The sequence below is a fragment of the Priestia sp. FSL W8-0524 genome (genome assembly GCF_038005965.1).
In the GTDB taxonomy this organism is placed as follows: Bacteria; Bacillota; Bacilli; order Bacillales; family Bacillaceae_H; genus Priestia; species Priestia zanthoxyli.
Window position 1 is genome coordinate 1,730,141 of sequence record NZ_JBBOUG010000001.1, and the last position, 57,671, is coordinate 1,787,811.

Sequence of the window (57,671 nt, forward strand, 5' to 3'; positions counted from 1 at the left end):
ACGTGGAGATTACTTGTTGACGGCGAGCGGGCCGGAACAAAAACGCTCCGTACGGTGAAAGGAAATACAATAAACGTTTCGCCTCTTTCGACATTTGTACTAGTAAGATAAGTTTTAGATAGCTAGAATGCATGTAGAAAAATTCAGAATATTGTATGCAAAATTGTTGATTTTACTAGATAACATGGTAAAATATTCATTGTTAGCGTTTTCAAAATTCGTGGGGAGGTATGTATTTGATGCAAAATCTTGGAGCGAAAAAAGTTGAAATGAGTCCGAAAGTAGTGGAGTTTTTAAAAGGAGTTAAACAGCTATACATTAATGGCGAATGGGTAGACTCTGTTTCAGGAAAAACGTTTGAAACAGTAAATCCAGCAACGGGTGAAAAGTTGGCAGATGTAGCTGAAGCAAATCCAGAGGATATTGATCGCGCCGTCAGAGCGGCTAGAGAAGCCTTTGATCATGGACCTTGGACAAAGATGTCAGCAGCTGAAAGAAGTCGACTTATTTATAAATTAGCTGATTTAATGGAAACACATCAATTGGAACTTGCGCAGCTTGAAACGCTTGATAACGGAAAACCAATTCGTGAAACATCAAATGCAGACATTCCATTAGCCATCGAACATTTCCGCTACTTTGCAGGGTGGTCAACTAAAATGGTTGGACAAACTATTCCTGTGCAAGGAGCGTATTTTAACTATACGAGATATGAACCAGTAGGAGTTGTTGGCCAAATTATTCCGTGGAACTTCCCGCTTTTAATGGCCGCTTGGAAGCTCGGAGCCGCTTTGGCAACTGGATGTACAATTGTGCTCAAGCCAGCCGAGCAAACGCCTCTTTCTGCACTTTACTTAGCTCGACTAGCCGATGAAGCAGGATTCCCAAAAGGCGTGCTAAACATTGTGCCAGGCTACGGGAAAACAGCAGGTGAACCGCTCGTTCATCATGATCTTGTCGATAAAATTGCTTTTACAGGATCTACTGCTGTCGGAAAAGCAATTATGAAACAAGCTAGCGACTCTTTAAAGCGTGTGACGTTAGAGCTTGGAGGAAAATCACCAAACATTATCCTCCCGGATGCAGACTTAACAAAAGCTGTTCCTGGTGCGCTTTCAGGTATTATGTTTAACCAGGGACAAGTATGTTGTGCTGGAAGTCGTCTGTATGTCCAAAAAAGCTTATATGATAATGTCGTAGCTGATTTAGTTTCTCAAACGAAATCTATTAAACAAGGAAATGGATTAGCTGATGAGACAACAATGGGTCCGCTTGTATCTGCGCAGCAGCAAAAACGAGTGAAAACCTATATTGATAAAGGAATTGAAGAAGGAGCGGAAGTACTCGCAGGAGGAAACATACCGTTTGATCAAGGCTATTTCGTAGAACCGACTATCTTTGCAGATGTCGATCATTCGATGACGATTGCTCGTGAAGAAATCTTTGGTCCGGTTGTAGCTGCTATGCCGTTTGACGATCTTGATGATTTGATTGCCAAAGCAAATGATACAGCATATGGTCTAGCAGCAGGCGTCTGGACACAGGATTTAAAGAAAGCACACTATATTGCTCATGGTATTAAAGCGGGTACAGTTTGGGTGAACTGTTACAACGTATTTGATGCAGCAAGCCCGTTTGGAGGTTATAAGCAGTCGGGAATTGGTCGTGAAATGGGAAGCTATGCGCTTGATAATTACACTGAAGTGAAAAGCGTATGGATCAATATGGAATAATAAGTAAGATTTTTTGTGAAAATCAATAGCATATCTTTGTGTGAAAAAGAGTAGTCTTTAGTGGACTACTCTTTTATTTGTTTAAGTCCCGCATTTTTAGAAAAGGAGTGATAACATTGCCGGTTATACAGGGCCCCTCGTCGTATAAGCTTACCGGTCACCTGCAAAAGTTTAGAGAGAACCCATTGGGTTTTTTGGAAAACTTGACTCAGTATGGAGAAATTGCAACATTTAGAGTTGCGCACAAACGCTTTTATGTAACGAGAGACCCTCAACTTATTAAAGATGTAGTCATTACAAACAGCAAGGCGTTTCAAAAAATTAAACTAACGCATATGTTTAAAACGCTGCTGGGTGAAGAAATGTTATGGACAGATGAAGCATTATACATGAGCCCCATTCAACCCTCACAACTTAAACAACATCTAACTTATAATAAGGAAGCAATCGCAAAAATAATTGAAAAGCATACGGAAACGTGGGAAGAAGGGCAGCTTCGAACGATAGTAAAAGACATAAGACAGATAGTCGTAGCTGTACTCCTTCAACTTGTATTTGGCATTTCGATTGAGGATAAAGACAAAATTCACTATGTTCAAGCACTTATGAGAAAAAAAGAAAAGTTAGGCAAAATTTATATTCGTCTACCCTTGCACCAGCCTGACTCAGATGAGCAGCTAGAACAACTCCTTTTTGAACGCGTTCAAATGCGTGTTCAAAACAAAACCGAAGGAAATGACTTACTGCAGTGTGTATTAAATTCTCACGGGGAAGACATCGATGAAAGAGAAATATACGAACAGCTAAATTCTATATTCCTTTCGATGTATGAAATGATTACGCACGTATGCAGCTGGTCTATTCATTTACTGTCTCAAAATATTAGGGAGCACCTTCAGCTGCATAAAGAAATTCAAGCCTATGCTAGCGGTGAATCACTTTCAACCAAAAATTTGACCTATATGCGCAAAATAATTGCTGAAAGCATGAGGCTGTATCCGCCTCTTTGGCTATTTGGGCGTCAAGCACGTGAAGATATACAAATAGATGGTTACAGCATTAAAAAAGGGGAGATTATGTTAATTAGCCCTTATATGATGCATCGCCATGAAGATTACTTTTTAGAGCCCAGTGAATTTTTACCTGACCGTTTTGAAAAAGGAGGGTCCATTGATGTCCCAAGCTATATGTATATGCCGCTTGGGATTGAGCATCAAGCGGAAAGAGGCATGGACTATATCACTGAAATAGTAACTATTTTTCTGTCAGAAATGACAAAGCGCTTTTTATTTCAACTGACTAAGCCCGAGCCTATTGCTCCGATGGCGGGCGTTATGCTGAATATGAAAGAAGAACTGGATGTGAATGTTCACAAAGTTCACACGCAGTCTTGAATGAACGGGAATCCTTTCCCTCTTTATATCAGGCTGTCAATTTATTGACACATCCTGCATTGAGATTTATCATAGGATAATATTTGATAGAGATTACTGAAGGATTTTTAGAGGGGACTATGGATAAAACAATTAAACAGTTAGTGTCGCTAGTTGAAACATCATTACTAACGCAAGTTAAGATTCAAAGTGAAAGTGACTATGATCCAGTTGAAGTTACGAACAAAACAAAAGAGTGGGTACTTATTGGTAAAGGAAACTATGCCGGTGTGTTTACGCACGAGAATTATCCTGAATTTGTCGTAAAAGTATACGGAAGAGACGTTTATGGTGTAAAAAAAGAAGCGCAAGTGTATAGAAAGCTGGGCGTTCACCCAGCTTATTCTCAACTTTTTCATGAGGGAAAGACGTACTTGATTTTAAAAAGACTTACAGGTGTTACTTTGTATGATGCTGTACAGCGGGGAATAAAGATTCCAGAACAAGTCATAAAAGATGTGAACAAAGCTTTGGACTATGCAAGAAGCCAGGGGTTAAACCCGTATGATGTGCATGGCAAAAATGTCATGATGAAAGATGGAAGAGGATATGTGGTGGATATTTCTGACTTTTATAAGGAGGGTATTGATAAAAAATGGACAGACCTTGTAAAAGCTTATTACACCTTTTATCCGTTTATTGATAAATACCATATCCGCTTGCCGTATCCGCTTTTAAACGTTATCAGAAAAGCATATCGTCTATATCGTAGAATCAAATCAAAAAGGAGTTTCCGCTAAAGGGAACTCCTTTTTAAGATGAAATACAGCGCAGTACGTGCTGCTGTTCAAAAGTTGGTTTTAATTTGAATAGAATGGTTTGTAGTATTTCAGATTGATAGACAAATTTTAGCGTATGTTTAAGGGAAAGAGGATGTAAGAAAGAACGTATTCTTTTTTCAGCATAACGTATCACCTGTTCTTCATAAAATAAAGTACGTGCGGAGATTTTAGCATGAATATCTTTTGTTAGTTCGATTGTAAACTGGATAATCATTAAATCAGTGTCTTTACAGTATTTTTCTAGTAGCATAATATCACCTCCATTTTGTCAACTCATTTACATAATCTTAATATAAAATTTACAAATGTCAATAAAACACGGAAAAATAAATGGTAAGACTGCTCTTTTTATATGTTGAATAAACAACAACGTTACAGAGGTGAGTAAAGTTGAATATTAACGTCGGGTTTGCAATTTTAGCTGATATTGATAATAAGATGACGGCTGCTATTTATGTGGAAAATCAAATTGTAGCGATTATAGCTGGACCTTCAGATATTCTGTATGAAAAGTTGAAAAAAGTGTTTTTATAATAGAGAAAAGATGTAATTGTAAATATGATTCATAAAAAGCTTAAAAATTCTATGAAATAGTCGAAATAAAAGATGAGGATAAGATACACAAAAAGAAAGAACAGGAAGTTAAGGATAGGAGAATTACATATGGATAAAACATCTTTTATTGGACTGATTTTAGGAATAGCCTCTCTTATTGTAGGCATGTTTTTCAAAGGGGTTAATCCATCTGTGTTAGGAAATCCGGCTGCTATTTTAATTATTATTGTCGGAACCGTCGGAGCAGTAGTGATTGCATTTCCTTCAAATGAAATCAAAAGAGTCCCAAAACTGTTTGGTGTCCTGTTTAAAGAACAAAAAATGCTGCAGCCCGTTGATTTAGTATCCATGTTTTCAGAATGGGGACAAGTTGTTCGAAAAGAAGGGTTACTATCACTTGAAGCCCAAATTATTGATGTAGATGACCCTTTCTTAAAAAATGGTTTGAATTTAGCTATTGATGGTCAAAGTGCGGATTATATACGAGACGTGTTGTCTGAAGAAATTGATGCTATGGAAGAGAGACATCAAACGGGTGCAAGTATTTTCGCTTTAGCAGGTACATATGCTCCAACTCTGGGTGTACTTGGAGCTGTTATAGGGTTAATTGCTGCGCTTGGGAACATGGAAGATACGGATACGCTAGGACATGCGATCAGCGCGGCGTTTGTTGCTACGCTTCTTGGTATTTTTACTGGGTATGTACTATGGCATCCGTTTGCAAATAAACTGAAGCGTAAATCGAAACATGAAGTAAAGGTAAAGTATATGATGATCGAAGGAGTGCTTTCACTTCTAGAAGGAGAAACACCGAAAGTAATTGAGCAAAAGCTGGCTTCCTATTTGCCAACAGCGGAACGTAAAAAGCTTCTTCAAGAAAGCGAAGTGGGCATAAATGAGTAGACGCAGAAAACGAAAGCATGAAGAGGACCATGTTGACGAAAGCTGGCTGCTTCCTTACTCAGATTTGCTTACACTTTTACTTGCTTTATTCATTGTATTGTTTGCAATGAGCTCAGTGGATGCGCAAAAATTTAAGAACCTTTCCCGCGCATTTAATGAAGCGTTCGTTGGAGGAACGGGCGTGATGGAATTTCAATCTCTGCAGGAATCTGAAGAAGCGGTTCAGCCTTCAAATACTCCTGCAGCTAAAAGTACGGAAAAAACAAATGAAGTAGAGACAGCTCCCAATCAGTCTCCTGCTTCTTCACAATCGTTAACGAGCGAACAAAAGGAGCAAACCATTCGAGAAGCTGATCAAGAAGAGCTTCAGCAAATTCAATCTAAAATTAATGCGTATATTCAAAAGAAAAACTTAACAAATCAATTACAGACTTCGCTAACCGAGGAAGGTCTCTTAATTTCCATTCGAGACAATGTATTGTTTGATTCGGGAAGAGCACAAGTGCGGAGTGAAGATACAAAAATCGCAAATGATATTTCAGAGCTTTTGGTGATTGATCCTCCTCGTAATATTATTATTAGCGGCCACACCGATAACGTACCTATTCGCAACGCTGGTTTTGAATCCAACTGGGAGTTAAGCGTGATGAGAGCAGTTAACTTTATGAAAGTTATCTTAAAAAACGATAAGCTTAATCCAAGCATGTTCAGTGCAAAAGGATTTGGAGAGTTCAAACCGGTGACATCTAACAATACAGCAGAGGGGCAAGCGAAAAATAGAAGGGTTGAAATATTGATTACTCCTCGTACAATTAAACAGCCGTAAAAGCAGTCCTGCTTTTACGGCTGTTTTTCTATGTGTTATAAAGCTAAGAGTCTTCTCTTTTCAAAGTTTCCTCGTACTAACTTGAGGTCCATTCCATCTAAAATCAAATCAATGAGAGCGCCTTTAAAGACATCTGCTGTTTTTTTCTTATCATTGGACTGCAAATATTGCACGCGATACCACTTGCCTTCAACTTGAAAGTACATAAAACGTCCGTGCGTAAAGTCAATCCAAAACTTGGTAGGTTGTCCATTGAGATTTTTATAAACATATCCCCAGCTTCGTCCTTGGTGAGCGTCCTTCATTTTAGGGCGAGCTGTATTAAATACTTCGTAATATACTTTATGCTTAATATCATAGAGCATCATGTGACAGTCCTCCTATTTATAGACGTGCTAGCAGGTAAAGATATATTTGTATACGACAAGTATACTCAGATGAAAGGAATCGTAGACTATTTTTTTGAGACAAGCAGGAGCAAAGGTAAATGAAAAAGACAGTTTAAATTAGCTCAATCATTCCGCTTTTTTTATACTGTAAATAAATGCGTTAAATAAGGAGGAAAAAATGAGACGAGTAGGCATAGTAGGTGCTGGAATGACGGGCCTTACAGCAGCGGCTGAATTGCAAAAAGAGGGAATAGAGGTCTTTCTTCTTGATAAGAGTAAAAGTGTAGGGGGACGAATGGCTACCCGACGAGTAGGGGATGGAAAAGCAGATCACGGAGCTCAATTTTTTACAGTGAGATCCGATGAATTTCAACAAGACGTAAATAAATGGATAGGTGATAGAAAGGTTAAGAAGTGGTTTGGTGACCATCACCCTCGGTATCAAAGTCCGAATGGCATGAATGCGCTAGCTAAATATTTAGCTGAAGATCTACGCGTATATGTAAATCGAAAAGTTCAAGCCATTGATTTTCAAAACGGAAGGTATCAGTTATATACAGAAGAAAATGAGATTTTTGAAGCTACTGATATCATTCTTACACCTCCGTCTCCTCAGGTTATTGAGATGCTTAATAACAGCAGGTTACAGGTGGACCAATCTATTCTTAAAACACTGAAATTCAGTCCTTGCTTGGTTGCTATCGTGGAGCTTTACACAGAGACGCTGTTTGGTGATCATGGTCAACTCACGAATCCATCTGGCACAATCCAAAGAATCACTAATCATGAGCAAAAAGGAATATCAAAGACGCCCGTTCTTAGCATATATATGAATAAAGACTGGTCAGAAAAACATGTTGATGAACATGAACGTGAGTTGCTGCCGATGATAAAAAATGAAATAAAAGAATGGATAGGTGCAAATCATATTAAAAGCATCCAGATAAAGAAATGGCGCTATGCAGAGGTTGAACAAGTTCTTCATCAGCCCTTTGCTAAAATTATGCCGTCGCTACTGGTGGCAGGAGATGCTTTTTTAAGAAGGGAAGACGAGACGAATCACTCACGGTTAGAGAGCGCATATTTGTCAGGCAAATCGGCAGCCGCTGAATTAATGGAAAAGAACATCTAGAAAAAGGAGGGACCAAGAAGTGAAAAATAATTGGATAATGAAACAAACGTGGAAAGATTTACTGTTTATTCATTGGCCTGTAGATCCGGCATTTTTGGCTTCTTTATTGCCGAGTCAGTTAGAGCCTGACACCTATAATGGTCAAGCGTGGATTGCGCTTGTGCCTTTTACGATGACAGACATTCGATTCAAAGGAACGCCCGCCGTGCCCATCTTTTCACGGCTATATGAGCTAAATGTGCGTACCTATGTTACATATAAAGGGGAAAAAGGCGTTTATTTTTTTAGTTTAGACGCAAGCAATCCACTAGGAGTATGGATTGCTCGTCAGTTTTTTCACTTGCCTTATTACCACGCTGCTATGACATTCAACAAAACTCAGAACTATATTTCTTTTCAGTCAGTTCGAACGCACAGAGACTCAAAAAAAGAGCGAGTAAAGCTTACATATAGAGGTACTTCTCCGTCCTATCGCAGTAGAAAAGGAGAATTAGCTCATTGGCTTACAGAGCGCTATTGCTTATTTACCACTCATCAAGGAAATGTCTACAGAGGAGACCTTTATCATGATCCTTGGGAGCTGCAAAAAGGAGAGTGTGAAATAAGAGATGATTCTATCACTCAGCCTTTTTTGCGTCCGGCGGACTATCATAATTTAACTGTACACTACGCAAAGAAAGTAACTGCTTATTTTTACCCGTTTAAGAAAGTATAGGCATCAAAATAAAATTAAAAAATCTTCATAGCCTTCTTCTTTAAGCTTCTCTTTTGGAATAAAGCGAAGAGCCGCAGAATTTACTTGATAGTATTCGCTGTTTTCTTCTGTTAAAAGTAAACCAAGATAGTTATCTCCTTCTTTGCTTTTTAGCGCTGTTGAATGCTGAGCCGGCACTTTTTTTATGTTTCCGTATAAGATAGGACGCTTAAAAATGGGCCAGCCTGTATGAGAAGGAAGCTGATCTGACGTTTTGAACAGTGCTTCTCCAGTTAGAAGGTCAACGTAAATTCCTTTTTTTTTGTTATTCCAATATAAATTTGTAAAAGGGGGTTCGGTTCCGTTTTCCTGCGTAACAAAATATTGCATAGGCGTTAGGCACTTTTTAAGGTAAGAGCGGTCCTTGGGCCAATGCTGCGTCAGAAAATCAGTTCGCCCCGAGCCTTCTTTGTATAATTTATAGTGAAATGCATTTTTTCGATAATAATCCTGCTGCTGTTCTTCTGCTTCGTAAAAAGAAGAAAAAGGTAAAATAGGTGTGACGATAGGGTTCTTAAAACGTCCGCTTTGGGCGAGCTTTCTTTTAGAATCGAGAGCCACTTCTTTTTGCTTTTCGTTATGATAAAAAATAATGGCTCGATACGATGGTCCGCGGTCTGAAAACTGTCCGGCGGAATCCGTAGGGTCAATTTGCTGCCAATACAGGTTAAGCAGCTCTTCAAACGTAATTTGAGAAGGATCCCATACAATTTGCACGGCCTCTACGTACTCGCTTTCCTGTTTAGCTTCAGAAGCGATTTGTTCATCTCTAGCGTAGCCCGAGCGGATACTAATGATTCCTGTAAGCTGATCAAAAGGAGCGACCATGCACCAAAAGCATCCTCCTGCAAACGTTGCATATTCTTTCATGTTACTTTCCTCTTTTCGTTGAATAAAATAAATGAAAATATATTTATATATTAAAATGTATAAACAAACAGAAAGCGCTTTATAACGAGTCTTGTAAGAAAGCACACTCTTATGGTATTATGACCACTGGATAAAAGAAAGATGGCTTATTGTTTACGCGAGTATCCTTATTTTATGTTCTTAAAAAGATGCAGTTTATTGTTTAAGTACTCATAGAAATACATACGTTGGAGCAGTAAGAGGAACAATTAAAAAATAAGGACGTTTTGCTCTTAAACGATACCACATTCCAGAATCTACATACCAGTTTAGGAGGAGCTAGTTTGAACACAACCCGTTTACCATCTATGTGGGAAATAATGATTGTGCTTGCTTTATTTTTAGCTGTTGTTATTTCGTTTGCAACTGTTTTTGATTTACCTATTCAGCTCGCTTTATTTATTTCATGGTTTATTGTTATGGCGCTAGGAGTACGACTTGGGTATACGTATAATCAGCTGCAAGGGGCCATTACAAGAGGAATATCAAACGGCTTAGAAGCTATTTTAATTTTATTAGCCGTCGGTACGTTAATTGGAACATGGATTGCCGGAGGAGTTGTTCCTTCTCTTATTTATTTTGGATTAGAGTTTATTAATCCAACATTCTTTTTACTTGCTACACTGATCATTTGCTCTATTACCTCGATTTCAACAGGAACATCTTGGGGAACGGTTGGTACAGCCGGAATCGCGATGATGGGAATCGGACAAGGCTTAGGTATGCCGCTTCCTTTAGTAGCTGGAGCCGTGATTTCAGGAGCTTATTTTGGAGACAAGCTTTCTCCTCTTTCTGATAGTACCATTTTATCTGCGTCAATGGCCCGAGTGAACGTTATCGATCACGTAAAAGCAATGTTAGTATTGGATATTCCTGCTTATCTCATTACGGCAGTATTATTTACGGTAACAGGGTTTATGTATGGGGGAAAAGATTTTGATGCTGGACGGGTAGAAGAATTAAAATCTTCGCTGTTGGATACATTTCACATCAGCGGGTGGATGCTGATTCCGGCTTTGGCTGTCATTGTCCTTTTAGCATTAAAGAAACCTTCTCTTCCAGCAATTGCGGTTGGTTCATTATTAGGAATTATATGGGCAGTTGTCTTTCAACATATGGATGTGGCGAGCGCATTTAATACGGCTTATGAAGGGTTTAAAATTAATACCGACAACACATTTTTAAGTGAGCTATTAAATCGTGGCGGAATTTTAAGCATGGTCGGTTCTATTATTGTCATTATTTTTGGCCTAGGATTTGGCGGGTTATTAGATGAGCTCGGCGTCTTAGAAGTCCTGCTATCTAAATTTGAAAAAATTCTTGTCAATTCAGGAAACGTTACGGCTTCTACTATTTTCGTTGGATTATTAGGAAATATATTTGGTTGTGCGATGTATGTTTCATTAATTTTAACACCGAAAATTATGGAGAAAAGTTATGATAAGTTAAGAATACAGCGTCTAGTGCTTGCCCGTAACTCAGAAGTAGGGGGAACCTTAACTTCTGGAATGGTTCCGTGGACGGATAACGGTGTATTTCTAGCTACAACGCTTGGGATTTCTACATTCGCTTATCTGCCGTTTATGTGGCTCAGTTTTGTCTCTATTATTTTGGCGATTGTTTACGGATATACGGGGAAATTCATTTGGTACGTAAAAGAAGAAAAACAGCGTTCTGCCATAGCAAAATAAAAGAGGCTGGGACAAAAGAGTTTTAGTTGAAGAAAAATCCGAACGATGAATTGAGATTCTTAATGAAGAATCAACTTCGTTCGGATTTTTTCATTTGTATGATAAACGTAGGTTTCATGTATTTCGTTTCTTCTAGCTGTTGATCGAATTGATTTAGTTATGTCTCGAGTTCTTTTTGATCAAATCATTTCTGGGTATTCGATTTTCCAGTGAACATTTTGAAGGTAAAGCTGAACATCCGCCTTTTTTTTCTGCTGCAGAAGTTTTAGAATATGGCGGTGATGTTCATTCATTACGCGTAAAATGGCGTATAGCTCTTTTTTGTCATCGCTAAAGTACGTTTGTCTGATGAATCCGTCTTGTAAAGACATAAGCTGTTCTTTTAAGGTCACATTATCGCATCGGTTCAAATATACTCGATGAAAATATGTTTGATATTTTTGATAATCCTGATAATTTTCTGATTCAATCGAAACATCGATTTTTTTAATAAGCTCATCCATCTTCGTAAAATCTTCTTCAGTTAAGTGATCAATCGACAAGGCAGCTGCCAGACCATCTAAAGCACCGACGATTTCAAACACTTCTAGTTTTTTGTGTGTATCAATTTCCTTTACAGTAAACCCTCTGCGCGGTCTGTATTCTAATAGGTTGTCTGAAGCTAATTTAATAAGCGCTTCTCTTACAGGCGTTCGGCTGACATTCAGCTGAGAACAAATGCTGGCTTCATTTATTTTGTCGTTAGGCAGCAGTGTACCTTCTTGAATTTGACTTGCTATGTAGTTATATACATGATCTTTTAATGAATGATAAATCATAGGCCCCTTGTTCATTGTTTCCCCCTAAAATAAATATCGCATCAGCTGTTCTTTCTCTTCATGTCATGGTGATGAAAGAGTATAAAAATAGCAAGAAAGAACGTACAGGTGTAAAAATAATCATATCATATCACTTCATTTAATCTTAGTTAGAATATAAAAAAATAGAATTATTGAAATATTTTTTACTATTCATTGTTGTAAAAAATCTGAAAAATGATATAATCGTAAAAAGATTTAAGAAGTGTATATTGTATACAGTATACAAAATTCGTACATATCGAAGAAATAGAGCCTATTCCTGAAGAGAAGAGACTATAGAGAATATGTAAAAAAACCAAGTTTTTGGATGGGTTTACTATAAAAAGGAGGTACATAATGGGTGAGAATACAACATCTATGAATCAGTTACAAAGAAAAATGAAAAGCCGTCATTTATTTATGATTTCCCTTGGCGGTGTTATCGGTACGGGGTTGTTTCTTAATTCTGGCTATACAATTAATGCAGCAGGTCCTGGGGGAACGCTCCTTGCTTATTTAATCGGTGGATTAATTATGTATTTAGTCATGATATGTCTAGGGGAACTAAGCGTAGCAATGCCTGTGTCAGGATCATTTCAAGTATACGCTACAAAGTTTATAGGGCCGGGAACTGGTTTTGCGGTGGGCTGGCTCTACTGGCTGACTTGGGTAGTATCTGTCGGTTCGGAGTTTACAGCGTCTGGGCTGCTTATGCAAAGATGGTTTCCTGACGTTTCGGTTTGGATATGGAGCGCGCTGTTTGCTCTTTTATTATTTGGTTTAAATGCAACATCTGTACGTTTTTTCGGCGAAACAGAATTTTGGTTTTCAAGTATTAAAGTATTAACGATTATTGTATTTATTATTTTAGGCGCAGCAGCGATGTTTGGATTCATTCCCCTTAGCGGTCATGAAAAAGCGCCGATGCTTTCTCATTTTACAGGAGAGGGCGGTTTATTTCCAAATGGACTTATGCCTGTATTAATTACGATGGTTTCCGTAAGTTTTGCTTTTTCAGGAACAGAATTAATTGGTATTACGGCGGGAGAAACCGAAGATCCAGAAAAGAACATACCTCGAGCCATTAAAAATATCATTTGGCGTACATTCTTCTTCTTTATCGGCGCCATGTTTGTACTATCTGGGTTGATCTCATGGAAACAAGCAGGAGTGTTAGAAAGTCCTTTTGTGACGGTGTTTGATCAAATAGGTATTCCTTATGCAGCAGATATTATGAACTTGGTTATTTTAACAGCTTTACTATCAAACGCTAATGCAGGCTTATATGCATGCTCGAGAATGCTCTGGTCATTATCCGATCAAAAAATGGTTAGCAGCTGGTTAGGGAAAGTAACGTCTAAAGGAGTTCCATTTAATTCGTTGCTTATCAGCATGGGAGTGGCTTGTCTGTCCTTGCTGTCAAGCGTGGTTGCACCAACTACTGTTTACTTAGTATTAGTTTCTATTTCTGGATTTGCGGTGGTAGCTGTATGGATGGCTATTGCAGCTTCTCATTTTATGTTCAGAAGACGCTATATTAAAGAAGGAAATGATGCATCAAAGCTTGTTTACAAAGCTCCTTTATATCCTCTCGTTCCTATCTTAGCATTCGTTTTATGCTTTGCTGCTTGTGTAGGACTTGCTTTTGATAAGAGTCAGCGTATCGCATTATACTGCGGTATCCCATTTGTCCTTTTTTGTTATCTGTTTTATTATTTAAAAAGTAAAAAAGAAAACGGAAAAGATGACAGTCAGCCTATAGCAAAATAAAAAGCAGAAGACCTAGGTCTTCTGCTTTTTTTTGCATACAAAAACACCCTATCCATCCGTACTGGTTAAGTGTCCCGCAACAAGCGAAATTGAATTGGATAGGGTGCGTATCTATATAGTAGAGAAAGAGGCGCCATTTGTCAAACTTATTTAGCGGCGCCTTATTTAAAAATAGAAAAAAGAAAAGTTTTCACTGTTTTTTCATTTTCACTATGTATAGTAAGGGATGTAAAGAAAAGATATTCGCAGCAGCACGTCGTACAAATCCATAGAACGTAAAAGAAAGGAGGAAGTCAAATGGCTAAGCGGGATGCGTATTTTGATAACGTGAAATTTATCTTAATTGTACTGGTAGTGTTTGGCCATTTGTTAACTCCCTTCATTAATGATGAACAGTGGTTACGAACACTCTACATATTTATTTATACTTTTCATATGCCAGCGTTTATTTTAATAAGCGGATATTTTGCAAAAGGATACCGAAAGAAAGGATATATGTGGAAGATGGCGAAGAAAGTATTACTTCCTTATATTATCTTTCAACTTATCTATGCGGTATATGATTATAAACTGTATGATGAATCGTCATTTGAAGTTTCAGTATTTCAGCCAGCTTGGTCACTGTGGTTTTTACTAAGTTTATTTTGTTGGAATGCGATGCTGTTCATTTTTACAAAGATCAAATATCCTTTAGCCGTCGCGGCAGTTTTAGGAATTATGATTGGCTTATGTGAACCGCTAGAAACAACGTTAAGTCTTTCTAGAACATTTGTATTCTTCCCCTTCTTCTTAGCAGGGTTTTATATGAAAAAAGAACATTTTAAAAAGTTGACGTCTGTTTCTTGTAAGAAAATAGCTGGAGGCACATTGCTCATTATTGCTCTGTGGATCCAGTACGTAGCACCGGATTTTGAGAAGGAGTGGCTATTTGGTTCAAAATCTTATGCCTCCTTAGGTGTAAATCAAGTAGAGGGAATGATCATTCGTACACTATTTTATAGCATCAGCTTAGCAATGACGGTTTCCTTTTTAGCTTTGACCCCTACACAGACGATGTCTTTTACATCTCGAGGTGCTCAAACCTTTTATGTGTATTTGCTACATGGATTTCTGATTAAATATATTCGCTTATCTTCTTTTGGAGACTGGATAGAAAGTGTACAAGGATACAGCATTCTTTTGATTGGAGCTTGTGGAGTGGCGTGGCTGTTGTCGAGTAAATACGTATCTACGATTGCAAGGCCTTTAATTGAGCTTAAACCGTTACCAACGCGCAAAAGTTTAAGTTTAGGTAAGTAATGAGAAATGGAAAAGGAGTTTAATGATGTCTAAAAACAAAATAATTATGATTATCGCAGCCGTTGTCATTATTGCTGCAGTAGCTATTGGTGCCGTAGCAATGAATAAATCAAAGGTAGTTGCTACCGTTGGTGATGAAAAAATCACAAAAGATCAGCTGTATGATGCTCTTCTTGCTCAAGGAGGATCAAGCGTCCTTGATTCACTAATCGAACAAAAAGTCATTTCAAAAGAAGCAGCTAAACAAAATATTAAAGTAACCGATAAAGAAATTAATGCTGAATTAGAAAACCTTAAAAGTCAGTACGGTGGAGAAGATGCACTAAATCAAGCATTAGCATCTAGCGGTGTAAAATTGTCAGAGCTGAAAAAAGATTTAAAGACGAATATTGAAGCAAAAAAAATGGTCGAGTCGACTATTAATATTAAAGATAGTGAAATGAAATCGTACTTTAATCAAAATAAAGATTCACTAGCTACAGAAGCACAGGTAAAAGCTAGTCATATCTTAGTAGCAGACGAAAAAACAGCAAAAGAAGTAAAGGCAAAGCTTGATAAAGGAGAAGATTTTGCAAAGCTAGCAAAAGAATATTCAACGGATACAGCTTCTAAATCAGATGGCGGAAACCTTGGATACTTCAAAAAAGGCGATATGGTCGAAGCTTTTGCCAACAAAGCATTTTCAATGAAGGTAAATGAAGTAAGTGATCCTGTTAAAACAGAATACGGTTACCATATTATTAAAGTAACAGGCAAAAAAGAAGCCCAAAAAGCAACATATGAAAACAGCAAAGCAAAAATCAAGCAAACGCTGCTTGATCAAAAATACCAAACAGAGTATCCAACATGGTTACAAAAGCTAAAGAAAAAGTATGATATTACAAACAAACTTGATTCATAAATAATACCTTAACGAAATGAGGGGATGGATATGAAACAAACAGCGTCTTATAGCAAATTAGAAAAAATCGTCGAACAATTGAAGCACAGAGGTGTACGAGCTGAAATATGCCGGCGTGTTGTAAAGGTCACAGAAACTGTTAATGGATCAAATCCTTCATATTCAAATCAAATCGTTAGTCATTCATAAAAGTACAAAAGACGCGAACGGCTGAACAGCAGTTTGCTCTCGTTCTTAATACAGGTAGGGAAAATTAAAATGAAAAGAGATCAGTAGAGGCAGCTTGTTTCTGCTGATTCTTTTTGTATAATAAAGTAAACAAAAGGATGCAGGGAAATAAATGTATCAAACGAAGGAAGGAGTTACGCAAAATGAACGTACTGCTAGCAGAAGATGATTTGCAGCTAGGTGAATTAGTTAGTTATATGCTGAAGAAAAAAGGAGGCTATAACGTCGAATGGGTGACGGAAGGGAATGATGCATATGACTATGCATCTGAAGCACATTATGATGTGTTAATTCTTGACTGGATGATGCCCAATGGAGACGGAATCGATGTATGTAAACGTCTAAGAAAAGAAGGATACGCCGGGGCCATTCTTATGTTAACAGCAAAAGATGCGGTTCAAGATCGTATACAAGGCTTAGATGCGGGAGCGGATGATTACGTTATTAAGCCATTTGAAATTGACGAGCTGCTTGCAAGGCTTCGCGCTTTGGCTCGTCGTAATTATGCACCAATTTTAGAAGAAGAAGTAGAGATTGCCAGCATGATATTAAAAAGAGCAAGTCAAACCGTGCAGTTTGACGAGGAGTTTATTCAATTAAGTCCTCGTGAATTTCAACTGCTAGATTTTTTAGTAAAAAACAAAGGACAAGTTCTTTCCCGGGATATTATTTTAGACAGGGTATGGGGATATGAATCAGATGTTTCGATTAAAACGATTGATGCGACGGTTAAACTTTTGCGAAAAAAACTAGAGAAATTTAACAAACAGGATCTTATTCAAAGCATTCGCGGAGTAGGCTACAAAATTGAAAGCTAAACTTCTTACGAGGGCTAAACAGAAAGTAAAACAAAAAGTAAAGCAAGATTTATTCAGCCAGACGCAAAATCGTTTAACATTCCGATACAGCGCATTGCTAATGCTGTTTCTGCTTTTATTCGTATTTATTGTTTATGCATTGGTGTATGTGGTTGTATCCAATAGTCAGCAGCAAAACTTAAATAGCATGTTAAAACAAGAGTCTCGAATTGTCCAAAGCATCTTAATTAAACAAGCGGTAAACAGTTCGAATCAACAGTCGAAAGAAGAGTATAAAAACATTGTCGTAGCCGGTGAAGACCAGTTTTTTTATTATGTCATCAGTCCTGAAGGGGACCTTATTATGGGCAACGAAGCGAGTGAGCGTCTTCGCTCTAACTTGTTAGATTTAATTGATGGATGGATCCCTATTGAAAACGAAGTGCGAAAAGAACGAATAAAAGCCCCGCGTCCTAGTTTTGAGCACATCGAAGGAGTAAAAGGGCAAAACGGGGAAGGCAAAATAGATATTGATTTAATGATGGCGGGGGAACCTATTTTTTATAAAGGCCAATTTTTAGGGATGCTTTATATTGGAAAAGACGTTTCGTTTCTTTATCAGCTGTTAAAGTGGCTCCTCATTATTATGCTGAGCCTTACGGTACTGTTTGTAGGAGTAGCCATTTATATCAGCCGCTTAATGTCAAAACGTGCCATGGTCCCAATTGAAACAGCTTTCCAAAAGCAAAAAGAATTTGTGGCGGATGCATCCCATGAGCTAAGGACACCGCTTAGCGTTATGCTTTCTTCTATCAACGCTTTAGAAATGCAGGAGGAAGTAACAGAAGATCCCTTCTCTAAAAAATTAATTAATAATATGAAAGCTGAAGTGAAGCGGATGACGAGTCTCGTCAGTGATTTACTTACGCTTGCACGCTCAGACTCTAATAAAGTAGAAAAAGCAATGATGCCATTTGATATTACAGATGCTGTACAAAAGGTAATGGAATCGGTTGAAACTCTAGCGATTTCTAAACATATTGATTTGCAGCTGGATACGCCTGAAAAATTAGTTGTAACTGGAGATCAAGAGCGTCTCACTCAGCTGATTTACATTTTGTTAGACAATGCGATTAAATATACGACTCCTCATGGAAGTGTAAACATTCAAGTGGTTCAGCACGGGAGTGAATGTACATTAAAAGTACGTGATACAGGGGTTGGAATTCATCCCGACGAAAAGGATCGAATCTTCGACCGCTTTTATCGTGCTGATAAATCCCGATCCCGTCAAATGGGAGGTCACGGGCTAGGCCTAGCAATCGCTAAATGGATCGTAGAAACACATAAAGGCAAAATTGATGTAGAAAGTGAACAAGAAAAAGGAAGTACATTTACAGTAAGGTTGCCAATGTCACAAAAAGTAAAAAAGAGTTAAAAGAGACTGTGACAAAATTAGTTGAAGGAAGATCCGAACGAGTTTGATTCTTGATGGAGAATCAAACTCGTTCGGATTTTTTTATGGTTAGAGTGGAGGTAGGTTTCGTTTATCCAATTTGTTCGTCCGTTGATTTAGTTATGTCTCCATCTCTTTTCAGTTAGTGAAAGTGACCAAATGAAAAAGAAAAGTTTAGACAAAATGGCGAATGAAAAAATCAGATAATTCAGTTATATTAACTGACGTAATAATCAGTCTGTGTGTCAGGGTTCTTTACAATGATAAAGACTTTTTAAAGGAAACAGTGCATGATAGAACAATAGCAGACTACTTCGTTTAACAAAAAGATGAAGTAAGTAAAGGGGGAGTTTGATAATATGTACGATTTAATTATTCGGGATGGTTCGGTCGTATTAGAAGACGAAATAGTAAAAGCGGACATAGGTGTTAAAAAAGGAAAGATTGCAGAAATAGCGCAAGGTGTTAGCATACCAGCAAAAAAATACGTAGATGCTAAAGGCAAATATGTTCTGCCTGGAATGATTGATATTCATGTGCATTTTGATGAACCGAGCCGAGACCATTGGGAAGGGTTTGACTACGGTTCAGCATCTATGGCCGCAGGAGGCTGCACTACATATTTTGATATGCCTTTAAACGGCGTTCCTCCTACCGTAACAGAAGCAGCGCTGTGGGAAAAGAAAAAGCTGGCTGATCAAAAGTCAGTAGTAGATTACGGTCTATGGGGAGGGTTGGTTCCTGGTAATAAAGAAGAATTAGCCAAAATGGCTCATTCGGGTGTAATAGGTTTTAAAGCATTTATGTCAGAAGCAGGTTCTGAATTTGATTTCTCAGATGACCTCACATTATACGAAGGAATGAAAGAGATTGCAAAACTAAATAAAGTGCTTGCCCTGCATGCTGAAAGAAATGACTTAATACAAAAGCTTGAACAGGCTAAACAGAATCAAAAGCAAACGGCTATTAAAGATTATTTAGAAACGCGACCGGTTGTAGCAGAAGTAAACGCAGTAAAGCAAGCGCTTGAGTACGGTGAAGAAACGGGATGTCCGCTTCACTTTGTACACATTAGCAGCTATGAAGCAGTGCAGCTTATTACGGAAGCAAAGAAGAATGGAATGAACGTTACGCTGGAAACTTGTCCGCATTATTTACTTTTTACAGAGGAAGACTTTGAAGAAATTGGCGTAACGGCTAAGTGTGCACCTCCTCTTCGCAGCAGGAGTCAAAAAGAAAAATTATGGGCATGTATTCAATCAGAAGAAGTAGATATGATTTCTTCGGATCATTCTCCTTGCCCGATTGAGTTAAAAACAGTTCATCAGAATGATTTATTTAAAGTTTGGGGTGGAATATCAGGCGGTCAGTACTCTTTGCAAGCAATGATTAGTGAAGGAGCGATCACTAGAGGGATTTCTCTTTCTCACATTTCAAAGCTTGTATCAACCAATCCAGCTAAACGATTCGGCTTATATCCCAAAAAAGGAAGCATTTTGCTAGGAGCCGATGCGGATTTGGTTATCGTTGATCTGGATCAAACTGAAAAAGTGACAAAAGAAGGAATGGTTTTCAAACATAAGCACAGTATATATGAAGGAACGGTATTTAATAGCGTTATTTTAACTACCATTAATAGAGGAACGATTGTATACACTAAAGAAGAAGGTGTGTTTCCTCTTCACAAAGGACAAATGGTAAATGGTGAATACGTAAAATTGTAGGCACAGTGAAAAAAGAGATGAAAAATAAACCTTTTATCTCTTTTTTTACATAAAAAAATGAGGATGACTTATATTAAAAGTATTACATAGGTGAAAAAAGAGTATCTACTATAACAAAAGAGACATTTTTAAAGAAGGTTTTATTATTTTAAAAAAGTATATTTTTGATTGAGGGAAGCATAATTTAAAAAGAATAAAGCTTCTTTTTAAATATAAAGAAAAATTCCCCAAAAAGAAAAATATTATCTGGTTGTATGAAAAGTAGATAATCAGATGCTTTGTAATCAAGGGTTTTGTATAAAAAAATTTTCAAAAAGATATTTCAAGAAAAGAAATCTTGATTTAAAGCTTTTTATAGGTGCAATTTTATAACGAAAAACCGTATATTATGCACTCATTGTAAAATTCTGATATTGACAGAATCATTTTATAAGAATAAAATTTTCTTGTTTCTATTTTTTTATATCATCATAATTTTTTGACAGTTTTGTCTATGATGGTTTACGGTTGAAAGAGAGGTTAAGGAATATGTCGGTAGAGAGAGAAAAAGTGTATGAAACAGTTCCTCAAAAAGGATTCTTCGGACATCCTAAAGGTTTATTTACCTTGTTCTTTACAGAATTCTGGGAGCGTTTTTCATACTATGGAATGCGTGCGCTACTTGTATTGTACATGTACGATACAATTGCAAACGGTGGATTAGGAATGGAACAAGGAACCGCTTTAGCGATCTTTTCTATTTATGGTTCCCTTGTTTATATGTCTGGAATTATTGGCGGTTGGATTGCAGACCGCATTTTAGGTACGTCTAATACGGTGTTTTACGGCGGTATATTTATTATGCTCGGACATCTAGTGCTTGCGTTGCCAGCAGGTGTAACAGCGCTGTTTATTTCAATGTTCTTGATTATCATCGGAACAGGTTTATTAAAACCAAACGTTTCAAGCGTTGTGGGCGATATGTATAGCCCGACTGATAACCGTCGAGATGCTGGATTTAGTATCTTCTATATGGGTGTAAATGCTGGAGCATTTATCGCGCCGCTAGTTGTTTCAACAGTAGGTGAAAAGTATAACTATCACTTAGGTTTTGGAATCGCGGCAGTAGGAATGCTTTTAGGCCTAATCGTATTTATGGCTACACGAGGTAAAAACCTAGGGCGTGCAGGTAGACAAGTTCCAAACCCTTTAAAACCAGAAGAGCGCAAAAAAGTTTTTGGTACTATTGCACTTGCTGTAGTTGTACTTGCTATCTTTATTGTACTGACTTCTTTAGCAGGTATTTTAACAGTTGAAGGCGTTATTTTATTTGTAAGTATTTTAGCGATTGTTATTCCTATTATTTACTTTGTGGTTATGTATAAGAGTCCCAAGACAACAGCTGATGAGCGTTCACGCGTATTAGCTTATATCCCTCTTTTTGTTTCTGGAGTAATGTTCTGGGCAATTCAAGAGCAGGGGTCAACAATTTTAGCAACGTATGCAAAAGATCATACACAGCTAACTTATGGCGGCTTTAAAATTCCAGTTGGCTGGTTCCAATCGTTAAATCCGTTATTCATTATTATATTTGCCCCAGTTTTTGCAGCAATTTGGGTGAAATTAGGAAACAGACAGCCTTCTACACCAAAGAAGTTTTCATTAGGACTATTATTTGCAGGGCTTTCTTTCCTTGTCATGGTTATCCCGGCTAGTATTCATGGAAATGAAACATTAGCGAGCCCGCTATGGCTAGTGCTAAGCTTCTTCTTAGTTGTAGTTGGAGAGCTTTGTTTATCACCAGTAGGGCTATCAACTACAACAAAACTAGCACCTGCAGCGTTTTCTGCTCAAACGATGAGTTTGTGGTTCCTAACAAGCGCAGCGGCACAGGCAATCAATGCTCAGCTTGTTCAATATTATGAAAACATTTCGCAAGTTGTTTATTTCGCTGCATTGGGCGGAGTTTCGGTCATTTTAGGGGTAATTGTACTAATGATTTCGCCAAAAATTCAGCGTTTAATGAAAGGTGTTCAATAAAAAAACCGTCCTTAAGGACGGTTTTTTATGATTTATTTGAAAAAATATTCATGAAGGAGGCGTAGGTCTGATCGTCTTCACCCTCATAGAACGCAAGATTTAAAAGTCTGTTAAGTTCGTTTGTTGATTTTTCAGTTTCTGCAATAATTTGATGCATATGAGCAATCTTAGACATGGATCCGTTACCATGAGCATTTTTGATTTGATTTAATGTTAAATGAAGCGATAAGACCTCTCGGCGAAGAGCTTGTCTTAATTCAGAAGAAGCAGGGATAAAAAAGCGTTTATAAAAATAACTGGCTTCTTCAAACACCAATTCTCCATTTTCTAGCTCTTTAGCCGCAATTTCTTTAATCTCTTGATCGTCTAATCGACTGGCCGCCTCTTCGATAAGAAATCCAAAAATAATAGCTGTATCTGGTTTTAACATATAATAACCTCCATTATTATAAAAAAGAACTATGTAGTTTATATGTATAGATAGAAAGGAAAGAATATTCATAGTAATTCACTAATCAGCATAGACAAAAAAATAAAAAATATTCTTTTATAAGCAAACTAAAATTATTTCAAAATAAATTTTTTATAATTAAACATTTTTTCCATATTAAAGGATTATTTTGACTTTCCAAAAGAGATGAATAGAATAAATAGGGTTCTTAATACCTATATAAAAAGAAAATTAATAAAAGATAGTTAATTCAGAAATTTCAACCTCTTTATAATTAAAAAATTGCTCTACTAAAATAGTTGACAGCAGAAATAGATAGGCATAAAATATACTATTGTCAAATGAATTAGCATGCTATTCATAAAAAGTTAACGGACATTTGAATAATATGTAATATCCATATAAGATGTTAATCACTTAAATCTAACCAACTTGTATGCTTGTCATACAAGTCTACAGAAAGGAAGATAGTCGTATGCGCAACGTATTTTTTGCAGATAATGAAACAATCGAAACGACTTTACGTGGGAAAGAAATTTTAGGAGCTCCAATGTTAAACAAAGGGGTAGCTTTTACAAAAGAAGAGCGTAAAACGTTAGGATTGGAAGGTTTACTTCCTCCAATGACTTTAACTTTAGATGAGCAAGCAAAACGTGCATATGAGCAATTTTTAGCTCAGCCAGATAACCTTGGTAAGAATGTATATTTAAACGATTTACAAAACCGTAATGCTGTATTATTTTATCGTTTATTGCAAGATCACTTGAAAGAAATGCTTCCTGTTGTTTATACACCAACAGTTGGACAAGCAATCCAAGAATACAGCCATGAATATCGCCGTCCGGGTGGCGTATACTTGTCAATCGATAATGTAGAGGGTATTGAAGAAGCTCTTAAAAATATCGATGCAAATAGTGAAGATATTGATTTAATGGTTATTACGGATTCAGAAAGTATTTTAGGAATTGGCGACTGGGGCGTTGGCGGTATTAATATTGCTATCGGTAAATTAGCCGTATACACAGCTGCAGCAGGAATCGATCCAAGCAGAGTACTTCCAGTTGTTCTTGACGTAGGAACAAACAACGAAAAATTATTAAATGATCCTTTATATATCGGAAACCGTCATGAACGTATCCGCGGTGAGCGCTATGATCATTTCGTGGACCAATTTATTTCAAAATCTCTTGAAATATTCCCTAACGCACTGTTACACTGGGAAGACTTTGGTAATGTAAATGCTCGTAACATTATTAACAAGTACGGAAAAGAAATTCTAACGTTTAATGATGATATTCAAGGAACAGGTGCTGTAACGCTTGCAGCTATTTTCTCAGCAGTTCAAGTGTCTAAAATGCCACTTCGTGACCACCGTGTTTTAATCTTTGGACCGGGTACAGCAGGTATCGGTATTGCAGATCAAGTTCGTGACGCAATGGTATTAGACGGTATTACAGAAGAAGAAGCATACAAAAACTTCTGGGCTGTTGATTTCCGAGGCCTTTTAACAGATGACATGGACGACTTATTAGGTTTCCAAACGCCTTATGCACGAAAAGCAGAAGAAGTGAAGGACTGGAACCGTGAAGAAGACAAAATTTCTCTTTTAGAAGTTGTCAGACAAGTTAAACCGACGATCTTAATTGGTACGTCTGGTGTAGCAGGTGCATTCTCAGAAGAAATCGTAAAAGAAATGGCGAAGCATGTAGAACGCCCAGCTATTTTACCGATGTCAAATCCAACTCCGCTTGCGGAAGCTACTCCTGAAAACCTATTAAATTGGACAGAAGGAAAAGCACTTGTAGCGACTGGAAGTCCGTTTGAACCAGTTAACTACGATGGTGTGGAATATGAAATTGGTCAATCTAATAATGCTTTTGTTTTCCCTGGTCTTGGTCTTGGATCAATCGTGGTAAAAGCAGAAGTTATTACAGACAGCATGTTCGCAGCATGTGCACACGCTGTAGCTCAAATGGTAGACAGCAGCAAACCGGGTGCTTCATTACTACCACGCGTAGAAGAATTACGTGAAGTATCATATAACGTTGCTTTAGCGGTTGCTAACGCAGCAATTAAAGATGGCGTTGCAAAAGAAGTTCCAACAGATGTTAAAGCGGCAGTAAAAGCAGCAATGTGGGAACCAACATACAAAGAAATTAAAGCTTTAGAAACAGTAAATGCTTAATTTTTAGATAGAAAAAGCACAGCTTCTGAAAAAAGAAGCTGTGCTTTTTTTAGTTACAAAAAGAATTCTTAAGTTACATAACGTATATAGTTTTTTTAAACTTGTGTATGATTCTCTATATTAGAACCACAGGGGGTTATGAGATGAATACAGCACGTAAATTGGAAACGTTTACTCAAGATTCACAGCCTGAAAATAAGGGTTTTTGGAACCGAATCAACAATATTAAAGTAGGAGTTATTCCTCTACCGCTATACGTTTTACTTGCATTAATTGTATATGGCGCGGCCGTTTACAACGAACTTCCTCCAGATATGATTGGCGGATTTGCGATTATTATGGTAATGGGAATGCTGCTTGGTGATTTAGGATTAAAAATTCCGATTTTAAAAGATATTGGCGGACCAGCTATTTTATCACTGCTTGTACCTTCCGTATTAGTTTTTTATAATGTTTTAAATCCCGCGTCTATGGAAGCGGTAACAACTTTGATGAAAACATCAAACTTTTTATACCTTTATATTTCTTGTTTAGTAGCCGGAAGTATTCTGGGCATGAACCGTAAAGTTTTAATTCAAGGCTTTACACGTATGTTCGTACCGCTTGTGTTAGGTACGCTAGCCGCTGTAGCTGCAGGCGTAGCCGTTGGGATGTTATTTGGTTACGGAGCAAAACATACATTTTTCTATATTGTTGTACCAATCATTGGAGGAGGAATTGGTGAAGGTATTTTACCGCTTTCACTTGCTTATTCTCAAATTTTAGGTAGTTCAGCAGAATCTTTTGTGTCGCAAATGATTCCAGCTGCTGTTATTGGAAACATCGTTGCTATCGTATGTGCTGGCTTAATGAAACGTCTAGGAGAGAAAAAGCCAGAATTAACAGGTAATGGAGTTCTTGTGAAGACAAAAGGCGGAGATGGCATCTCAGAAGATACAAATATCAAGAAACCAGTAGATTTTTCGTTAATGGGCGCAGGTCTTTTAATTGCATGTAGTTTCTTTATTTTCGGAGGCTTAGCACATAAGTTTTTAGGGATTCCAGGTCCAGTTTTAATGATCGTAGCGGCAACGCTAGTCAAATGTTTACAAGTAATGCCTGCTAAGATGGAGCAAGGTGCTTACCATATGTACAAATTCATTTCTACGAGCTTGACATGGCCGTTAATGGTAGGCCTAGGAATTTTGTATATTCCTCTTGAAGATGTAGTGAAAATTGTGACACCAGGTTATGTAGTCGTATGTGCAGCAGTTGTTATGGCTATGGTAGCAACCGGTTATTTTGTAGGTAAAATGATGAAAATGCATCCGGTGGATGCAGCAATTGTAACCGGCTGTCACAGCGGTTTAGGAGGTACGGGAGACGTAGCGATTTTATCAGCTTCCAACCGTATGTCACTTATGCCATTTGCTCAAGTAGCAACAAGACTTGGAGGCGCTTCCACTGTTATTTTAGCTACGCTTCTTATGAAACTTTTAGGAGTATAAAATCAAAACAAAAAAGCAGCTCGGTTCGTACGAGCTGCTTTTTTTGTCTTATGAAACACTAACAGGTTTTAAGATGAATTCTTCCACAACTTTTGCCACACCGTCGTTCATGTTTGTATCTGTTACGTGGTTGGCTTTTTCTTTAATATCTTCAGGAGCATTTCCCATTGCTACGCCAAGTCCAGCAAATTCAATCATGGCAAGATCATTATAACTGTCGCCAATAGCAATCACTTCATCGCGTGTAATGCCAAGCTGCTGAATTAATAAATGTAAGCTTGTCCCTTTTGTGACACCTTCTTCTGTGAATTCAAGGAAGTATGGTTTAGAGCGCATTACGCTTAGCTCTCCTTGAAGCTGCTTTTGAAGTTTCTTTTCAACGTGAACCAGCATTTCCGGTTCTGCAAGCATGAGTACTTTTACAACAGGTTCTGTAACGGCATCAGTAAAAGATGAAACAACACGGATCGGCAGACCTGTAATGTCACTTTCAATATCCGTAAATTTATTTTCTACTTCTGTTATAATTTCATCTCCAACGTACGTATGAATTAAAACTCCTTCTTCGCGGCTAATATCGTCGAGACGTGCAGCGGTTCTCGGAGATAATGTGCTGCTAAATAGCTCTTCATTTGTTAAGCAATTAATAATTTTCGCCCCGTTAAACGATAAAATAAAGCTTCCGTACTTTTCTAACTCCAGTTCTTTGGCGATGTGAACCATTCCGTAAGTTGGTCGGCCAGAAGCAAGTACAACTTTTACTCCCGATTCTTGCGCCTTCATTAATGCTTCTTTTGTGCGGGGAGAAATAGTGTGATCATCGCATAATAGTGTATCATCCAAATCTAAAACAATCATTTTGTAAGGCATAATTTTAAATTCCCTTCTTCTACTAGACTCATATCTTCATATGGTACTATAAAAAAACGTTTGATTCAATTTAATGATTTTTTGAAAACAAGAAGCATGCGTATACTTTGTTTGAACGCCCCGTAAGTAGATGAAACAAAGAACTTGAGACATAGCTAAAACAGCCCAATCAATAGCTAAAAGCAATTAAACACATGAAAGCTACGTTTACCATGACAACGAAAAAATACGAAGTAATAATCAATCATTTTGATTATTACTTCGTATTTTACTTCGACTAAAATTCTTTTATTTCAGCCTCTTGATTAGTAAGCTGCTAGAGTTTGATTCGTTTTCTGAGCATCTCCTTCACTGAAAGCTTCTTTTAAGAGCGTATAAGACCGCTTTTTTTGTTCAAAATCTTGAAGAGCAGTAAGAATAATAAATTCATCAATAGAAAATGCCTGTTTCAAAGCTTGGAGCTTTTGACGAACGGTTTCTTTTGTACCGTATATGACGTTTGCTTCTTTTTCTTCAATTCGATAGCTTTCTTTAGACTGCTGACCAAATTCTTCCGCTTTTTCTTTGGAGCCTAATGTAGCGGATTTCCCATTTTGTAAGTATACTTTAAATATTTTTGTGCTGGATGCTAATGCTTTTGCTTCTTCTACGGTATCCGCTACGATGACGGAAAGGGCAACGACAAGCGAGCGTGCATGGGATGAAACGTGCTGATTATAGACGGAAATCGCTTCTTCTAGCACTTTTTGATCACCATTAATGAATTGAGCAAATACATAAGGAAGATTTAGAGATGCCGCTAGCTCTGCGCTTGAAGCACTTGCTCCCAGTAAAAACATATCTGCTGCTTTTTCGGGCCTTGGATAGGCTTTTAAACCGTAAAGAGGGTGATCTTCCGGCAGCGTATCGTTTAGGTATTGTTTAAGTTCTATCAGTTTGTCTGTTAAGGACTTAGTGGGCTGAGAGTTTTGTTGCAAGGCTTGAGTAGAATGAGGTAGTCCTCCTGGTGCTCTGCCGATTCCAAGATCGATGCGATTTGGAGATAATGAGGCTAAAACGTTAAAATTTTCTGCTACTTTATAAGGGCTGTAGTGTTGAAGCATAACACCGCCTGAGCCGATACGGATATGATGTGTTTTGGCGAGCAGGTGAGAAATTAACACTTCGGGTGATGATCCTACAACATGTTCAGAGTCATGATGCTCCGCTACCCAAAAACGGTGGTAGCCAAGTTCTTCTGCTAGCTGAGCTAATTGAATGGTATGCTGAAATGCATCTTCAGCACGCTCACCTTCATAACGCGGGCTTTGATCTAAAATACTTAATTTCACTGAAAACACTCCTTAAAGTTGATAAAAAAGGTAAGAATAATTGGGATTAATTTTAGCAAAGGATTTTCCAGATGAAAAGAGTTTTTTTAAAGAAAAATATTTTTTGAAAAATAAGTTGACTTTGCCATTTTGAGGCTATATAGTTGAATCATCAAATAGAAAAGCCGATAAAACAACTTGGATAAATAAGAATTGAGTGAGTATGTTTCAAAGACACTTCACTTCATTCTCCGGTTTTATCAAAAAAACAGTTAAAGCTGATTGGTCTACCAAAGGCTCCTGAGGAAACTCTAGGAGCCTTTTTGCTGTAAAAAGGAGGGGGAAAAGGTGAGCGATGTATGTATTTTATATAACGGAAGCTCTCATAATTATCAACAAATAGCCTCAGTGAAAGATGAGCTAGAAGCTTGCTTAACCTCAAAAGGAGTGCACGCCGAAGCTATCTCGTATCATGATGTACACGCTTTGAAGCAGGAAGCGCAGAAAGAAGTAAAGGCATTTATTTCGAAAATGAACCAAGCTAAAAGCATTGTCGTTCTGTTATCGGGAGTAAATGAAACATACGTAGAATCTTTTGAACGGCTAACAAAAATATTGCCAGAAGATTTATTGTATAAAAAAATACTTCTGCCAATTCTTATTGGTGAAAATGTGAATTCTTTACTAAAAGCTAAGTATGATTTAAAACTTTTAGCGTCTTTTTTAGGTAGACCTTACTGGCTCAGCAGTCTTTTTCTACTGCATGAATACGTCTCTTTTACAGGTATTAACAATGCGAATGCCAAAAGTCGTTTAAAGGAAGCGGTGGATGAGCTGATTTACAAAGGTAATCTATCCCTTCAAACATTTATAAAATGAGGTGAAAAAAATGAGTGAATTATTTCGATTAGCTACCGTAGAAGATGCTGAAGAACTGTTGGATTTAACGCTTCGAGCATATGAGCCGATTCGAAAGCTAGGAATTAAATTTCCTGCTGCGACGGCAACGATTCAACTTGTAAAAGAAAACATTCAAAACAGCCGCTGCTACGTGCTGGAAAGTGATGAAAAAATCGTAGCTACGATTACAGCAAGAACGTATAAAGAAATAACGAACTGGCCTTTCTTATGGTGGTTTGCGGTAGATCCTTTGCTTAAAAAGAAAGGAGTAGGTTCTAAACTCTTAACGTGGGTTGAAGAAACGGTTATTCGAGATCAACTGGGGGCTCCTGCTGTTACATTAGCTACTTCTGATCGACACCCATGGCTGATTCCTATGTATGAAAGAAAAGGGTATGAACGCTTTTTTGAAGTCGATCAAGGAGAAGAAGGAAAAGGCGTATTCTTAAGGAAGATCTTACATCCCGAAAGATATGAGTTAGAAAAACACAAGGAGTTACAACAAGCTAATTAATCATTTAAAAGAAAAGAGGAGAAACCATGTCAGTAAAAATTTTATTATGGAATCGAAAAGGTTGTCATCATTGCGAAGAACTAAAAGCATATTTTCATGAAAAAGGCCATCAATATGAAAGTATCGATGTAGAAGGAAAAGATTATTTGCGAGATCTACTTGAAATTAAATACGGTATTCGTCATGTACCGGTCGTTGAAATTGGAGATAAGGGGCAGTTTAAAGGAGTTATTGAAAAAGATTATGAACAAATAGAAAAGTTGATTGAAGACTATTCACCAATCGTTAAATAGCTGCAACATCCATTTTATTAACTCGTTAAAACAATAAATTATTTTGAGACATAGTGAGGGACCAAACACATGAAAAAACTACAGCTGACAGCTATCTTTTTATCACTTCTTTTATTATTAGCCGCTTGCGGAACACCCAATAAAGAAACAGCAGCTAACGCAAGCAAAGACAAAGTGCAAAAAATTATTGTAGGAACGGGTACGCAATTTCCCAACATTTGCTTTCTTGACAATAAAGGAAATCTAACGGGGTATGACGTAGAGCTTGTTAAAGAAATAGACAAACGTCTTCCAAACTATAAGTTTGAATTCAAAACGATGGATTTTTCTAATTTACTTTTGAGCTTGGAATCCAACAAAATTGATTTAGTCGCCCATCAGATGGAAGTGAATGAAGAAAGAAAACAAAAGTTCCTGTTTAATAAAGAACCTTATAATATCTTTCCGCTACATGTAGTTGTAAATGAAAAAAATACGTCAATTAAATCAATTAAAGATTTGAGTGGTAAAAAGGTAATTGTAGGAGCAACGAGTAACTCTGCTAACTTAATCGATAAGTATAACAAAGAACATGGAAATAAAATTGATATCGTTTATTCAGGTCAAGGATCTGATGATACAAAAACGCAGCTAAAAACAGGACGTGCGGACGCTACAATTAGTACGCCGTTTGCAGTTGACTTTGTCAATAAGCAAGCGGACGCAGAGCAAAAAGTTGTGGGACCTGCTATTTCAAATTCAAAAGTATATTTTATGCTTCGAAAAAATGAAACAGGTTTACAAAAAGATGTTGATAAAGCGCTAAAAGAAATAAAAGAAGACGGAACATTGACAAAATTAAGCAAAAAATGGCTAGGAGAAGATTATACAAAAGCAGCTGGAAATAACTAAATCACTTACTGTGACCCAAGCCTTGAACTTGGGTCCTTTCGCTACCTGTAGAGGGAAACAAAGGAGAGAAAAAGATGGGAAAAGCATTTGATATAGAGCTGATTTTCACCTCTATTCCTCAATTATTATCTTATTTGCATATTACAATTTGGATTTTGGTTGCTTCACTTTTGATTGGCAGTACCTTGGGATTGTTTATTGCCCTGCCTCGTATTTATAAAGTACCGGTGTTAAGTCAATTAGCAGCAGTTTATATTTCTTTTATGAGGGGGACGCCTATTTTAATTCAATTATTTTTAGTTTTTTACGGGGTACCTGCCCTCTTACAATTGATTCATATTGACGTTTCTAGAATGGCTCCGCTCGTATTTGTGATTATCACATATTCACTGAGCACGGCGGCGTCTTTTTCTGAAATGATGCGCGGTGCCATTAATAGTGTAGATAAAGGGCAAACTGAAGCAGCGTATAGTGTAGGAATGACCGGAAAACAAACGTTCACTCGAATTGTGCTGCCGCAAGCTCTCGTTGTAGCATTTCCTAACTTTGGAAACCTTGTGATTGGTTCCTTAAAAGATACGTCTTTAGCCTTTACCATTGGTGTCATGGATATGATGGGAAGAGGAGATACCATTATCGCAGCAACGGCTCATGCAGTTGAAGTATATATTGCACTTGCCATTATTTATTATTTGGTAGCCATTATATTAGAGAAATTTTTTATGAAATCCGAACAGAAGCTGCAAAAACACGATCAGCCTGTTCATGTATAAAACGAGCTTACTAAAAGAGGTGTAAACATGATTATTGACGTACCGTTTATATGGACAGCATTTGTAGAAATTTTGAAGGCATTACCTTTAACACTCCTTATTACCATCGGTCCATTACTAGGCGGATTGCTTATTGGTATTGCTGTTGCGGCTGTGAGAATTAATTCAGTAAAAATAATAACGCCTATTGCCAACGTATACGTATCATTTTTTCGAGGAACGCCTGCCATTCTTCATATTATGGTTATTTACCTAGGGTTCCCGCTATTGATTAATAAACTATCAAGCTACTATGGATGGGGCTTCAATGCAAACAGCATTCCTATTGTCGTATTTGTATTAATCGCTTTGTCTTTTACAGCGGGGGCTTATATGTCAGAGATCATTCGCTCTGGTTTGTTAGCGGTAGAAAAAGGACAAATTGAGGCTGCGTATTCCATTGGAATGAATCGTTTTCAATCGATGAAACGAATTGTTTTCCCTCAGGCGTTTGCTTTATCTTTACCAAATTTATGCAATATCTTCATCGGCTTTTTGCATACGTCTTCTATCGCATTCATCGTCTCACAAAAAGAGTTAAACGGTGCAGCTAATATCGTAGCTTCAAATAATCTTAAGTTTTTAGAAGCCTATATTGCTGCTGCCCTTATTTATTGGATGCTGACGATGTTAATAGAAGGAATAACAGCGCTGCTTGAACGAAAATTAACGGTTTATAATCGAGGAGGGGTTGTATGATTACATTAACAAATATTAAAAAAACATTTGGTCAACATACAGTATTGGACGGTATTGATTTAATTGTTAAAAAAGGGGACGTTGTGACCATTTTAGGGCCGAGTGGCTCTGGAAAGACTACGTTTTTACGCTGCATTAATTTCTTAGAAAAAGCAGATGAAGGAGAAGTTTCGATCGATCAATTTACGGTTCAGTGCCAAAAGCCAAACCGCAAAGATATTTTAACTCTTCGACAAAAAACAACGATGGTTTTTCAGCAATACAATTTGTTTAAACACAAAACCGTTATTGAAAATATTATGGAGGGGCTAGTTATTGTTCAAAAGCTGCCAAAGGAAGAAGCAAAACAACGAAGTTTAGACGTCCTTGAAAAAGTTGGGCTTGCTGAAAAAGCAAATGCGTACCCAAGTCAGTTATCAGGAGGTCAACAGCAGCGGGTGGGTATCGCTAGAGCGCTTGCTTTAAATCCTGAAGTCATTTTATTTGATGAGCCAACGTCTGCTTTGGACCCTGAACTGGTGGGTGAAGTACTGTCTGTTATTCGTAAAATTGCTGAAGAAGGAATTACGATGATTATTGTTACGCACGAAATGAGTTTTGCCCGTGAAGTCTCTAATCACGTGGTGTTTATGGACGGAGGAAAGATTGTCGAACAAGGTCATCCTGAAGAAATATTTTTAAATCCAAAAGAAGATCGAACAAAGCAATTTTTCAAGCGTATTAACCCAACGCATTCGCCTTACTCTTATGTTTATGAAAAAACAATCTAATATTTTAATTTAAAACCCACTTGACTCATAGGAATAATAAGTATATGATGAAATCATCAAATTAAACAAACCGACTAGATCACTAGAGGTTCTTTGCACAATGTCACGCATTGTGCAAAGAACCTTTTATTTTTTACTAGACTTAAGGGAAGAAGGGTGAACGTAGTGAATCGAGGAGCATTAAAAGCTAAAACAAGCAAAAAACTTATTATAAAAGGCCAGGTTGTACCTGGAAGGCAGCAAGGAAGACATTTGGGTTTTCCGACAGCTAATATAGATACTCAGCATGAGGAATTAAAAAATGGCGTGTATGGTGTCCTCGTTCATCTGCGGGGACTTGAACATATAGGAGTTATGAATGTAGGCGTTAAGCCGACATTTGGATCGGAACTATCTAAAACATTTGAGGTTCATATTTTGGATTTTAACGACGTTATTTATGGAGAGACAGTTCAATGCGACGTTATCTTTCGGGTGCGAGGTGAGAAAAAGTTCCCTTCCATTGAGTTTTTAAAACATCAAATTAAAGCCGATACACTACAAGTTAAGCAAAGATTTCAACATATGGGCTATGTATCTAGTGAACATACAGCTTCCAAGCTAGGGCAAGCGAGATATTTAAATCTGCCTGATCTACAGTTTTTTAATTGGTGCCACAGCCAATTCAGAGTCAATAAAGGGATTTACAATACAATTGATCAATGGTTTTATGACGAAGGAATTGAAAATATTCACCCTAGAAGAGTTCACGTTATCGCTTTTTTGCAATTTGCACAGGAAGGAAATGAAAGAAAGACAGAAAAAGAAGGAGTCCTTCGCTTTGGAGCAGGCGGTTTGACCAATCAACTACGAGAATTTATGAATGGATATGAAAAAGGAGAATGGTAATATGACAATAAAAAGACAATTAAAGCTAGGGGCTATTATTCATGGAGTGGGAGGAAACATGGGGGCATGGAGACACCCTGAAATTTTGTCAGATGCCAGCGTTAATTTCGGTTTTTACAAGCAGCAGGCTCAAAAAGCGGAAGAAGGAAAATTTGATTTAGTGTTCATTGCCGATGGGTTATATATTAATGAAAAATCGCTTCCGCATTTTTTGAATCGTTTTGAACCTCTCACTATTCTATCAGCACTTGCTTCTGTCACTTCTCATATTGGTTTAGTTGGCACTCTATCGACTTCGTATAGCGAGCCGTTTACGGTGGCTAGACAATTTGCTTCACTTGATCATATTAGCAGCGGCCGAGCGGGATGGAATGTTGTAACATCTCCATTGGAAGGATCTGCGCTTAACTATGGAAAAGAACACCCCACTCATGATAAACGCTATAGAATAGCTGAAGAGTTTCTAGAAGTAACGAAGGGATTATGGGATTCTTGGGAAGATGATGCATTTATTCGAAATAAAGAAACCGGACAATTTTTTGAAGAGAAAAAGCTGCATCGCTTGCACCACAAAGGGGAATTTTTTTCTGTAGAAGGTCCGTTAAACATTGGCCGCTCAGCTCAGGGGCAGCCCGTAGTGTTTCAAGCAGGCTCCTCTGAAAGCGGAAAAGATTTAGCAGCGAAAACGGCTGACGCAGTGTTTACGGGACAAGATAATTTAGAAGAAGCGAAAGCTTTTTACCAAGATGTAAAATCAAGAGCCGTAGCGCAAGGACGCAATGAAAACGAACTTTTAATTTTCCCGGGAATAGGTCCTATCATTGGCAGTACAACCGAAGAATCCGAAAGAAAATATGAAGAACTTGCTCAATTGGTAACAATTGAACATGCGCTCAACTATTTAGGACGTTTTTTCGATCATTTTGATTTTTCACAGTTTCCATTAGATGAGGCGTTTCCTGATTTAGGGGATATCGGAAGTAATAGTTTCCGCAGTACAACTGATAAAATCAAAGAAAATGCTAAAAAACATAAGTGGACACTGCGAGAAGTGGCGCTACGAATTGCTACACCTAAAACACAATTTATTGGGACGCCAGAGCATATCGCTAATTTGATGCAACAGTGGTTTGAAAAAAAAGGAGCTGACGGCTTTATTATTCATTCAAGCGTTCCGCATGGCTTAGATGACTTTGTTGAACACGTCGTACCGATACTGCAAGAAAGAGGCCTGTATCGTACAGAATACGAAGGGAGTACGTTAAGAAGTAACTTGCAATTGAATGTTCCTAAAAATCGTTACACACAGGTGAAAGTTAACTGAAGTGGATTAAAAGAGACTCGAAGGAGTCTCTTTTTTAATATTTTTAATATTAAAAATATGGTAAAATTATTTTTGTAGGTTATTCGTTTCAGTTCATAAGGCCTAAAGGGTTTTGAATATCCGGAAAGGAGTCAAATGGAAAAAAGACATAAAAGTAAGAAGAAGCGTATGATTATGTGGATATCTTTATCCGTTCTTTTAGTCGGGGGAGGAGCGACAGGATGGATATTGTACCAAAACGGAAAAATTCCTTTTTTATCACAGCAAAGTATAAAGGCAAGTGCCATTAAAGTGAATCAACAAAAAGTTGATAAGCTGGAAAGCAACGATCAGCAGGCAAAAGATTTTATAGCTGAACATCATGACGTACTAAATGATTTGACGGGGTGGAGTGCCATTGAGCACCCAGACTGGCCTGCCGTACAAGAAGAAGCGGCAGCCATTAAAAATACCATTGGCACGATTGAAGTAAAAGATTCTGTTTTAAAGAAAGACTTTCAGCATATGGAGAAGCTTGCTGGACAGTTAGAGCAGACGAAAGATCAAGCACTGTTAAAAGAACTTCATCGTTATTTTCATGACTTAGATGTTGTGATCAATGAAGACGATGGATCAAATACATATTTTAATGTTACCAGCTATGGTAAATCAGTTGTAAAGACTTCTAAATGAGCTATAGCAAAAAGCTTTATACATAAAAGTAGTTTTGTATAACAAACGTCTTCGCTTATTCATGCATATGCTACGGATAAGGAGGAGACGGGTTATATGAAAAAAATTTATTTAGATGCAGGTCACGGAGGGGCAGATCTAGGGGCTGTAGCCAACGGGTTATATGAAAAAGACGTAGTGTTAGCTGTTCAACAGCACATCATCTCTTTTCTTTCTGCTCACTATCAAGGATTTTCTCTTTGTACAACGCGTACAACCGATGTGTTTCTGTCATTAAATGAACGGGTCAACAAAGCCAATGCGTGGGGGGCTGATGTATACTTATCTATTCATATAAATTCAGGTGGCGAAACGGGATATGAAGATTTTATTTATAGCAAAAATATAAATAACCAAACCATTGTGTTACGAAACGATATTCACGATCATGTGAAATTTGTTCTCGCTAAATACAATCACTCTAACCGAGGCAGGAAATTAGCTAATTATAGTGTGTTAAGGCGTTCATATATGCCGTCTGTATTAACTGAAATTGGGTTTATTGATACAGAACACGATGCAAAGCTCTTAAAAAATCCTCAATTTCTAAAAGATATGGGGGTGGCATATGGAAAAGGGATTGCGCAGTTTTTAAACTTGGAGCCTAAATCTACAGATTCTGTGGGAGATCCTGACGAAGAAGGGTTTCTAAAGCCTACTTTTTTATATAAACCTTTATGGATAAAAACAACCGAGGATACTGAGACGTATAAGTATGCAAATATGTCAGAGAGAACAGGTTATTTAAAAAAGAATACCCTCTTTCAAGTTGATAGTGAAACGCATGCAGCCTGGATAATTGATGGAGAACATTTTATTGAAAAAAAAGATACAATCATTGAAGGAGAAACTATCACAACTGCAGAATTAACAAAAGAAAATTTGGAAGCATTAAAATTGTTTGTGAGGGAAGAAAAGTTGGAAACAGCGGTAACCTTTTCTAAAGAAGGAGCTGCGGTAGCCATCTTTACACTTCACGATAAAAAAATATTGAATGTAAAAGCATTTTTAGATAGAGAAAAATGGTGGTACAAAGCTGAACGGATAAAAACATCGTGAAAAAACCTGCTTGTTTTTTTGAAGCTTTCACCCTAGTAATTTTACTTATTTTTGATAGAATATAAAGAGCTGAATCGTAAAGATGCATAAAGGTGTGATGGAAATGGAAGAGCAACAAGAAGCGATTGATTTAACAAAAGTATATGTATATGAGGAGTTTCCGGATAAAGTTGCAGGCAGATGCGATAACTGTGGACATGTGAAATTTAAAAGCTTAGTAAAAGACTTTATTTTTATCCGTACATGCGCAAAGTGCGGCATGAAAAAAAGTATTTAAATCCCTACTTCTTTATAAAAAACGCTCTTTTCTAAAATGAAAAGAGCGTTTTTTCTCTATTTAACGTATAAATGATCGCTAAGCTGCTCTGAAATAGTTTCTACATCTTCTTGCACATGTTTTTGTTTTTTCATCATTTCTAACAGGATTTGTTCAAGGTTCTGTGAATAATTTTGCTTATCTTTTGGTTTATGTAAATACTTTGCGATTTGATGCATATTATTGCTTAGCCGGCTTAGCTCAGACTCAATTTTTCGCAGGTTAACTAATAGTTCCACCCCTGCTTCTTTGCCGATTAAAGGCGGCTTAACTTTTCCGTCCATAATAAATTTTCGAATGAGAGACGTTCGTTTTAAATTATAGTGTTCAATAAGTTCCTCTAATTTTTCTTTTTCTTCTTCATTCAACTTAATTGCTGGAATGCTGTGTCCTCTCATAAGGTATCTCCTTTCAAGAGCAGTTCTTGCTGCGTTCAATCATATGTAAACATTCTCTTGTCTTTAATAATAGCAACCTTTTCCATGGTTAACTATGGTGAAAAGTTACTAAAATGTCGAACGTACAGTCTGTTAAAAAACTGGTAAATTAAGAAATTTGGTTTAGTAATAGTTGAATTATAGAAGTAATGTCATTATCTACAATATTGCTGCTTTATTAAAAAGGCAGCCAAAGGGATGAATATACCGCCTTTGTACTCACCATTTTTGAAAGCGCAGTTTTAAAGAAGAGGGATGGTTTTTATCGTTTTTTCCTCCTACCACATCTTTCCTCCTAGTAACTCTGTCGAATCTTCTAGACTATTGTCTCAAGGGAATAGAAAGAAAGAAGACGAAATGGTTGAGAACGAGGTAAAGTCATATTATGTCTTTATTTACCTCATTTACATACTTTACGGGGGAGGAATACGTTTGAAACTAAAAAAACGATTAAAACTAAACAAGATAGGGGCAGCCATGCTTGCGGCTGGGGTGATATGTACAGGTTATACGCCTATTCATATGCTACAAGCGCCTCTAGTCGCTCAGGCTGCAGAGAATCAGTCGGACTCTTTGGAGCTAGCATTTGCACAAGCATCTAAAGAATTTGGTGTGCCAGCTTCGCTTTTAAAAGCAATTTCCTACAACAAGTCACGCTGGGAAAGTCATAATGGGAAACCTAGCGCAGCCGGGGGATACGGCCTCATGCATTTAACAGACATCCCTTTTTTAGAAGATGGAAAAGGAAACGGAACTGCGTCTTCACAACCAGCATATGACAAACAGCAAACGCTCTCCTTAGCTGCTAAGCTGCTTAAGTCAGATAAAGAAAGATTAAAAAATGACCCTGTGCAAAATATTCGTGGTGGCGCTGCTGTACTAGCTTTTATTGCAAAAGACAAAAATGGAAACGTACCGTCTACTGATCAGAAATGGTACGACGCAGTCGCCGCTTACAGTTCTTCTCAAGATAAAGAAAACGCTCAAGTATTTGCCGATGATGTATATGAAACGCTGGAAAAAGGGGCAGAGCGTACAACATCAGATGGACAGCATCTTAAAATTTCTCCTCAACATATAGATATGTCGATTCCTCGTGCTGAAAATTCCAATACGAATAAAGCGGATTGTCCGGCATCTTTAAAATGTGAATACATTCCTGCTTTTTACGGGAAATTCAGCGAAAGTCCTTCAGATTACGGAAACTATGATATTGCAAATCGTCAAAAATCAGATGTTCGCTATATTGTTATTCACGATACAGAAGTAAGTTATGACGGAACCATTGATTTGTTTGCTAACCCTAACAGAGCAGCTGCAAACTATGTCATACGTTCAAGTGATGGCCACATTGCACAGATGATCCATAACAAAGATGTAGCATGGCATGCAGGAAACTGGTATTTTAATACACACAGTATTGGAATCGAACATGAAGGGTTCGCCCTTGAAGGATCCACGTGGTTTACAGAAGAAATGTACCGTTCTTCAGCAAGACTCGTACGCCACCTTGCCAAAGAATATCATATTCCATTAGACCGAGCTCATATTATCGGTCATGACGAGGTACCGGGTTTGTCTCCTAAGGCTCAATCAGGTATGCATTCGGATCCCGGGCCGTTTTGGGATTGGGGGCACTATATGGATTTAGTAGGAAGCCCAGTCGAGCGCCAGCATACAAGCAAACTAGCCGTTACAATTAATCCCGTCTTTGAAAACAATCAGCCAGAGGTATTAGATGCACCAAAGCAGCCGGCCAACTTTGTGTATTTGCATCAAGCTCCTAGCAATGATTCACCGCTACTGAATGAGCCTGCAGCTTCAGGGCCAGGAACGAAACAAACGTTAGACTGGGGAAGCAAAGCTGTAACGGGCCAAACGTACGCAGTGGCTGAGACAAAAGGAGAATGGACAGCGATTTGGTACGGAGGACAAAAAGCGTGGTTTTATAATCCACATAATCAAAATACGAGTAAAGGTACGGGCATATTATTAACGCCAAAAGCAGGAAAAGAAAGCATTCAAGTGTACGGAGGAGCTTTCCCGGAAGCTTCAGCCTATCCTTCTGATATCCCGGTTAAAGACATGGTCCCACTTCAGTATACAATCTCTCCGGATCAGGTGTACGTAGGGGTAGAAAAAGTAAAGAGTGACTATTACTATGCACCCACTTTTACAACAAATCCAAACGATCACAAAATGATTGTGGGAAAAGATGAATATTATCAAATTTATTTTAATCACCGCTATGCGTTTGTGAAAGCTTCGGATGTAGAGATTAAAAAACAATAGAATAGAGTGTTAAAAGAAAGGAAGAGACAGGGTGTATAAAGGGTTTGTCTCTTCCTTTTAATAAAATGTTATGAAAAATTCAGAATTTTATTGACAGTATTGCCTTATAGTGATTTAATAAGATTATTCAACTGGTAATTACATCATTATGAGTTGTAAGTGTAAATAAAATTTATTTTTTAATTCATTTGTCTTACAATGGAGAAAAGAAATAAATTTTAGAAGAGGTGCATTGTGATAGACAATACAAATAAAATAGTGGTAGAAAAAAATAGACCTTTGCCTCTATACTTTCAGCTGAAAGAAGTACTTAAAGAAAAAATTGAAAAAGGAATTTATAAGCCGGATGAATTGATTCCTTCTGAACGAGAACTAATTGATACTTATGGGATAAGTAGAACACCTGTAAGGCAGGCTTTAAATGAACTAGTGGCTGAAGGTTTTTTGAGAAGAGAGCACGGTAGAGGAACCTTCGTTGCACCAAAGAAGATTGACCAAATGTTTTTGGAAAGTTTGAGTAGTTTTGGAGATGAAATGGAGCATAAAGGACTTTCCTTTGAAACAAAAGTGTTAAATAAAGAGATTGTTGAAAAAACGTCCACTCTTCAAGAGATCTTTGGAGATAAATATCAGTTTTTTTACCGAATTGATCGACTAAGGTATATTGAGGAAGATCCATACGTCCTTGTAACGACCTATATTCCAGCATCTCTTGCATCGGGTCTGCTTGATGAAGATTTAGAGGTTCAGTCTTTGTACAAGACGCTTGAATTAAAATATGGATTTCATATCAGTCATGCTAAGCGTGTAATAGAAGCTGTTAATGCTACGAGTGAGGACGCTGGCGCTTTAAATATTCCTCCGATGTCTGCTGTTCAAATTACAAAAACAACGGCTTTTCAAAAAGATTCTCAGCCTTTTGAGTATTCTATAGGGCGTTACCGTGGAGATTTAAACAAGTTTACAGTAGAGGTAAAATACGAAAGAATATAAGAAAGCTGAACGAGTTTTTTAACTTGTTCATTTCTCTGCACTAACTGGTAATTACGTCATTACAAGATGAGATATTTAGTCTATGAGCTACTGAAGGAGGGATGGGTATGAGTAATGGGTATATTATTGCTCATGATATCGGAACAACGGGAAATAAAGCAACTTTATACAAGGCTGACGGAACGTTGGTTAATAGTACGCTCTATAAATATAAAACCTTCTATCCTAAAGCTGGATGGGCTGAACAAAATCCATCAGACTGGTGGGAAGCCGTTTGTGAAACAACAAAAATTTTGCTTGAGCAAAGTGGAGTGAAACGCGAAGAAATTTCTGCTGTGAGTTTCAGCGGGCAAATGCTCGGCTGCTTGCTTGTAGATCGAGATGGAACTCCTCTTGGTAATTCCATTATATGGGCAGATATGCGGGCGGCCGATCAGGCTCGGCGGTTTGAGAATGAAATAGGTATGAAAAATGTTTATGAAATCACAGGACACCGCATTAGCTCATCATATTCTGGAGCAAAGATTAAATGGGTCAAGGAAAATGAGCCGGAACGCTTTAAAAAAGCATATAAAATCTTACAAGCGAAAGATTACCTTGTGTATAAACTAACAGGTATATTTGCAACCGATTATTCAGATGCATGCGGAACTAACTGTTTTGATTTAGTAAATAAAGTATGGTCTCGTGACATTTTAAATACATGGAGAATTGAGCCGGAGCTTTTTCCAGATTTGTATGCTTCTACTGATGTAGTAGGATCAGTAACAGCTAAGGCATCAGACGAAACAGGCTTACTTCAAGGAACTCCTGTGGTAATAGGGGGAGGTGATGGAGTGTGTGCAGCTGCCGGCGTGGGCGTTATGGATGAAGGAGAAGCTTTTAATTACATTGGCTCTTCTTCATGGATTGCAACGGCATCAAACAAGCCTATTTTTGACCCTGAAATGAAAACGTATACATGGGTTCACCTTGATTCTACTAAATATTCCCCTAATGGAACAATGCAGTGCGGTGGGGGATCTATGCAATGGATCACAGAGTTACTTTATCAAAATTCCAACAAAAGCTATGAACTTATGAATAGTGAAGCCGAGCAATCGTCCCCTACGTCAAAAGGGCTAATTTATTTACCTTACTTAATGGGAGAACGCTCACCCAGATGGAATCCGGATGCTAGGGGAGCTTTTGCTGGTTTGTCCATTACTCACACAAGAGGAGACATTGCTCGTTCCGTCATGGAAGGAGTGGCATATAACTTAAAAATTGTACTTGATACTTTTCAAAAAGAAGGAGCACCAATTGACCGGATGTGGGTATTAGGCGGCGGAGCAAAAAGCACTTTATGGCGTCAAATTCTAGCAGATATTTACGGGCTTGATGTGTATGTGCCTAACTATTTAGATGAAGCAACATCTATGGGGGCAGCGATGGCTGGAGCCGTTGGAGTAGGGATAGTAGATAATTTTAAAGAGGCTAAAAAATGGGTGAAGAGAGTAGGTATTCACCATCCTCAGCCAGATATTCAAGAACAGTATCAAGAGTTTTTTTCGATATTTAATGAAACGTATGAACAGCTAAAACCAGTTTACCAAAAGCTAAAAGTTTTTAATTAAAAATAGAGGAGATGCATGATAAATGAGTACATTATTTCAACCTTTTGCTACACAATTAGATTTTGAAACAGGTAAATTAAATCCAGAAGGAAAAGTCATTATTCGACATTTATCGGATATGGAAGGCATGTACTTAGACGAGGGAGAATTTGAAAATCAACTTAAGAACAACCCGCTTATTTACGAGGTTTATAACGTAGTAGTTCCAGAGACAATGCCTCACATTCAGCATTGCGTAACTATTTTGCATCCAGGAAAAGTAGGAAAAGAGTATTTTATGACCAAGGGACATTATCACGAAGTATTAGATAGAGCTGAAATTTATTTTTGCCTTAAAGGAAAAGGTGAGCTGCTAATGCAAACAAAAGACGGAGAGTTTTCTAGCCTAGAAATGGTGCCGGGAACAGTGGCATATGTGGCACCAGAATGGGCTCATCGCACTGTTAATACGGGGGAAGAACCTTTTGTGTTTTTTGCAGCTTACCCGGGAGATGCAGGCCATGATTACGGAGGTATTGAAACAGAAGGATTTGTAAAGGCGTTAGTTGAACAAAATGACAAGCCAACATATATTGAAAACCCTCGCTATATACAAGCGGTAAAATAACAAAAAAGGAGAAAACCACATGCTTAAAGTATTAATTACCCCTCGGTCATATGGGATGTTTACAGAAGACATTATGAATAAATGGCGCGAAGAGGGGTTTGAGGTGATAAGAGAGGTCGGCCCTATTTCTGAGTCCAGGTTTATAGAGCTCATACAAAATGTACAAGCCTTAATCATAGGAACTGACCATCTTAGCAAAGAAGTTTTAAATCACGCTTCGGAGCTTAAAATTATAGCAAAATATGGAGCAGGTACTGATAATATTCCTAAAGAATATGCAACCCAAAAAGGAATTGTGGTCGTGAATACTCCCGGTGTGAATCATGAAGCTGTTGCAGACTACGCGTTTGGTTTAATGCTGTCTGTAGCCAGACAAATTTCACTATCTTCTCAAAGGCTCAGAAAAGGGCAGTGGACAAAAAACGTAGGTGTTGAACTTTATGGGAAAACGCTAGGGATTCTAGGGTTCGGTGCAATAGGAAAAGCTGTTGCCCGCCGTGCTAAAGGATTTCAAATGAACATCCTCGTTTATGACGTTTTTCAAGATGAGCAGGTAGCTGCTGAATATGGTGCAACCTACGTCCACATAAATGAATTGTTAACAAAAAGCGATGTTGTATCTGTTCATATGCCTCTTGTGCCTGAAACAACAAACCTTCTAAACTATCAAATGATGAAGAAGATGAAGAAAGAGGCAATTCTCATTAATACCGCAAGAGGCGGAATCATAAATGAAACCGATCTTTTTCATATTTTAAAAGAAGAAAAAATACTAGGAGCGGGAATTGATGTATTTTCCGTTGAGCCGCCTACAGATTCTCCTTTGCTAGAGTTAGATAATGCTGTTTTAACCCCTCATAATGCAGCGGCCAGTAAAGAGGCAATCGAGCGTATGACATTACAGTCAACGCATAGCGTCATTAAATTTTTTCAGCAAGGAATTTCAAAAGGGCAAGGAGGGAACCAGCATGTCACGCAAACGTGAAGTTATGAATGGTATTTGCAAAAGTAGTGTTGTGGCAGTTTTACGAGGTACAGAAGCGGAAGTGTTAACGACAGCTAGAGCTGCAATTGATGGCGGAATACAGGCAATCGAACTAACGATGACGGTTCCAAATGCAATTGACATATTACGTCAATTAAAAAGTGAATGTGCCTCTCAGTCCGTTTACATAGGAATGGGTACCGTCATGGACGTTCATTCGGCGGTTAGTGCCCTTCAAGCAGGAGCAGATTTTGTTGTGACTCCTCACTTGGACATGGACATTATTGCGGTAAGCCATCAATATCAAGCTCTTGTTATGCCCGGAACTTTTACAATGACAGAAATGGTTACTGCGCTTAAAGCAGGGTGCGAAATTCTTAAATTATTCCCAGCAGACTTAGCAGGAACGGCTCATATTAAAAATGTAAAAGGGCCTTTGCCTCAAGCTAATATTATGCCTACTGGAGGCGTCAATGAAACAAATATTGAGCACTGGATTCAAGCAGGAGCAATCGCTGTAGGGGTAGGGTCTAATTTAACAAAAGCAGGTGGGGATTCGCTTGACTCCCAAAAAATTCGTGAATATGCCTCTTTGTTGATACGTAAAGCGCAGCAGGCTAAATTGACGCTTAGCGGTATTAGATAATGAAAAATTCAAGTCGTATACAAACTGTTTTAGGCCTTGTGGATTCAAACGAAATCGTACATGTTCAGCCGCATGAGCACCTTATGCTTGAAAAAGGTCATGCAGCGAGTACTAATTCAGATTTATGCATTGATAATGTCGATGTTACAGTAAGTGAAGTAAAGAAACTGTCTGCGCGCTCTCTTGTAGTGGACGCACAGCCGATCGGCGCGGGGCGCATGGCAATGGACCTGATACGAGTCTCCAAACGAACAGATGTTCATATTGTTGCTTCAACAGGGTTCCATAAATCCATGTTCTATTGGCGAGATCATTGGATCCATAATGAATCAGCAGAGGTCCTTACAGCGCTTTTTGTTTCTGAAATTCAAAAAGGAATGTATGTAGGTAATGGAATAGAGAGGCCCACTAAAAAAGTTAATGCAAAGGCAGGGCTAGTTAAAACAGCCGTCGATAAAAAGGGGTTAACTCCCTATTATCAAATGAAGTTTGAGGCAGCTGCCGAAGCGTCACTTTTAACAAACGTCCCTATTATGGTTCATATTGAAAAAGAATCCGATCCGTTTGAAATTATTCAATTTTTGACGGATAAACAGGTAGCAGCTAAAAAAATAATTCTTTGTCATCTCGATCGTACTCATCATGACTACGGATTGCATAAAGAAGTAGCGGCAACGGGTGTCTACCTTGAGTACGATACGATTGGACGGTTTAAATATCACAGCGATGATAAAGAAATTGAGTTAATTCACCACATGTTGAATAGCGGCTTTCAAGAATCTCTTTTAATTAGCCTGGATACAACTAGAGCGAGGCTGCAAGCATATGGGGGAGAAATAGGAATTGATTACTTAACTAAAACCTTTATTCCAAAGTTGAAAGTAAGTGGGATTTCAGATAAAACCATTAGTACCTTAGTTCTGGATAATCCGCTCGCAGCTTTAAGCGTTTAGAAAAATCAAGGAGGACACTATGTTAAATCTAGTAAATGCAACCAAACCAACCTTTTATTTTATTGGCGTTACAACAGGACAATCCTCTATCATGAAGCTATTTCCTTTATGGGCTAAATCTCTTTGTATCGATGCGGAGATTAAAGGAATTGATATTGATATTCATGCAAGCCGTGAAGTGTACCGTGAAGTGGTAACTTTTTTAAAGAATGATCCTCTGTCGCTGGGGGCATTGGTCACAACACACAAAATTGATCTATATCATGCGGCAAAAGACTTGTTCGATGAGCTTGATCCTTATGCGCTGTTATTTGGAGAGTTATCAAGTATTTCCAAAAGAGACGGAAAGCTGATTGGACATGCTAAGGATCATATCTCTAGCGGATTAGCCATGGAGGGTTTCCTTCCAAAAGGTTATTGGAACAAACATAAGGGGGATGTCCTTATTATGGGAGCTGGCGGAAGTGCCATTGCCATTGCTTCAAACTTGATTCACGATGCAAAACGTAATGGCATGCCATCTGCTATCTATGTGACAAACCGAAGTCAACCGAGGTTAGATTCAATGCAGAAAATTATCTCGGAAATGTCTACGGATGTACCTATTCAGTATCTTACAGTAGACGAGCCATCTAAAAATGATAAAGTGTTATCTAAACTGAAGCCCTATTCTCTAGTTATTAATGCAACAGGGCTTGGAAAAGATCGACCAGGCTCTCCGCTAAGCAACGAGGCGCTATTTCCTCACAATAGTCTTGTGTGGGAACTGAATTATCGAGGGGATTTGTTGTTTATGCACCAAGCGCTGTCGCAAAAAGAGACGCAGTCATTATATGTTGAAGACGGATGGATTTATTTCATACATGGGTGGACTCAGGTAATATCAGAAGTGTTCCAAATTCAACTAAGCAATGAGCAATTTACTGAAATTGAAAGAATTTCAAGTGAGTTTAATCAATCAAAAGTAAGTGGGAAATAAGGGAGTGAGGAGAAAATGTTTCTCCTCTTCACTTACATAAAACAGAGATAACTAAAAGTGAAAGCGTCAACAAAAAAGACTACAAAAAGGTGAAGGATGTGCCTCTTATGAAGATTATAAGCACAGAAAATTATGAGGAAATGAGTTACATGGCAGCTGTTGAAACGGCTAAATGTATAAAGGGAAATCCAGAGTTAGTATTGGGTCTTTCGACCGGAGGAACGCCTCTAGGTACGTATAAAAATTTAATTCAGTTATACAAGGAAGGAAAAGTAGATTTTTCAAATGTAACAACATTCAATTTAGATGAATACATCGGTTTGGAGCCAGAGCATTTCCAAAGTTACGCGTACTATACATGGGAAAATTTTTTAAAATACGTAAATATCAAAGCAGAGCAGGTGCATATTCCTTTAGGTATATTTGAGAACGAAGATCAAGCAGTGAAAGAATACAATGAGAAATTAATGAAAGCCAACGGAATTGACGTACAGATATTGGGAGTTGGAAGGAATGGTCACATTGGTTTCAACGAGCCTCAAGATTACTTGCAGGGGGCTACGCATATTGCTAAGTTAACCAAAGAAACGATACGAGACAACGCTAGGTTTTTTTCAAATATAGAAGATGTCCCTGAAAAAGCAATAGCAATGGGAGTAGGAGACATTTTAAAAGCAAGACACATTATCTTTATCGCCAGTGGTAATGAAAAAGCAGAGGCTGTTTATCAAACGTTACATGGACATATTACAACAAGATGTCCCTCTTCTCTTCTTCAGTTACATCCTAACGTCACAGTTATTGTAGACAAAGAAGCAGCCTCGTTACTTTAGATGTCAAGGAGTATTTTAACAGCATAGGTGAACACGGAAGCAAGTGGATTTGTAAAGAAATGATGAGTGATAATAGGGAGGCTTTACAATGAAACATAAAAATTTAGTTCAAATGCCTAATGGGTATCTTAATCGAACGCCTATCTTTCAATTTATTTTACTTTCTATTCTTTTCCCACTTTGGGGAGCAGCCGCGAGTTTAAATGATATTTTAATTGCTCAGTTTAAAAGTGTATTTACTCTTAGCGACTTTGCAACGGCTTTTGTGCAAAGTGCTTTCTACGGGGGATACTTTTTAATTGCTATTCCAGCTTCGTTAATTATTAAAAAAACAAATTATAAGCTTGCTGTTATTACGGGACTAATCTTCTATATTATAGGTTGTTCACTGTTTTTTCCTGCTTCTCATATGGCTACCTATTCTATGTTTTTATGCGCAATTTTTGCAATCGCCATTGGTTTAGGTTTTCTTGAAACATCAGCTAATACGTATAGCTCCATGATGGGACCTAGGGAATCCGCAGTGCTACGCCTTAATATCAGTCAGACGTTTACACCTATCGGATCTCTTTTAGGAATTGTACTTGGTAAGTATTTAATCTTCCAAGAAGGGGAAAGCCTTGATAATCAGCTTGCTAAAATGAGCTCGGAAGAAGCACATATCTTTGGCCTTAAAATGTTACAGCATACGCTGCAGCCTTATAAATATATGATTTTAGTTCTTATTGCCGTACTGGTACTTTTTCTTATAACGAAATATCCTTCATGTAAAGCTCAAATAGAGAAGAACGAGGTAGGGCAAAAAAGCGAATTAATAAAAACGCTAAAGTATTTAGGGGGGAATTCGCGTTTTCGTAAAGGTATCATAGCCCAATTTCTATATGTAGGGATGCAGGTAGCTGTATGGTCATTTACCATCAGATTGGCCTTAGATCTTAATTCTGAAATTAATGAGCGAAGCGCATCAAATTTCATGATTTATAGTTTTATTGCTTTTTTTGTTGGGAAATTTGTAGCTAATCTATTGATGACACGTTTTTCAGCCAAAAAAGTGTTAGTTATCTATTCAATTATTGGTACGCTTTTACTTGCGTATACGTCGTTTGCATCCAGTACGATGGCTGTATATGCAGCTGTTGCTGTAAGCATGCTTTTTGGTCCATGTTGGGCAACAATCTATAGTGAAACGTTAGAAATAGTAGAAGAAAAACAGCATACGGAAGTCGCGGGAGCTATTCTAGTTATGGCTATTGTAGGAGGAGCTGTTATTCCCGCCGTTCAAGGACTTGTATCAGACTTAACTGGGTCGCTTCAACTCGCTTTTTTAGTTCCGACGGCATGTTTTATCTATGTAGGATACTATTTTTATAGTGGTGTAAACAAACGTGAAAAAGTAAAAAAACTAATGAATGAAGACCAAGTTAATTCAGCTAAATAGAAATTGATTTTATAAACAAGGAATTTTACGTTTTTCATCGAATACAATGTAAATTGCCTTAAGTAAAAAAGAAAACTGCTTTGGAAGCAGTTTTCTTTTTTACTTTAATTATTTATTATTATCTTTTTAAAAAAGGAAGGAATGTCCTGTGATTATAATTAAGCCTTTAAGTCAGTGTTCTTTTTCTGATGCGCTAGAAGCATTTAATAAGGGTTTTGAAGATTATTACATTCCGGTTGAGATGTCACTAGATCAATTCATTTGTAGGTTTGGTGTGGATCGTTTATCTGTCGAGCATTCTTTTGTCGCTTTTTATAATGACACACCAGCTGGAATTATGTTAAATGGATTAAAAAAAGTCAAAGGAAAGAAACATGCTTGGAATGGAGGTACAAGTGTAGCATTCCTTTACCGAAAAATGGGAATTGGTGAAGCCTTACTAAAAGCTACACTTGAGAAATATCAGCAGCAAGGAGTAGTGGAAGCCAGTCTGGAAGCATTTACAGTCAATAAAAAAGCCATTCACCTTTATGAGAAATATGGATATGAAATTGTAGATACGCTTTTCTTTCTAAAGCATAGAGGTAGTTTTCCCGCTTCTTTACTTAAAAAGAAGAATCAGCTTGCGTATTCGTTAAAGCGAAGGCTTGCAAAAGATATTCAGAACCTCCCCTTTTATACATACGACGTTCCGTGGAAAAATCAATTTGACTGTATTCGTGATGGAGAATCGTTTATTGCGTTGAATGAAAGAAACGAAGAAGTTGGCTATCTATTATTTCAAAAGAATTTTTCTTCCATAGGCATCGTGAATTCCGTTACTTTTTATCAAGGAAGCGTTAAGGAACATATCTCAAATTCAGAGGACGTTCTGGGCTTTTTATTAGCAACCATTTTTAATATGTATGGACCAATTGCTTACAATACACATAATGTACCTGAAAAAGGAAATAGCTTACTCGTGAAAATGTTAAAATCATTTGGTTTTCAAGATTTATATACAGATGAAGGAATCAAACTTGAGCAGGTGTTTATGAAAAAACAACTTTAAAAAGCGGCAATGGGCCGCTTTTACTGCATTTCCGTAATTGGATGTGCATCATAAAATTCCTCGATTTTTTCTTGCTGCCCTTCGTATTTTGCTTTCCATGCTTGAGTCCCGTCCTTATAATTGCGCAGATCTGTTCCGTAGAAGTCGGTTAACTCTTTTCGAGTAATCGTGATTGTCTGAGGAACAGTCGTGTTAATAGTAAAGTGAACGCTGTCAACATTTTGTACGGCAGAAAGTAAAATGGTTGCGTTATGTAAAAGTGTACGTTTAGTTTTAACAGACGTCCAGCTTTTTTCAAACGCATGCTGATTATCTGTTGCAGCGTAGTTAATTGCTAAGTAGTAAGGTTTTTGCGCATTTTGAAAAGTTATACCTTTTAAATAAACGTGTCCTGGAAGTTTATTTGTTATTTCTTCTATTGAAGTATCACGTTTTAAAGAAGAAGTATGATGAATAGAAGAAGCAGAGACTCTTTCAGCAGACAGATTATTATGAGGTGCATAGGCACACCCTGATAGGCAAGTGAGCACTATACAAAGTGTAAGAGAAGCATCTATTTTTTTCATAATGGTAACTCCTTTTGTTTATATCTACTTGTAAAGACGAAAGACCTACACTTTTTGTTTCATACAAAATATAAATTTATTCATTAAAAAGACAGATAATCCAAAATAATAGAAGTTAATAACCCTAATGAAGCAATAAAACCAATAACAGGACCACCTTCTTCAAAAGCTTCCGGCAACATCGTAGAAGCAACCATGGCCACAATTCCACCACCGGCAAATGAGGCAATAAAGCCCATCATGTTTGGGGTAGCGTCTTGAAGAAATAGATATCCAATCCAAGAGCAAAGAGCTGATATAAAGAAGACCGAAAGCCATAATGAAAAAATTTTCTTTCGCTTATATTGGCTTTTTAGTAGTCCGCTTGTCCCGGAGATTCCTTCCGGTATATTGCTGATAAAAATAGAAACAACAAGCAGCCAGCTAACGTGGTGCTGTTCAATCAAACTTGCGCCAATCATCAGTGATTCAGGTATAGCATCCATAATGGTACCAATAAAAATGGCTAGTCCTGAGCTAGCTGGGACAAGGTGGTTTGAACGTTTTCTTTTGTGAGCACCTTTTTTAGCTAAAGACATATCAAGAAGAGTAAAAAGTGCTGCGCCTGTTAAGAAGCCTAAAGAAGAAGCAATAATTCCCGCTTCTTTTACCGAATCTTGAATGAGCTCGTAAGCAGCAGCTCCTAACAAAACGCCCGTGCCAAAAGCCATAATATAAGCAGTCAACTGTTTTTTTAAAGGTACAAAAATAGCTATAATAGCGCCAATTAATACAGCTGAGCCTGAGACACCACCCCACATAAGGGCATCTATCACATGAGATCCCTACTTTCTTGCGTACTTATTTGTAGTGTAACCATCTATGTGATTATTATGAAACAAGATAAAAGAACTAAAAAAATGGAAAAGAATCACTGATTTAGACCTTAAATAAAATAAGTCTTCTGTATAATTGACAAAATTTTCTGATTATGTCCGTTGAAAGTGAAAAAACCTTGTGATAGTCTGATCAAAAGATATAAAGATGGAAAAAAATTCTTTCATCTGTAGAAGGTCAAAAAACTTAATGAGGTCACTTTTAACCGAAAGAAGGAAGACGAGATGAATCCAAAAGCAGTGAAAAGAGAAAATCGTTATGCTAACTTAATTCCTATGCAAGAAATTAAATCCGTTGAACAGCAGCTTTACCCATTTGATATTTATAACAGTCTGCGTCAAGAAGCACCTATTCGTTACGATGAAAGCCGAAACTGCTGGGATGTATTTGATTATGAAACAGTAAAGTATATTTTAAAAAACCCGTCGCTTTTTTCATCCAAACGAGCAATGGAAGAACGCCAAGAAAGTATCTTAATGATGGATCCTCCAAAACACACAAAATTACGAAACTTAGTGAATAAAGCTTTTACACCAAGAGCTATTCAGCACTTGGAGGGTCATATTGAAGAGATTGCAGATTATTTATTAGATGAAGTAAGCAGCAAAAAAAAGTTTGATATAGTAGAAGATTTTGCTGGACCACTGCCGATTATTGTAATAGCTGAGCTGCTAGGAGTACCTATACAAGATCGAGCACTGTTTAAAAAGTACTCCGATGACTTAGTGAGCGGTGCTGAAAATAATTCAGACGAAGCTTTTGCGAAAATGATGCAAAAGCGTAATGAAGGGGTGCTTTTTTTACAAAAGTATTTTAAAGAAATTATCGCTGAGCGTCAGAGAAAGAAACAAGAAGATCTGATTTCGCTGCTTTTAGAAGCAGAAATTGATGGCGAACATTTAACAGAAGAGGAAGTACTAGGGTTTTGTATTCTATTGCTAGTAGCAGGCAATGAAACAACAACAAACTTAATTACGAACGGAGTCCGGTATATGACAGAAGACGTAGACATACAGAATGAAGTTCGTCAAGACATATCCCTAGTTCCGAATCTCGTGGAAGAAACGCTCCGCTATTATCCTCCTATTCAAGCGATTGGACGCATAGCCGCTGAAGATGTAGAACTTGGAGAGTGTAAAATTAAAAAAGGGCAGCAGGTAATTAGCTGGGCAGCAAGTGCAAATAGAGATTCAGCTAAGTTTGAACGGTCTAACACTTTTGTCGTGCGTCGTAAAACGAATCCTCACGTAAGCTTTGGTTTTGGCATCCATTTTTGCTTAGGAGCACCGTTAGCAAGAATGGAAGGGAAAATTGCCTTTGCTAAATTACTAGAAAAAGGGGGATTTTCTAAAGTTCAGAATCAGTCTTTAAAGCCAATAGATAGCCCTTTTGTTTTTGGGGTAAAAAAATATGAAATTACTTTTGACAACGCCTGAAAAGCGAGCGCAAATGATGCGCTTGCTTTTTAGCGTTCAGTCTTCCATTTTTGGTCCTCTGAAGGAGACGTATAGGTGTCCATTGAAGAGATAAGCTGTTCGGGAGTATCAGAAATATTGATGAGACGAATAGCAGAATCCGTAGAAAATTCTTCATCTACTGCATGCTGAACCATTTGCATAAGCGGGTCGTAGTAGCCGTTTACATTTAATAACCCCACTGGTTTTTTATGTATGCCAATTTGAGCCCAGCAAAGAGCTTCAAACAGCTCTTCAAATGTCCCGAAACCTCCAGGAAGGGCAATATAAGCATCTGCTAACTCGTGCATAGTTGCTTTTCGCTCGTGCATGCTCTCTACTTCGATGAGTTCTGTCAGCGCGGTATGAACAATTTCACCGCTAAACAAACCGCGGGGCATAATACCAATGACTTCGCCCCCATGTTCAAGCATTTCATTTGCGACTTCTCCCATCAGGCCCATTCGTGAGCCTCCGTAAATCAGCCGGTAGTTTTCTTGGGCCATGTAGCGTCCTAGCGAGACGGCGGCCTCTTTATATTCTGTTTTTATTCCTGCGCTTGATCCTGCAAACACACAAATTGATTTCAATTTCTTCACTCCTTTGTTTCTTCTCTATATAAGTCTTTTCTGTTTATGAACAACAAAATCCTTCTTAATAATTTATGAATTTTCACAATGTCATCGCTTGATTATTCTAAAAACTTTGCTTATAATCAAAGCGAAACATCTGTTTGAAAGCGTTATCTATTTCTTTTCTTTTGATGAAAAAGAGAGTACGCATAGATCTACTTGTAAGATAAGTAGATAATATGAACTTATGGGAAATTGGACCGTTTTAAACGCTTCATTAGTAAGTATACGTACTTGCAGGATTAGGACAAGGGGGATATGGGGATATGATGAATAATTTAATACGCACATTAATGGTACAAACACCGACTGTACCAGGAAACTTAGGAAGAGTAGCAACAGCCATTGGAAATGTAGGAGGAGACATTGGCGAGGTTGAAACCGTTAAAGTAGGACATAACTACACGATGAGAAGTATTACGGTTCAAGTAGAAAGTGAAGACCAGCTTGAGGAATTGCTTGAAGCGGTTCGCAGTTTAGAAGGCATTACTTTACATACAGTATCAGATGAAGTTCTTCATGCACATGAAGGCGGTAAAATTCAAATGAAAAGCAAAATGAAAATTGAGTCGATCGCTGACTTAAGAAGAGTATATACACCAGGTGTAGCAAACGTTTGCCGTGCTATTCAAGAACAGCCCGACAAAGCTAAAATTTATACGAGCATTGGAAACACGGTTGCGATTGTAACGGATGGTACCGCTATACTAGGACTAGGGAATATTGGTCCAGTTGCAGGAATGCCTGTTATGGAAGGAAAAGCTGCGTTATTTGATCAGCTTGCCAGTGTAAACGCTATCCCTATTTTGTTGAATGTAAATGAGCCGGAAGAAATCATTCAAACGGTTAAAAATATTTCACCAGGATTTGGCGGTATTTTACTAGAAGATATAGGGTCGCCTCACTGCTTTGAAATTGAAGAACGTTTAAAAGAAGAGCTAGATATTCCAGTTATGCATGATGATCAACACGGAACAGCAGTTGTGACGCTAGCAGCAGCTATCTCAGCTTGTCGCAGCACAGGTGTGAATTTGAAAGAAGCAAAAGTAGGGCAGATTGGTTTAGGAGCTGCTGGTATCGCTACTTGCAGAATGTTCATGGCTTACGGTGTCAAACAAGTGATAGGAGCTGATAAGTCTCCTGAAGCGAATGAGCGCTTGGTCAGCTACGGTGGAAAAGTAGCGGATTCATTAGAAGAGCTTATGGAGAACTGTGATATTGTTATTGCGACAACAGGTGTACCTGGCTTAATACAGAAAGAATGGATTCGAAAAGGGCAAATCATTTTAGCACTTTCTAATCCAAAACCAGAAATTGAACCTGAAGATGCTCTTGAAGCAGGAGCTATTTATGCTACTGACGGAAGGTCAGTGAATAATGTGCTTGGATTCCCAGGTATTTTCAGAGGAGTATTAAATGCGGGAGTGCGTGATATTACGCATACGATGCTTGTAGCTGCAGCTGAAGCCATTGCAAATTCAACGCGTCCAGGCGATTTAGTTCCTCACCCTCTTAATCTAGCTGTACACGAAGCAGTATCTGAAGCAGTTGAAAGAGCGGCTGTTGCACACGGAGAGAAAGACGGCGTTTATCGATAACAAACAAGGCTGCCTCGAAATAGGCAGCCTTGTTTGTTTTTTATCAAAAAATAATAAGAAAATAGTAAACGATGAAACTTTTTTCCTTTTTTAACGTAATATAGTAATAGAAATAGTAAAAAAGGTAGAGAAAGGAGTTTTTATGGAGTTTGAACATTTAAAGGGCAAATTGCCCCTCGAGGCTAAAAAAGCGATGCGCTGGCAATCCATTTTTACGCATAGCCTGTGGCTTCTGGCAACAGCGGGTTATTTTCTACTCGTTCATTTTTTTGATTGGTGGTCAATTATTGGATGGATATCAGCTGGACTATTAGTCGTGAGCTTTATCGTATATACAATTATAGCTCCAAATGTATATATGAATGTATATTCATATGAAGTAACAGATACTCAAATTGATGTGCAAAGAGGGCTCTTCATCTGGTATCATACGAAAATTCCCCTTGTGAAAGTACAGCACGTTGAAACGTTGACAGGGCCGATTTTTCGAAAATTTGACTTGGCATCTGTTAAAATCATCACAGCAGCTGGAAGCGTCGAAATTCCTGCACTCGTACAAAGAGATGCTGAAGCACTGCGAGAGTATATTGCTAGACTAGCAGAGGTAGATGATGAAGATGAGTAAGCGGCTGCATCCGCTATATATTGCAATAGCATTTACTGAACATATAAAAAATAATATCCTGCCTTTTGTGTTTGTATTTATCGTCAATCGGCACCTGTTGTTTACATATTGGTGGGCAACGCTATTAGCGGGAGGCGTAGTCGCTTTATTTGCTTTTTTTACCTGGAGGGAATTTCGTTATGAAGTAACGGAAACGGAAGTGCGTCTGTATAAAGGGATTTTTAAAAAAGAAAAACGATTTATTCAACGAAATCGCATTCAATCGATTCAGTTAGATCAGCCGTTTGTCTTTAGAATTCTTCGCTTAGCTCGGCTTCGTATTGACACGGCCAGCAGCGGTACGGATGCTGAAATTGATTTATCTGGTATTTCACTAAAAGAAGCGCACCATCTTAAAGATACGTTAAAGCTGTCAGGGAGTCAGCCGGAAATAACAGAAAAAAGTCCTGAACGTATGATGAAAGTGTCGGTGAAACAGCTGGCGTTAGCTGCTGCGTTTTCCGGGAATTTTGGCTATATATTTGCTGCTCTTGGTTTTCTCTATCAGTATATTGATACGTATATCAACCGCTGGGTGAAGACAGCTTACGAAGAAGTGATTCATCAATCGATGCTTGGTTTATTTGTATTAGTGGCTGCAATTGTGGTGCTTGCTTATTTGCTGTCTATCGTTTTATATGTGATACGATTTGGCGGTTTCACAGTGGAACGCTACGATCATTATCTACATATTAAATACGGACTATTAAATAAGAAATCCCTTACGATTCCTTTTCATAAAATACAGGCTGTTACGATAGAGGAAGGGTTGGTTCGACGCTTATTTGGATGGTCTTCCGTTTCGTTAAATGTCGTAACCTCTGATTTAAAAGAAAAGGTCTATTTACACCCGTTTATCCAGCAAAAAGAGATTTCAGCGTTAATGAACGTATATGTCCCGCACTACGAATATATAAAGTGTCCAAGAAATACAGCTATTCAATATGCATGGTACCCATTACTATTACCGCTCTTGTTATTTGCAGCGGCAGGGATTGGCATCAGCTTTTGGAAATCAATGTTCGTGTGGGTTATTGCTGTGCTATGCCTTGCGTATGTACTTATTCACTGGTTGGGCTATCGCCAAGGCGGCTTAATGATGAACGAGGTATTTGTCGCTATTCGCTCACAGTTTTTAACACGAAAAACCACGATTATTAGAAGGAAGAAAGTGGAACAAATTGAGGTGTTTGCAGGCACCTTTTTATGGAAAAAAGGATACAGGAAAATAAAAATTTCAACTATGGGTACAAGCGGCAGCTATAAATCGGGATATTTTCCATTTGAAATTTGGCATCCTATCTTTCTGCAAGCTACTTCTTCTAAAAAGGCATGAAGAACATCATTGTTCTTCATGCCTTTTGACGTTATCTATTCATTAACTTTTTTCCTTGCTCGTAATAGCTATTTATCACGTCAGCGGGCACCATA

Annotated in this window: 59 protein-coding genes (2 of these 59 running past the window's edge); 47 read left to right on the top strand and 12 right to left on the bottom strand. The window is 37.8% G+C overall.

Translation table 11 applies throughout. The features are described 5' to 3' along the window. The 4 genes from pulA to NST66_RS08660 all read left to right on the top strand — a co-directional run. A protein-coding gene (pulA, locus tag NST66_RS08645; RefSeq protein WP_340843764.1) for a type I pullulanase crosses the window boundary here: on the top strand, window positions 1–111 show its 3' end. 2,775 nt of this gene lie to the left of the window's left edge; the window shows 111 of its 2,886 coding nt (coding positions 2,776–2,886); its start codon lies off the left edge, out of view; it ends in the stop codon at window positions 109–111. 128 nt (window positions 112–239) lie between these two features. Next, entirely contained in the window at window positions 240–1,733 is a 1,494-nt protein-coding gene (locus NST66_RS08650) for an aldehyde dehydrogenase family protein (RefSeq protein ID WP_013082880.1), read from the top strand. Window positions 1,734–1,840: 107 nt separating this feature from the next. Continuing rightward, window positions 1,841–3,127: a cytochrome P450 gene (locus NST66_RS08655; protein ID WP_080963438.1), complete on the top strand. Its 1,287-nt coding sequence runs from the start codon at window positions 1,841–1,843 to the stop codon at window positions 3,125–3,127. Between the two features lie 119 nt (window positions 3,128–3,246). Continuing rightward, window positions 3,247–3,906, top strand: a complete 660-nt coding sequence (locus tag NST66_RS08660; RefSeq protein WP_028413611.1) for a serine/threonine protein kinase — start codon at window positions 3,247–3,249, stop codon at window positions 3,904–3,906. 13 nt (window positions 3,907–3,919) lie between these two features. Here the strand turns inward: NST66_RS08660 and NST66_RS08665 are convergent, their stop codons facing one another. Further along, window positions 3,920–4,198, bottom strand: coding sequence for a hypothetical protein (locus tag NST66_RS08665; protein WP_014460422.1), 279 nt, complete (start codon window positions 4,196–4,198; stop codon window positions 3,920–3,922). Window positions 4,199–4,338: 140 nt separating this feature from the next. Between NST66_RS08665 and NST66_RS08670 the strand changes: the two genes are divergently transcribed. From NST66_RS08670 to motB, 3 genes are all read left to right on the top strand, one after another. Next, the gene (locus tag NST66_RS08670; RefSeq protein WP_014460421.1) at window positions 4,339–4,482 is read left to right on the top strand and encodes a hypothetical protein; all 144 of its coding nucleotides are present in this window, start codon (window positions 4,339–4,341) and stop codon (window positions 4,480–4,482) included. Between the two features lie 129 nt (window positions 4,483–4,611). Beyond that, window positions 4,612–5,406: a flagellar motor stator protein MotA gene (gene motA, locus NST66_RS08675; protein ID WP_013056745.1), complete on the top strand. Its 795-nt coding sequence runs from the start codon at window positions 4,612–4,614 to the stop codon at window positions 5,404–5,406. Then, window positions 5,399–6,232, top strand: a complete 834-nt coding sequence (motB, locus tag NST66_RS08680) for a flagellar motor protein MotB (RefSeq protein ID WP_025752068.1) — start codon at window positions 5,399–5,401, stop codon at window positions 6,230–6,232. Before motA ends, motB begins: the two co-directional genes overlap by 8 nt. 35 nt (window positions 6,233–6,267) lie before the next feature. Here the strand turns inward: motB and NST66_RS08685 are convergent, their stop codons facing one another. Then, the gene (locus NST66_RS08685) at window positions 6,268–6,600 is read right to left on the bottom strand and encodes a hypothetical protein (RefSeq protein WP_033578790.1); all 333 of its coding nucleotides are present in this window, start codon (window positions 6,598–6,600) and stop codon (window positions 6,268–6,270) included. 199 nt (window positions 6,601–6,799) lie between these two features. On the opposite strand from NST66_RS08685, the gene NST66_RS08690 reads away from it, so the two are divergent. Continuing rightward, the gene (locus tag NST66_RS08690; protein WP_340843267.1) at window positions 6,800–7,753 is read left to right on the top strand and encodes an NAD(P)/FAD-dependent oxidoreductase; all 954 of its coding nucleotides are present in this window, start codon (window positions 6,800–6,802) and stop codon (window positions 7,751–7,753) included. A gap of 19 nt (window positions 7,754–7,772) precedes the next feature. Next, on the top strand, window positions 7,773–8,468 hold the full coding sequence (locus NST66_RS08695) for a YqjF family protein (RefSeq protein WP_028413608.1): 696 nt from the start codon (window positions 7,773–7,775) through the stop codon (window positions 8,466–8,468). Between the two features lie 3 nt (window positions 8,469–8,471). Here NST66_RS08695 and msrA read toward each other — a convergent pair whose 3' ends face one another. Beyond that, window positions 8,472–9,377 carry a peptide-methionine (S)-S-oxide reductase MsrA gene (gene msrA, locus NST66_RS08700; protein ID WP_049164255.1) on the bottom strand — a complete coding sequence of 302 codons (906 nt, stop codon included), beginning with the start codon at window positions 9,375–9,377 and terminating at the stop codon, window positions 8,472–8,474. 323 nt (window positions 9,378–9,700) lie between these two features. On the opposite strand from msrA, the gene nhaC reads away from it, so the two are divergent. Beyond that, a complete protein-coding gene (nhaC, locus tag NST66_RS08705; protein ID WP_028413606.1) occupies window positions 9,701–11,107 on the top strand; it encodes a Na+/H+ antiporter NhaC in 1,407 nt (468 codons plus the stop codon). 179 nt (window positions 11,108–11,286) lie between these two features. Here the strand turns inward: nhaC and NST66_RS08710 are convergent, their stop codons facing one another. Beyond that, window positions 11,287–11,940 carry a GntR family transcriptional regulator gene (locus NST66_RS08710; RefSeq protein WP_034269276.1) on the bottom strand — a complete coding sequence of 218 codons (654 nt, stop codon included), beginning with the start codon at window positions 11,938–11,940 and terminating at the stop codon, window positions 11,287–11,289. Window positions 11,941–12,303: 363 nt separating this feature from the next. On the opposite strand from NST66_RS08710, the gene NST66_RS08715 reads away from it, so the two are divergent. From NST66_RS08715 to NST66_RS08750, 8 genes are all read left to right on the top strand, one after another. Next, window positions 12,304–13,716, top strand: coding sequence for an amino acid permease (locus NST66_RS08715; RefSeq protein WP_340843268.1), 1,413 nt, complete (start codon window positions 12,304–12,306; stop codon window positions 13,714–13,716). Between the two features lie 297 nt (window positions 13,717–14,013). Further along, complete coding sequence (locus NST66_RS08720) at window positions 14,014–15,015, top strand: acyltransferase family protein (RefSeq protein ID WP_028413603.1); 1,002 nt, start codon at window positions 14,014–14,016, stop codon at window positions 15,013–15,015. A gap of 25 nt (window positions 15,016–15,040) precedes the next feature. Beyond that, a complete protein-coding gene (locus NST66_RS08725; RefSeq protein WP_033578796.1) occupies window positions 15,041–15,916 on the top strand; it encodes a peptidylprolyl isomerase in 876 nt (291 codons plus the stop codon). Window positions 15,917–15,946: 30 nt separating this feature from the next. Continuing rightward, on the top strand, window positions 15,947–16,105 hold the full coding sequence (locus NST66_RS08730) for a hypothetical protein (RefSeq protein ID WP_155017217.1): 159 nt from the start codon (window positions 15,947–15,949) through the stop codon (window positions 16,103–16,105). A 182-nt stretch (window positions 16,106–16,287) separates the two neighbouring features. Next, entirely contained in the window at window positions 16,288–16,962 is a 675-nt protein-coding gene (locus tag NST66_RS08735; protein ID WP_028413601.1) for a response regulator transcription factor, read from the top strand. Continuing rightward, on the top strand, window positions 16,952–18,379 hold the full coding sequence (locus NST66_RS08740) for a sensor histidine kinase (protein ID WP_028413600.1): 1,428 nt from the start codon (window positions 16,952–16,954) through the stop codon (window positions 18,377–18,379). Before NST66_RS08735 ends, NST66_RS08740 begins: the two co-directional genes overlap by 11 nt. A gap of 377 nt (window positions 18,380–18,756) precedes the next feature. Further along, window positions 18,757–20,121, top strand: coding sequence for an allantoinase (locus tag NST66_RS08745; RefSeq protein WP_155008170.1), 1,365 nt, complete (start codon window positions 18,757–18,759; stop codon window positions 20,119–20,121). A gap of 528 nt (window positions 20,122–20,649) precedes the next feature. Then, window positions 20,650–22,140, top strand: coding sequence for a peptide MFS transporter (locus NST66_RS08750; protein ID WP_014460405.1), 1,491 nt, complete (start codon window positions 20,650–20,652; stop codon window positions 22,138–22,140). Between the two features lie 25 nt (window positions 22,141–22,165). Here NST66_RS08750 and NST66_RS08755 read toward each other — a convergent pair whose 3' ends face one another. After that, a complete protein-coding gene (locus tag NST66_RS08755) occupies window positions 22,166–22,570 on the bottom strand; it encodes a hypothetical protein (protein ID WP_013056760.1) in 405 nt (134 codons plus the stop codon). Window positions 22,571–23,066: 496 nt separating this feature from the next. Here NST66_RS08755 and NST66_RS08760 point away from each other — a divergent pair, with 496 nt between their 5' ends. After that, window positions 23,067–24,776, top strand: a complete 1,710-nt coding sequence (locus NST66_RS08760) for an NAD-dependent malic enzyme (RefSeq protein ID WP_153253854.1) — start codon at window positions 23,067–23,069, stop codon at window positions 24,774–24,776. Window positions 24,777–24,919: 143 nt separating this feature from the next. After that, window positions 24,920–26,263, top strand: coding sequence for a 2-hydroxycarboxylate transporter family protein (locus NST66_RS08765; RefSeq protein ID WP_028413595.1), 1,344 nt, complete (start codon window positions 24,920–24,922; stop codon window positions 26,261–26,263). Window positions 26,264–26,311: 48 nt separating this feature from the next. Here the strand turns inward: NST66_RS08765 and NST66_RS08770 are convergent, their stop codons facing one another. Continuing rightward, a complete protein-coding gene (locus NST66_RS08770; protein ID WP_176344154.1) occupies window positions 26,312–27,133 on the bottom strand; it encodes a Cof-type HAD-IIB family hydrolase in 822 nt (273 codons plus the stop codon). A 305-nt stretch (window positions 27,134–27,438) separates the two neighbouring features. Next, on the bottom strand, window positions 27,439–28,464 hold the full coding sequence (locus NST66_RS08775; protein ID WP_340843269.1) for an LLM class flavin-dependent oxidoreductase: 1,026 nt from the start codon (window positions 28,462–28,464) through the stop codon (window positions 27,439–27,441). 327 nt (window positions 28,465–28,791) lie between these two features. Between NST66_RS08775 and NST66_RS08780 the strand changes: the two genes are divergently transcribed. The 12 genes from NST66_RS08780 to NST66_RS08835 all read left to right on the top strand — a co-directional run bounded on the left by NST66_RS08780 (window position 28,792) and on the right by NST66_RS08835 (window position 37,581). Beyond that, window positions 28,792–29,322, top strand: a complete 531-nt coding sequence (locus NST66_RS08780; protein ID WP_028413593.1) for a hypothetical protein — start codon at window positions 28,792–28,794, stop codon at window positions 29,320–29,322. A 10-nt stretch (window positions 29,323–29,332) separates the two neighbouring features. After that, complete coding sequence (locus tag NST66_RS08785) at window positions 29,333–29,857, top strand: GNAT family N-acetyltransferase (protein ID WP_028413592.1); 525 nt, start codon at window positions 29,333–29,335, stop codon at window positions 29,855–29,857. A gap of 26 nt (window positions 29,858–29,883) precedes the next feature. Then, a complete protein-coding gene (locus NST66_RS08790) occupies window positions 29,884–30,150 on the top strand; it encodes a glutaredoxin family protein (RefSeq protein WP_028413591.1) in 267 nt (88 codons plus the stop codon). Window positions 30,151–30,219: 69 nt separating this feature from the next. Further along, window positions 30,220–31,041, top strand: a complete 822-nt coding sequence (locus NST66_RS08795; protein ID WP_033578803.1) for an amino acid ABC transporter substrate-binding protein — start codon at window positions 30,220–30,222, stop codon at window positions 31,039–31,041. 74 nt (window positions 31,042–31,115) lie between these two features. After that, a complete protein-coding gene (locus tag NST66_RS08800; RefSeq protein WP_033578804.1) occupies window positions 31,116–31,814 on the top strand; it encodes an amino acid ABC transporter permease in 699 nt (232 codons plus the stop codon). 27 nt (window positions 31,815–31,841) lie between these two features. Then, window positions 31,842–32,552 (top strand): amino acid ABC transporter permease, encoded by a 711-nt coding sequence (locus NST66_RS08805; RefSeq protein WP_014460395.1) that lies wholly within the window; start codon window positions 31,842–31,844, stop codon window positions 32,550–32,552. Beyond that, window positions 32,549–33,322: an amino acid ABC transporter ATP-binding protein gene (locus tag NST66_RS08810; RefSeq protein WP_034265635.1), complete on the top strand. Its 774-nt coding sequence runs from the start codon at window positions 32,549–32,551 to the stop codon at window positions 33,320–33,322. Before NST66_RS08805 ends, NST66_RS08810 begins: the two co-directional genes overlap by 4 nt. A 165-nt stretch (window positions 33,323–33,487) precedes the next feature. Further along, entirely contained in the window at window positions 33,488–34,210 is a 723-nt protein-coding gene (locus tag NST66_RS08815) for a riboflavin kinase (protein WP_047751101.1), read from the top strand. A gap of 1 nt (window position 34,211) precedes the next feature. Further along, entirely contained in the window at window positions 34,212–35,534 is a 1,323-nt protein-coding gene (locus NST66_RS08820) for an LLM class flavin-dependent oxidoreductase (RefSeq protein ID WP_340843270.1), read from the top strand. Window positions 35,535–35,702: 168 nt separating this feature from the next. Beyond that, window positions 35,703–36,206: a hypothetical protein gene (locus NST66_RS08825; RefSeq protein WP_230624621.1), complete on the top strand. Its 504-nt coding sequence runs from the start codon at window positions 35,703–35,705 to the stop codon at window positions 36,204–36,206. A 96-nt stretch (window positions 36,207–36,302) separates the two neighbouring features. Continuing rightward, complete coding sequence (locus NST66_RS08830; protein WP_328171530.1) at window positions 36,303–37,304, top strand: N-acetylmuramoyl-L-alanine amidase family protein; 1,002 nt, start codon at window positions 36,303–36,305, stop codon at window positions 37,302–37,304. Window positions 37,305–37,401: 97 nt separating this feature from the next. Then, window positions 37,402–37,581 (top strand): hypothetical protein, encoded by a 180-nt coding sequence (locus NST66_RS08835; protein ID WP_025752091.1) that lies wholly within the window; start codon window positions 37,402–37,404, stop codon window positions 37,579–37,581. 56 nt (window positions 37,582–37,637) lie between these two features. Here NST66_RS08835 and NST66_RS08840 read toward each other — a convergent pair whose 3' ends face one another. Further along, window positions 37,638–38,018, bottom strand: a complete 381-nt coding sequence (locus NST66_RS08840; RefSeq protein WP_340843271.1) for a plasmid mobilization protein — start codon at window positions 38,016–38,018, stop codon at window positions 37,638–37,640. A gap of 471 nt (window positions 38,019–38,489) precedes the next feature. Here NST66_RS08840 and NST66_RS08845 point away from each other — a divergent pair, with 471 nt between their 5' ends. From NST66_RS08845 to NST66_RS08895, 11 genes are all read left to right on the top strand, one after another. Next, entirely contained in the window at window positions 38,490–40,349 is a 1,860-nt protein-coding gene (locus tag NST66_RS08845) for an N-acetylmuramoyl-L-alanine amidase (RefSeq protein WP_328171531.1), read from the top strand. Between the two features lie 234 nt (window positions 40,350–40,583). Continuing rightward, window positions 40,584–41,342 carry a GntR family transcriptional regulator gene (locus tag NST66_RS08850; protein WP_340843272.1) on the top strand — a complete coding sequence of 253 codons (759 nt, stop codon included), beginning with the start codon at window positions 40,584–40,586 and terminating at the stop codon, window positions 41,340–41,342. A gap of 107 nt (window positions 41,343–41,449) precedes the next feature. Continuing rightward, window positions 41,450–42,958: a xylulokinase gene (gene xylB, locus NST66_RS08855; RefSeq protein ID WP_340843273.1), complete on the top strand. Its 1,509-nt coding sequence runs from the start codon at window positions 41,450–41,452 to the stop codon at window positions 42,956–42,958. Between the two features lie 22 nt (window positions 42,959–42,980). After that, entirely contained in the window at window positions 42,981–43,565 is a 585-nt protein-coding gene (locus NST66_RS08860; RefSeq protein WP_033578812.1) for a glucose-6-phosphate isomerase family protein, read from the top strand. A gap of 19 nt (window positions 43,566–43,584) precedes the next feature. Then, window positions 43,585–44,550, top strand: a complete 966-nt coding sequence (locus NST66_RS08865; protein WP_033578813.1) for a phosphoglycerate dehydrogenase — start codon at window positions 43,585–43,587, stop codon at window positions 44,548–44,550. Further along, window positions 44,534–45,196, top strand: coding sequence for a bifunctional 4-hydroxy-2-oxoglutarate aldolase/2-dehydro-3-deoxy-phosphogluconate aldolase (locus NST66_RS08870; protein WP_033578814.1), 663 nt, complete (start codon window positions 44,534–44,536; stop codon window positions 45,194–45,196). Before NST66_RS08865 ends, NST66_RS08870 begins: the two co-directional genes overlap by 17 nt. Beyond that, on the top strand, window positions 45,196–46,149 hold the full coding sequence (locus NST66_RS08875; RefSeq protein WP_033578815.1) for a phosphotriesterase family protein: 954 nt from the start codon (window positions 45,196–45,198) through the stop codon (window positions 46,147–46,149). Before NST66_RS08870 ends, NST66_RS08875 begins: the two co-directional genes overlap by 1 nt. A gap of 19 nt (window positions 46,150–46,168) precedes the next feature. Further along, on the top strand, window positions 46,169–47,128 hold the full coding sequence (locus NST66_RS08880; protein ID WP_033578816.1) for a shikimate dehydrogenase family protein: 960 nt from the start codon (window positions 46,169–46,171) through the stop codon (window positions 47,126–47,128). 107 nt (window positions 47,129–47,235) lie between these two features. Continuing rightward, entirely contained in the window at window positions 47,236–47,961 is a 726-nt protein-coding gene (gene nagB / locus NST66_RS08885) for a glucosamine-6-phosphate deaminase (protein ID WP_033578817.1), read from the top strand. An 88-nt stretch (window positions 47,962–48,049) separates the two neighbouring features. Then, window positions 48,050–49,399, top strand: coding sequence for an L-fucose:H+ symporter permease (fucP, locus tag NST66_RS08890; RefSeq protein ID WP_033578818.1), 1,350 nt, complete (start codon window positions 48,050–48,052; stop codon window positions 49,397–49,399). A 148-nt stretch (window positions 49,400–49,547) separates the two neighbouring features. Then, window positions 49,548–50,450 carry a GNAT family N-acetyltransferase gene (locus tag NST66_RS08895; RefSeq protein WP_340843274.1) on the top strand — a complete coding sequence of 301 codons (903 nt, stop codon included), beginning with the start codon at window positions 49,548–49,550 and terminating at the stop codon, window positions 50,448–50,450. A gap of 20 nt (window positions 50,451–50,470) precedes the next feature. Here the strand turns inward: NST66_RS08895 and NST66_RS08900 are convergent, their stop codons facing one another. Continuing rightward, window positions 50,471–51,016, bottom strand: a complete 546-nt coding sequence (locus NST66_RS08900; protein ID WP_028413579.1) for a DUF4825 domain-containing protein — start codon at window positions 51,014–51,016, stop codon at window positions 50,471–50,473. A gap of 83 nt (window positions 51,017–51,099) precedes the next feature. Then, window positions 51,100–51,831, bottom strand: coding sequence for a ZIP family metal transporter (locus NST66_RS08905; RefSeq protein WP_028413578.1), 732 nt, complete (start codon window positions 51,829–51,831; stop codon window positions 51,100–51,102). Window positions 51,832–52,116: 285 nt separating this feature from the next. Between NST66_RS08905 and NST66_RS08910 the strand changes: the two genes are divergently transcribed. Further along, a complete protein-coding gene (locus NST66_RS08910; protein ID WP_340843275.1) occupies window positions 52,117–53,328 on the top strand; it encodes a cytochrome P450 in 1,212 nt (403 codons plus the stop codon). A 29-nt stretch (window positions 53,329–53,357) separates the two neighbouring features. Here NST66_RS08910 and NST66_RS08915 read toward each other — a convergent pair whose 3' ends face one another. Beyond that, a complete protein-coding gene (locus NST66_RS08915; protein ID WP_340843276.1) occupies window positions 53,358–53,936 on the bottom strand; it encodes an LOG family protein in 579 nt (192 codons plus the stop codon). A gap of 308 nt (window positions 53,937–54,244) precedes the next feature. Here NST66_RS08915 and NST66_RS08920 point away from each other — a divergent pair, with 308 nt between their 5' ends. From NST66_RS08920 to NST66_RS08930, 3 genes are all read left to right on the top strand, one after another. After that, window positions 54,245–55,576 carry an NAD-dependent malic enzyme gene (locus NST66_RS08920; RefSeq protein WP_034265658.1) on the top strand — a complete coding sequence of 444 codons (1,332 nt, stop codon included), beginning with the start codon at window positions 54,245–54,247 and terminating at the stop codon, window positions 55,574–55,576. 142 nt (window positions 55,577–55,718) lie between these two features. After that, window positions 55,719–56,201, top strand: a complete 483-nt coding sequence (locus tag NST66_RS08925) for a PH domain-containing protein (protein WP_033578823.1) — start codon at window positions 55,719–55,721, stop codon at window positions 56,199–56,201. After that, window positions 56,194–57,576 carry a PH domain-containing protein gene (locus NST66_RS08930; protein WP_251440525.1) on the top strand — a complete coding sequence of 461 codons (1,383 nt, stop codon included), beginning with the start codon at window positions 56,194–56,196 and terminating at the stop codon, window positions 57,574–57,576. Before NST66_RS08925 ends, NST66_RS08930 begins: the two co-directional genes overlap by 8 nt. Before the next feature lie 31 nt (window positions 57,577–57,607). On the opposite strand, the gene NST66_RS08935 is transcribed toward NST66_RS08930, so the two are convergent. Then, window positions 57,608–57,671: the final stretch of a D-serine ammonia-lyase gene (locus tag NST66_RS08935; protein WP_340843277.1), read on the bottom strand. The gene runs 1,295 nt beyond the window's last position; 64 of the gene's 1,359 nt are visible here — the last part of the coding sequence; its start codon lies off the right edge, out of view; its stop codon occupies window positions 57,608–57,610.

Excerpts from the sequence above, each read along its gene's own strand:
- NST66_RS08650 (WP_013082880.1), top strand. The coding sequence starts at position 240 with ATGCAAAATCTTGGAGCGAAAAAAGTTGAAATGAGTCCGAAAGTAGTG.
- NST66_RS08660 (WP_028413611.1), top strand. The coding sequence starts at position 3,247 with ATGGATAAAACAATTAAACAGTTAGTGTCGCTAGTTGAAACATCATTA.
- NST66_RS08665 (WP_014460422.1), bottom strand. The coding sequence starts at position 4,198 with ATGCTACTAGAAAAATACTGTAAAGACACTGATTTAATGATTATCCAG.
- motA (WP_013056745.1), top strand. The coding sequence starts at position 4,612 with ATGGATAAAACATCTTTTATTGGACTGATTTTAGGAATAGCCTCTCTT.
- motB (WP_025752068.1), top strand. The coding sequence starts at position 5,399 with ATGAGTAGACGCAGAAAACGAAAGCATGAAGAGGACCATGTTGACGAA.
- NST66_RS08685 (WP_033578790.1), bottom strand. The coding sequence starts at position 6,600 with ATGATGCTCTATGATATTAAGCATAAAGTATATTACGAAGTATTTAAT.
- NST66_RS08690 (WP_340843267.1), top strand. The coding sequence starts at position 6,800 with ATGAGACGAGTAGGCATAGTAGGTGCTGGAATGACGGGCCTTACAGCA.
- msrA (WP_049164255.1), bottom strand. The coding sequence starts at position 9,377 with ATGAAAGAATATGCAACGTTTGCAGGAGGATGCTTTTGGTGCATGGTC.
- NST66_RS08710 (WP_034269276.1), bottom strand. The coding sequence starts at position 11,940 with ATGAACAAGGGGCCTATGATTTATCATTCATTAAAAGATCATGTATAT.
- NST66_RS08715 (WP_340843268.1), top strand. The coding sequence starts at position 12,304 with ATGGGTGAGAATACAACATCTATGAATCAGTTACAAAGAAAAATGAAA.
- NST66_RS08720 (WP_028413603.1), top strand. The coding sequence starts at position 14,014 with ATGGCTAAGCGGGATGCGTATTTTGATAACGTGAAATTTATCTTAATT.
- NST66_RS08725 (WP_033578796.1), top strand. The coding sequence starts at position 15,041 with ATGTCTAAAAACAAAATAATTATGATTATCGCAGCCGTTGTCATTATT.
- NST66_RS08730 (WP_155017217.1), top strand. The coding sequence starts at position 15,947 with ATGAAACAAACAGCGTCTTATAGCAAATTAGAAAAAATCGTCGAACAA.
- NST66_RS08735 (WP_028413601.1), top strand. The coding sequence starts at position 16,288 with ATGAACGTACTGCTAGCAGAAGATGATTTGCAGCTAGGTGAATTAGTT.
- NST66_RS08745 (WP_155008170.1), top strand. The coding sequence starts at position 18,757 with ATGTACGATTTAATTATTCGGGATGGTTCGGTCGTATTAGAAGACGAA.
- NST66_RS08750 (WP_014460405.1), top strand. The coding sequence starts at position 20,650 with ATGTCGGTAGAGAGAGAAAAAGTGTATGAAACAGTTCCTCAAAAAGGA.
- NST66_RS08755 (WP_013056760.1), bottom strand. The coding sequence starts at position 22,570 with ATGTTAAAACCAGATACAGCTATTATTTTTGGATTTCTTATCGAAGAG.
- NST66_RS08760 (WP_153253854.1), top strand. The coding sequence starts at position 23,067 with ATGCGCAACGTATTTTTTGCAGATAATGAAACAATCGAAACGACTTTA.
- NST66_RS08765 (WP_028413595.1), top strand. The coding sequence starts at position 24,920 with ATGAATACAGCACGTAAATTGGAAACGTTTACTCAAGATTCACAGCCT.
- NST66_RS08770 (WP_176344154.1), bottom strand. The coding sequence starts at position 27,133 with ATGCCTTACAAAATGATTGTTTTAGATTTGGATGATACACTATTATGC.
- NST66_RS08785 (WP_028413592.1), top strand. The coding sequence starts at position 29,333 with ATGAGTGAATTATTTCGATTAGCTACCGTAGAAGATGCTGAAGAACTG.
- NST66_RS08790 (WP_028413591.1), top strand. The coding sequence starts at position 29,884 with ATGTCAGTAAAAATTTTATTATGGAATCGAAAAGGTTGTCATCATTGC.
- NST66_RS08795 (WP_033578803.1), top strand. The coding sequence starts at position 30,220 with ATGAAAAAACTACAGCTGACAGCTATCTTTTTATCACTTCTTTTATTA.
- NST66_RS08800 (WP_033578804.1), top strand. The coding sequence starts at position 31,116 with ATGGGAAAAGCATTTGATATAGAGCTGATTTTCACCTCTATTCCTCAA.
- NST66_RS08805 (WP_014460395.1), top strand. The coding sequence starts at position 31,842 with ATGATTATTGACGTACCGTTTATATGGACAGCATTTGTAGAAATTTTG.
- NST66_RS08810 (WP_034265635.1), top strand. The coding sequence starts at position 32,549 with ATGATTACATTAACAAATATTAAAAAAACATTTGGTCAACATACAGTA.
- NST66_RS08820 (WP_340843270.1), top strand. The coding sequence starts at position 34,212 with ATGACAATAAAAAGACAATTAAAGCTAGGGGCTATTATTCATGGAGTG.
- NST66_RS08825 (WP_230624621.1), top strand. The coding sequence starts at position 35,703 with ATGATTATGTGGATATCTTTATCCGTTCTTTTAGTCGGGGGAGGAGCG.
- NST66_RS08830 (WP_328171530.1), top strand. The coding sequence starts at position 36,303 with ATGAAAAAAATTTATTTAGATGCAGGTCACGGAGGGGCAGATCTAGGG.
- NST66_RS08835 (WP_025752091.1), top strand. The coding sequence starts at position 37,402 with ATGGAAATGGAAGAGCAACAAGAAGCGATTGATTTAACAAAAGTATAT.
- NST66_RS08840 (WP_340843271.1), bottom strand. The coding sequence starts at position 38,018 with ATGAGAGGACACAGCATTCCAGCAATTAAGTTGAATGAAGAAGAAAAA.
- xylB (WP_340843273.1), top strand. The coding sequence starts at position 41,450 with ATGAGTAATGGGTATATTATTGCTCATGATATCGGAACAACGGGAAAT.
- NST66_RS08860 (WP_033578812.1), top strand. The coding sequence starts at position 42,981 with ATGAGTACATTATTTCAACCTTTTGCTACACAATTAGATTTTGAAACA.
- NST66_RS08865 (WP_033578813.1), top strand. The coding sequence starts at position 43,585 with ATGCTTAAAGTATTAATTACCCCTCGGTCATATGGGATGTTTACAGAA.
- NST66_RS08870 (WP_033578814.1), top strand. The coding sequence starts at position 44,534 with ATGTCACGCAAACGTGAAGTTATGAATGGTATTTGCAAAAGTAGTGTT.
- NST66_RS08875 (WP_033578815.1), top strand. The coding sequence starts at position 45,196 with ATGAAAAATTCAAGTCGTATACAAACTGTTTTAGGCCTTGTGGATTCA.
- NST66_RS08880 (WP_033578816.1), top strand. The coding sequence starts at position 46,169 with ATGTTAAATCTAGTAAATGCAACCAAACCAACCTTTTATTTTATTGGC.
- nagB (WP_033578817.1), top strand. The coding sequence starts at position 47,236 with ATGAAGATTATAAGCACAGAAAATTATGAGGAAATGAGTTACATGGCA.
- fucP (WP_033578818.1), top strand. The coding sequence starts at position 48,050 with ATGAAACATAAAAATTTAGTTCAAATGCCTAATGGGTATCTTAATCGA.
- NST66_RS08900 (WP_028413579.1), bottom strand. The coding sequence starts at position 51,016 with ATGAAAAAAATAGATGCTTCTCTTACACTTTGTATAGTGCTCACTTGC.
- NST66_RS08910 (WP_340843275.1), top strand. The coding sequence starts at position 52,117 with ATGAATCCAAAAGCAGTGAAAAGAGAAAATCGTTATGCTAACTTAATT.
- NST66_RS08920 (WP_034265658.1), top strand. The coding sequence starts at position 54,245 with ATGATGAATAATTTAATACGCACATTAATGGTACAAACACCGACTGTA.
- NST66_RS08925 (WP_033578823.1), top strand. The coding sequence starts at position 55,719 with ATGGAGTTTGAACATTTAAAGGGCAAATTGCCCCTCGAGGCTAAAAAA.
- NST66_RS08930 (WP_251440525.1), top strand. The coding sequence starts at position 56,194 with ATGAGTAAGCGGCTGCATCCGCTATATATTGCAATAGCATTTACTGAA.